Raw genomic sequence first — 57671 nt, 5'->3', positions numbered from 1 at the left:
GCACCTTTGCGTCTGACTTCAACCGCTTCGGTAAATACTACCGTGTGATCGTACAGGCGGAAGCGCCTTCCCGTGCGCAACCCGAATCGCTGAACGAGATCTATGTGAAGAATAAAACCGGTGAGATGGTGCCTGTAAATGCCATCGTGAAACTTGAAAGGGTGTATGGTCCTGAGACAGTGACCCGTAACAACCTCTTTAACGCCGTAACCATCAACGGGCAGCCTAAACCAGGCTATAGCTCTGGTGATGCCATCAAGGCAGTGGAAGAAGTAGCGCAGCAATACCTGCCGAGAGGTTTCTCTTATGAGTGGGTAGGTATGACGAAAGAAGAGATCGCCGCAGGCGGACAGGCAGGTATCATCTTCCTGTTATGTCTTGTGTTTGTATACTTCCTGCTGTCGGCACAGTACGAAAGTTATATCCTGCCATTCTCAGTGATACTGTCTATTCCGCTGGGTATTTTCGGTGTGTTCCTGTTTATCAATATGTTCGGTATTGATAACAACATCTATGTACAGGTAGGATTGATCATGCTGATAGGGCTGCTGGCGAAGAACGCCATCCTGATCGTGGAGTATGCTGTACAGCGGCGTCGTAACGGTATGGGACTGCTGGCGGCTGCACTGGAGGCGTCCCGCCTTCGTCTGCGTCCTATCCTGATGACGTCTTTCGCCTTTGTGGCGGGCCTGACGCCACTGATGCGTGCAACAGGATCTTCTGCGCTGGGTAACCGTTCCATCAGTACCGGTGCCGCCGGAGGTATGCTGACGGGGGTAATACTGGGTGTCTTTGCCATCCCGGTGCTGTTCATCGTTTTCCAGTATTTACAGGAAAAGATCAGCGGCAAACCGTTGAAAACCGGGGCGCCTGAACTGGCAGGAGATGCGACTGTATAAGCGCATTTAATATTAAAGCTTAAAGAAAAACAGGATGACACTAAAATATATCAGGATACCAATCGTCTCTTTCTTTATAGTTGCAGGATTTGCAGCGTGCCGGGTGGGCCGTAATTATGAACGGCCCGCGGTAACGTTGCCGGCTCAGTACAGCGACACTGCCGTTGCTGCAGGTACAACAGCCGACAGCAGCATTGCAACAATAGAATGGAGACAATTTTTTACAGATACCACTCTACAGGGATTAATAGGAAGGGCGCTGAGCGGGAACTACGATCTGCAGCTGGCATTGAAACGTATCGAAACAGCACAGGCATACTTGAAACAGGCAAAATTAGGTTGGCTGCCTGCTGTGAATCTCCAGGCGGCAGCGTCTACTTCCATCCCTTCTAAGAACAGTTTAAACGGTACCAGTCTGAATAATTTCCTGCACACGGATCATATCGAAGACTATAGCCTCAGCGGAGGTTTGTCCTGGGAGATTGATGTATGGGGAAAGATCAAACGTCGCAAGGAAGCTGCACTTGCCAGTTACCTGCAAACGTATGAAGGCATGCATGCCGTACAGACAGGACTGGTGGCAGATATCGCCAACAGTTATTATAACCTGCTGATGCTGGATGCCCAGTTAAACATTGCCCGTAGCAATGTGGCCCTGAGCGATACCATTGTACAAATGATACGACTGCAGAAGACCGCCGGTGAAACAACCGAACTGGGGGTACAGCAGGCCGTGGCACAACGGCAAACGGCCGCCCTGCTGATACCTCAGCTGGAACAGGCCAAAGCCATCGAGCAGAATAGATTGCGTATCCTGGCGGGGGAGTTGCCTGGTACAATAGTATACAGTACGACCCTGACTGGCACACCGGTGCGCGAGCTGCTGCCCACAGGCGTACCTGCGGCCCTGCTCAGCAACCGTCCGGATGTAAGAGCGCAGGAAATGGCTTTAAAGGCCGCTAACGCAGAAGTAGGCGTGGCACAGGCTAGTATGTACCCTTCACTGAATATCACCGCCAGCGGCGGCGTAAATGCCTTTAAAGCCAGCGAATGGTTCACATTGCCTGCGTCCCTGTTTGGTACCGTAGCTGGTAGTATCACACAGCCCCTATTTCAACGGGGACAGCTAAAAGCGAACCTGGAAGTAGCAAAGGTGCAACGTGAACAGGAGGTGATCAGGTTCCGTCAGATAGCCCTGGATGCAATAGGAGAGGTGTCAAACTCTCTCGTAAAGCTGGATAAACTGAAAGACCAGCAACAAATAGCATCTGAGCAGGTCAATACATTGCAGTTGGCCGTAGTTCAGGCAAGAATGCTGTTCCGCAGTGGTATGGCCAACTACCTGGAAGTGGTCACTGCACAGAGCCGGTCGCTGGAAGCATCACTGACACAGGCCGACATCACACGTCAGCAACTCAGTGCTTCTGTTGAATTATACAGAAGCCTGGGAGGCGGCTGGAAATAGACGATTAATCAAGGACAGTTGTAATAGGTAGATATACTGTTTGTAACCCAATAGCGCCACAGCCCTGTGGCGCTATTTATTTTTATTGTCAGGTATAAAAAAAGCTGTTTCTGGAGAGAAACAGCCGTTTGGTAACCAATGCCAACTTGATAAAAATATCAGGTTTAAATTTTCGCTGATGATCCGATATCTTATTGATAACACTGCAAAGATGAAAAAACGTACGTTCTACAACAATGCAGGAATTAAGGATTCACTTGTATTAATCATGGGCCTTCGCTGTTCTCACAACCAGGTGCAAATACATGTTGATTGCCCGGAGCATTTGCCAGCACTGACACTCAGCTGGTGGTGAGCACGAGGCATTCTTTCCTGAACTCAGTAAAAGTAGTGCCGGTAGCATTCTTAAAGAACTTGCTGAAGTGCGCGATATCACTGAAGCCCAGATGCCAGGCCACCTCTTTCATACACTCATCAGAGTAAGCGATCCTCCTCTTTGCTTCGAGCACAATACGCTGACGGATGTGATGACTGGCAGGGTAGGCGGTCGTCTTTTTAATGATCTCATTCAGATAGTTGGGCGTTACCGCCAGTAACTTCGCATAGTCTGCTACTTTACGGTGTGTTTTAAAATGTGCTTCTACCAGCGACTTGAATTTCTCTGTCAGCTCAAGGTTCCGCGTCTGCATAAGCGTCTGCAATGGTGCATGGAACTGCCTGGCCACATAGATCAGAAATATCTTCAGGTAGCGTCGCAGCATTTCTGTTTTGAACAGGTATGCATTATTACTCTCCTTTAGCATTTTAAGCGCGATCTCCTGCATCTCCCCGGCAGTATCATTATCCAGCCGGATACCTGCCGATCTGGAAAAGGACTGGAAAAGACCGGAGTTGTACATCAGGTCAAAGTCCTGTTCTCCCATGTGCAGGAATGCTTCAGTAAAAGAGAAGATGTATCCTTCTGTTTGTTCATCTTCTTTCAGCTGATGTAACTGCCCCGGCGTAATACAGAAAATACTGTTATCCTGCAGCACAAATTTCTCCAGGTCCATAACAAGGGTGCCACCACCCTTCATGATCCAGATGATCTCAACATAGCGCTGTTTATGCGGAAACATGTTGTGAGCTGCTACCTCTGCCCGCACTTTACGAATCGAATGGATCATAAAAGGAAGGGCAGCATCTGCGCTTTCTGGTTTCAGCAAGGAGCGATATTCCGGAAACTTCATATAACAGTGGGTTTATGCTCAAGTTGTTTCCAATTATATGCCTGACTGGTGTGTGTTGATAATCAATTTGTTATTGGATTCAAGGGAAAGCGGCAAACGCGATATTTCGTTATATCACGACTTTTGCGCGAAATCTCGACTTAGATGTTCCGGAATGTGACTGGTCCGGATGAACGGCCATAGATAGGGCACCCAGGAGGAAGGGGGATCGTTTTTCGCCAAATAAAACGAATAAAAACAGTGGAATCACTAAATATAGTTAATTGTTAGATGATGAAAAAAAATCAATTGACTGTATGTCATATGGTTAAGTGAGTGGTATATGATTTGTTTTCCCTTAAGCACATTGTCATTAATTCGGAACCATTAACCACACATTATGTCACAAACTCATTACTGTAATATGCAAACCACTCCAAACCGTCGCTCAGAACACCCCCTCTTGCAGATGGAAAAAACGCATCTGCCTTTTGGGATCTATAAACTGGAAAGTGATGCCGCTAACAGCCATCTTATGAGTAATGTACCTCATCAGCATAACAGTTTCGAGCTGATATGGGTATCGGAAGGAAATGGTCATTATTGGATAGATAATGAGCAATATGAAGCAGGCCCCAACCAGGTATACTGTCTTACCCCGGGACAGGTCCACCAGTTTAAGCCTGAAAAGAACATAAAAGGTTACGTTATCACCTTCAGCCAGGAATTCCTGCTCATGCCGAAGGAGAATGCATCGCTTATCTTTCATTCCAACTCCTTTCATCAGCTGGCGGGTACAACAGTGATCTGCTTGAATGAAGATGTGAGAACAGAAATGGAAGACCTGGTGGTGAAAATGCTGAAGGAGTTCGACAACTTTTTCCTCCTGCGGTCGGAAATACTGAGGGGCTTACTGAATATTTTTATGATCTACCTTACCCGTCAGTACAAGCCTGCCGCCCAACCTCCCGCAAAGCAGGGTAACAGGAGCCTTGTCAACAGGTTCTTTTCAATTGTCGAAGAGAAATATATGGTCTACAAACTGGTGGCAGATTATGCTGATGAATTGGCGGTTACACCTAATCATCTCAATGAGATGGTGAAGAAAGTATCCGGATTTCCGGCAAGTCATCATATCCGTCAGCGTGTAGTATTGGAAGCCAAAAGACAGGCTACCTATTCCGGCTCAAGTATGAAGGAGATTGCCTATAGTCTCGGCTTTGATGATATCGCACACTTCAGTAAGTTCTTTAAGAACTTTTCCGGCAGAAGTTTTACAGACTATAAGAAGGACGCTATGCAGCAGTACCTGTGTATATAAACAACGTAAAGAAGCATTATGAAATGGTAATACTACTTATTGAAGAGGGTGTCTCCGTTACTATTGAAGACACCCTCTGTTAAAACAGGACGGATAGAGTGCTACAGCTGGCTGAGTAACTGTTTCAGCGCGTTTATGCCGCCCTGGTTGTCCGGGTTTAACGCAATGGACTTCTCATACATAAGGATGGCTTCCTGTTTCTTGCCTGCCTTCGACAGCGCTTCTGCATAACTGTCGTAAGTATTATAACTATCAGGAAAAAGCAGCATATTGATCTTAAAGGTTTCTATAGCAAACTGAAGATGATCAGGGAATGAAGAGAAATAAAGAAACTCATATCCCAGCTGATTCATTTCGCGCTCGCTGAAATAATATTTACTGGTATCGCTTTTCAAGGAGGTAAGACAACTGATAGCATTATCCACACCATATTGCACCATTGTATGGGCAAACAATCTGACAAGAGATGTTTTTATTTGCAGCAGCATAGGCGGCTGATCATTCAGGATATAGAATGCAGATGTAACAATTTTACCGAAGGCGGGTCCTGCAACATTATCAAACCCGATGATGGTCTGTTTCCTGTCGATGTTCCTGAAATAGAAAGTAGCCAGGCCAAACATAAAACCGCCATGTCCTACTGACTTCCCGAATCCAGGTTGTTCGAAAATCTCCCAACCCAGGCCATAACTGCCTTTGCCTTCTCCCAGCATAGTATCCATATGCTCCCAGTAAGTGTCGCCATTATTCAGCCGAACTGGCGTCAGCGCTTCTTCTATAGAAGTGCGACTTAATAATTTGCCCCCGAAGAAAGCAAGGTCAAACCGTTGCAGATCGCTGGTGGTGGTGATGATATTGGATGCACCTGTTGGCGCACTATTATTATAGCTGGTATAACGGTATCGTTTCACCTGGAAAACAGGTGAATATGCTGTGTCGTAATACGCTGCTATCACATGAGGTGTGGCTATTCTCGGTTGTGATTGCTGGAAGGAGGTCTTTGAACAATAGGTCAGCAACATCCTCGCTGGCTGAAAAATATATTGCTGTAGATAGTCACTGAATGACAGACCACTGAGCTTTTCTACGAGCATCGCCAGCAGGCAGTAATTCGTATTGCAATAGCTGTATTTATCTCCGGGGTTGAAATAGAGCGGTTTGTTTTCTTTTATCAATGTCGGAATGATGATATCGTTTGTAACGATCGTATCCGGAAACTGTTTTACAAGCGGCTCATACAATTCAAGATCAGGCAGGCCGGAAGTATGTGTCAGCAAATGCCTGATCGTAATATCAGGATAAGGGAACTGAGGAAAATAATGCTGAAAGGTATCTTCCAGTTGTACCTTTCCTTTTTCTCTTAATTGCAGAATAGCCGTTGATGTAAAGATTTTAGATATAGAGGTAAGATTATAACGTACGTTGATATCATTTTCACTGGCAGATGGAAAGTCTGCGTAACCGAAGGATCTTTGATAGATGGTCCGTCCGTTCTCAGCCAGCAGTATATTCCCGTTCATGCTTTCCGTCTGCCGGATATTGTTGAAGTAGATGTTTAATTTCCCGAGCCTGTTCTGTGCTGTTGAAAATAATCCGCTCAGCATGACGGCTGAGAGGAAAAATATGCGTCTCATAGTGGTAGTTGATTTGACCGCAATACTAAGGAAGAACAGGATGCGGAGGGGGCAAATGTGACGAAACACAAGAGATAAGTGATAAAGCAGGAAAGCCCTCTGCAGGGGCAGAAGGCTTTCGTTTTTCATCTCTTACTGGGGAAGGCTGTCTTTTCGCCAGGTACTGTCTTTTTTCATTTTGCTCTTCATCTTCATCTTATGTCTTGAGGTATCAGAACGGGGTGTGGTGTCCTGTCTGAAATGATCGTTATAAGTTGTGTATGCTTCATTCGAAGTAGCTTTGGCTGCAAAGGATGGGCCAGGCATACTCTGGAAATAAACAAACACACCGGATACGAGCAGAAAACCGAGTGTTACAAGATGCTTTTTCATGACTAAGGTTTTTTAAAAAAGAGAAGTTAATAACCTTACTTATCCGCTAAAATCCTGCTTATTTTTAGCAATTTCCTCAAGATTGTTATATACTAAACTATTATATCTCCGAATTAATTAATTATTGAAACAAAATAGTATGTTACTGTAGACTTATGGCAAAAAAGGGGGTAAATAAATATACAGGCCCGGCTTTAACTTCTATCCCGGGAAAAACAGGATAAATAGCTGATTATGAACTTAAATTCATATATTTGAAACCGACAACGCGCTTTGTCATCAATTGAAAAATCAAATTAGAACATCACACGTTTACAGAGATTATAGCCTTGATCTAAGTACCAGTAATTTATTATCAATACCCCATATTTAAACTCTACCCCGGCATGAGATACGACTCTTTACCCCAGATCGAAGCTCGTTTCAAGAGTGAAGCGGCTCCATTCCTAACGCCATTTTCCCTGCAGGTTCCGAACGAACAACTGATCCTTACGGGACAATTGTACAAACCAGACAGCAGCAATTATTTCTATCCTGATACCCATACAAAGGAGCGGATAGTATTGCATTTTACGGCCGGCAACCTGAGGTCCGACATGCAAAGTCTTACCACCCAGGGAAGGCATGTTTCTGTACCTTTTGTCATTGCCCGGGACGGTACGATCTACCAGTTATTCCCTTCGGGCAATTGGTCTGGTCATCTCGGTGCCGGCCTGGGGAATCAGGGTACAAACAATGCGCAGGATAAGGTAACCATCGGCATCGAGCTCTCAAACTATGCGTATCTCGTACCGAGGGATGGGAACCTGGAAACCATATACTCCCGTGCACCGCAGAATGGTAAACCTGGCCCCATTGATGAGTATTGTTCATTAAGTAATACAGATGCCTACCTGAAGATTGATACACCTTTCAGGGAACAATCCTATTACGCTTCCTACACGCCTGAACAAATAGAAAGCACCATCATCCTGCTCCGTTATCTGACCGCTAAGTATAACATCCCGCGCCAGTTCCTGTCCGAGGATAAAAGATATCTTACTACGGATGATGTACTGACATTCAAAGGCATCGTATCTCATATTAACTACCGTCCTTCCGGTAAATGGGACATCGGTCCTGCCTTTGACTGGGAAACAGTGATCCGCGGGGTAACGGCTACAGCGTTTACACCTGTAGGTACTGCCCGCTCACTAAACTTTGCAGCCAGGGAGTTATCTATCGGACTGACCACTGAAGGTGGTATCGCCGCACAGTTTGTTGGTGAAAGCAGTACAGAAGAGGGGGCGCCTGAAGCAACTGACAATGAGGGTTATAACCCTTTCGATTTTGAAGAAGGCACTGCAAAAGAGATCACGCCATCCAGCGGAAAAGTATATGCCCTGCTGGCTGGTATCAATGAATATGACCAGGTACGCAAACTGAGCGGCTGTCTGCATGATCTGCAACAGGTGGAAGACTACCTGAAGAACCGCACCGTATTTGATTGTAACATCAAAAAGATCACAGACTCCGAAGTAACAAGGGCCAATGTGGTGAAAGCATTTGAGGAACACCTGGGACAGGCAAAGAAAGAAGATACCGTCCTGTTCTATTTCTCAGGCCATGGTACCCAGGAAGACGCTGCGCCGACGTGGGACGAAACAGACGGTAAGCTGGAATGTATCGTGTGTTATGATGGGGGTACCAGTAAGGCTGCCGAGTTCCTGCTGACAGATAAGGAGCTGCGTTATATGATCGCTAAACTGTACAACAAAACGGAAGCGCATATCGTAGTGATCTTTGACTGCTGCCATTCCGGCGATAATACACGCGGTCAGCTGATCAATGCTGCCTTCAGCAAAGACAAGGTGATCAAACGCATGATCTACGATAATACACGCTATTCAGGCGCTTTCCCGCAACGTGAATGGAATGAATTTGTGTTCTGCAATGAGATCAAAGAAAGCGATGTCAAGGATAAAAAGACAGATGAATTCCTGCCGGAAGGTATCCATATACAAATGGCTGCCTGCGAAAGTAACCAGTCTGCCGTTGAAGTAAATGGCGAAGGGGTATTCACCAAAAAACTACTGGGTGCACTGGATGCCTGTACCGGTAATGTTTCCTATAATGACCTGAGCAGCAGGATCAGGCAGTACCTGCGTTTCAGCTTTGAACAGACGCCGCGTATCTATGTGTCAGGCGATACCGATAGACTGTTATACACAGGCTTCCTGAACCGCAGCATCACAGACAATATTACCATTGCCGAAGCTACTTATGGTAAGAATGGCTGGCAGCTGAATATCGGTGCTATCCATGGCGTGGATAAAAATACGAAGCTCACTATCGTAAATGCTGCTAACGCCAGTCAGAAATGGACTGCCAGTATAGACAGTGTGTTCATTGACTACAGCGGTATCACCATTGATGGTACGCCTGATCAGGCGAAGGCACATAAGGCATTTGCAGAAGGACTGATGAGCGGTAAGATATTACTGGAGCTAAACAACAGCAATGGTAATCCTGCAGAAATGGCTGAACTGTTGGATGCCATTGAACATAAAACAGGGGGCCAGTTTGAATTCCAGTCAGGCACCACAGAGAATGGCCGTAGTGCAGACTACACCCTGCATATCAGGTCAGGCGAAGCGGTGATTACCCGGGCCAATGATCCGTATCGCCCCGTAGTACGACCGCTGGATCTGACAAAAGAGAAAGGGGATGTTGAGCTGGTGGAAACATTAAAACACATCTCTCAGTGGCACTTCATCAAGCAACTGCAAAACAGCACTATTCCGGAAGGCTTCCCTGAAAAGCCGATACAGATCGATGTGGCCAGGATCTTCCCTGATGGCAGCAAAAAGAAGATCAATACTGATATGGGTACTGCCACCTTCGATTTTGAGCCCGGTCAGGGACTGTGGGAGGGTGCTATGGAGATAAAACTCACCAATACCACTCAGCAATCTGTATACGTAGCGGCTGTTTATCTGGGAATCCAGTTCAGCAGTTACCTGGAATACCTGCCACAATATCCCTGGTTGCTGGAACCCGGCAAAGAGCTCATTTTGGCCAGAAAGGGGAAAGACAGGATCATCATCCGCCAGGATGATTTTGTAAGGGAATATAACTGGCCATTAAGTATGGAAACGCTGAAGCTGATCGTCAGCACAGACGAGTTTAATGTAAAGGCGCTTTCCCTTGGTAGTCTGCCGGCTCCTTATGTACTGGCCGACCGTGAAAAGGGACTGGTAAGGGGTAATAGAGAGGTACCCAGAGGCGCGGTAATGGAAGAAGAAGATGTCCCTGCCGAATTCAAAGGATGGATCACCCAGACCTTATACCTCGTTTTCAATAATCCGGACTTCAACAACATAGACCGTAAGATGTTGCAGGATCTGATGGAATATGACGAAACAGCTTATTATGCTGCGGGCTTGTATTATGACCTGGTAACCGATGAAAACGGCCAGCCTACCCGCCTGAAACTGAAACCTGAGATCAAGGTGCCGGAAGGCGAAAAAGGTCTATGGGGAGACGTTGTATTATGGGCCGCCAATGCAATTGAGAGCCGTCAGCGCAGGAGATTGTACAAACGCTTAAGGGAGACAGACCGGTTAAGAATTGTAGCAGAAGGCGACTCCTGGTTCCAGTATCCCATCCGCGTGCTGGATACCATAGACCATCTCTACAAACTCTATGCGATCCGCAGTTTTGCTGAAGCGGGAGACACGCTGGAGAACTATATGAAGCAAAAAGAATACCTGAATCCGATCAGAGATGAGGAAGCACAGATCTTCCTGGTGAGCGGTGGCGGTAATGATATACTGGGAGAGCAGTTCCAGTACTCATTGCGTGACACACCAGCAGAAGATGATACGACGCCGGCCCGGTATCTGAACAAGACCTTCTTCGATAAACTGGACAAACTGGAAACGTGGTATACCGACATGTTCACAGAACTGCATAACAGGTATCCGAACCTGCGTATGCTGGTACACAGTTACGACTATATCATCCCGGTCGATACAGACTTATTCCCGCGCAGAACCAGCTGGCTGGGTAAATACATGATCCGGAAGAATATTCATCAGCAGACGGTAAGGGAATCCCTGATCCGCTTTATGGTAGATGAATTTAACAAGCGACTGGAAAAAGTAGCGGCGGCATTCCCGGGAGTGGTTTACTACATCAATGTAAGGGAGATCGTAGACCGTGGCAGCTGGTACGATGAGATCCATCCTACAGATGCCGGGTTCAAGCTGGTGGCCGACAAATTTGTCAATGTCATTGAGACACTGAAAGCTGATCTGAAACCATTCGCAGAAGCGCCGGCAATGTCAGCCCAGCCCTGAGAGTAACTATCCGTTCAGATATAAGAAAAGGTTGTTCGCTGTAATGGTGAACAACCTTTATTATTGCCGGCAACCGCAGTGAAAAGCATAAATAATTCGAATATACCGTTATACTTGCAGGAGAATTATTGTATCATGATTGAAGCAAATGACGTGCGTACGGGTAACCTGGTATGGTATTATGATCTGTATATGAATGAAACAGTGTTTGAGGTGGAAGGTATATTAGATGGCTTCATCTATAGTTCAACACTACCTAAAAGTAAACTGTCACTGGCCAATGTACACCCTTTGTCGCTGGATGCCGGATATCTGCACAGCTTTGGATTCGTGAGGGGAGACAGGGCGCATGGAGAAGACGAAAATGTTTTTTCCTATAAGTACAATCGTAAGGACAGCGTGTATGTGCGGGACGAAGGCTATTCCTTTCAATTCCTGGCTGCGGCACCAGGACAACTGATACCCTATGGACAGCCAGTGGTGCATGTACACCAGTTACAGAACCTGTTTTATTGCCTGACGGGACAGGAACTGTAAGAGAAAGGGATCCCTTCTTACAAGACATCCCTTTCTTTTAATTCTTTCTACCGGAGAGAGTACCATTGTTTACGTGAAAGCAGTAGCAGCTATTTGCTGGTGGCTCATGGATGAGGGCCCATACAAACGATTTGTACACCGTTGAAAGTACCTTTCAGGGTGACTATCTTCTCAGCGCCTGACTCGATATCATTTCTGCCTGTGAACTCAAAATGACCAGAGATAAAGGCTTTTACGTCATCAAACCTGATCTCTGTCAGCGTGAAAGTACCTTTCTCCGCATTGCAGGAAACATCCTTGCCAGCAGCATCCGCCTCAGTTTCTGCTGCTTCATCCTTCGGATAGTTCAGGAACTGTGCAAAGTTGCCGGATTCTTCGTTGCCGGCTGATTGATCCAACGAAATAGTAACGGGCTTGAATTCGCCGATTTTCTTCAGATCAAATTTGATGGATAATGTCCTGTTTCCATCGCGTAATGTACATTCGAGGCTCATGATAGCCATTTTACTGGTACCAATAGTGGCATTGCCCCTGATGTCCTGCGAAGAGACCACGGAACCACTCTTTTCAATGTTAAATGTACCCGGATTGAGCCCTTTTTTCTGCGCCAGTACAGTCGTGGAGCCCGTACAGAAAGTGATAACAGCACTTGTTATCAGTGATAGCATTTTAGTTTTCATGTAGGTTCGGTTAGGGATAGCTGATTAAGTATAACGTCGAAAGATAAAGAAAAAATTCAAATTAGTATCCTATCCGCTGTTACCAGGCGGCTATTTTATAGCAACGGTCTTGGCGGGGACCTGAACGGTAGGTCAAATGGTGATGACTATTAAATAGAGGTGTTGATACTGAGTGATTTAAGCGTCTGCATGGCCTTGTCCGCATCTCCTGCGGCCACAAAAATATGATCATGGTACCAGGCCGCTATTACATTACAACTGATCCCTGCTTTGGCAAGAGCAGTAGAGAAGGCTGCCGTGAGCCCCACCGCTTCCAGTGATGAATGTATGGTGAGCGTGATCCAGGCAGCAGTGTAGGTATAAGGCAGCTGCAAACGATCTGCAGTTTCCCTGGCCAGTATCAGGGTGATTCCTTCCTCTTCCCGGAAGGTGCCAATGACCTCCTGCAGATCTATCTGTCCAGGATTGTCCACTGTGCAGAAAACATATTCCCCCTCATGCAGTTGAGGCGTCATGTGTTTCAGTAAGGTAGAAATATCTGTGATGCCGCTCATATTTGTAAATATACAACCCAAAGACATTCCAGCCCCCCGGGTCGCTCAAAAGATGTAACACATATGTTAGATGGGGGCTTTACTGCATGATAAACAGCCCCCATCTTTTTAGTGGATAAAGGAAACCTTTACGATCTTATCATTTTCAACGGTATAAACCGCCACCGCCTCCATGGGCTTTTCTCCTACACCGGTTACTCTTTCATGATCTATTACGGTATTGCCCATCACGATCCTGTTCACCAACTGGCAGTGTAATTCCTTTGCCTTCTCAAACATCGCAGCATATCGCTGCCGCATCTGTTCTTTCCCCTGCATCAGTAATTTACCGCTGGCCTGATCATAAATGGAAGTACTATCGCTGTAAGGCGCCAGGAAGGCGTCAATATTCCGGGCGTTATAACCATTCAGTTGTTGCTGCACCAGTATTGCCGGTGTGGGTGTCAGCAGTTCCTTTGCCTGTAATTGTACGCCACGGTGTATGATGGTCTGTATATCTGCCAGCGCGTTCAGGTCCTGCGTAGGATCTTTTTCCAGCAGCAGCAGATCCGCGATCTTTCCCTTTTCTATACTGCCGTAATCTTTGTCCTTACCGAAGCCTTTTGCTGCATTGATAGTGGCGGAACGGATGATCTCCCGGTTACTCAATCCCGATTGTTGCATGGCCTGTAGTTCGGTGAAAAAGGAGGAAGCATGCAGGGTGCCGATATTACCCGCATCAGTGCCTGCCACCACATTAATACCTGCCTGTTCTGCGAGCCGCAGGTTGGTATGCATCACCGTATCTTCTTTTGAAGGAATGATGTGGCGTGTACGTAGTGTTTTATACTCAAAACCAGCAACGCTTTTGTCAATATGCTGCAGGTCAGTCAATGTGCCCAGCATGAATGGATCTCCATATTTCAGATCATGCATAGGGAAATCAAACTGCTGCGTAAACGCCCTTTTATAACCATGCATCACGGTGAGGGTGGGGATATACACCGTATGTTTATTCTTCAGTAATTGAAGCATATCATCGTCCAGTTCTTTATCATCCACACTATGCACGAGGATGTCTGCTCCTGCTGTAACAGCCAGTTTAGCCGTTTCATACTCTGTCGCATGTACTGCTACTTTTAGTCCGTGCGCATGACTTTCTTCTATAGTCGCCTTGACAATCTGTAAAGTACTTTCAGCCGGCATACCGGGCAACACGATGTACCAGATCTTAATGAAATCAGGTTTATAGGGCAATTGTTTTTTTACCAGTTCACGGGCTTCTTCCGGTGTGGTCACTTTCACAATGGGAGGATCTTTTTTATCCAGGTTAGGCGGAAGATAAGTAGATATCAGCGGACCTGTTACCCAGGCATTAGTCGCCCGTGGATCGGCATTCACTTTATCGCGGATAGTAAAGTTGCTGAATGGCCCTCCCACATCTACTACAGTGGTAATGCCACATGCCAGGTAGCGGGCCATCAGATCACTTAGGTGTTCTTTTGCCCACAGCTGGTCCTTTTCATAAGGATATACCGCCTGCAGGTTCAGTCCATCGGGACGGGTATACAGACCACCGGTCTGGAAGAAGTGGATATGTGCATCTGTCATACCGGGCATCACGTACTTCCCTGTAGCATCTATGATAGTCGCACCGGCAGGTACTTTCAGTTTCTTCGAAGGCCCGGTAGCCAGTATACGGTCATGCTCAATGATGATGGTCTGATCTGCCAGTGTTTTACTGCTGCTGACATCTATCAGGTTAGCGTGTGTGATACATAGGGTAGAGGACGCATTGTTAACAGGTGATGTAGTGGTAGATTGTGTGTAACCCGGCAGTGCATATATGACGAGTGCAACTGCCCATAACAACGGAAATTTTTTCATCGGGTTAGATTTGGTTGGTGCTAAGGTAGCAGATTTTACTTTCTTTATATATATTAGCCTGATGAATCAGGAGTTGAAAGTCCCTATACAGCGTCCCTTTGTCCTATCTGGTGGTGGCGCCCGTGGTTATGCCCATATTGGTGTTTTAAAAGCGTTTGCAGAGCAGCAGATCTTTCCCGAAGCGATTGCCGCTACCAGTGCCGGCTCTATAGCCGCAGCCTTTATCTGTGATGGTTACACTACAGATGAGGTCAGAGAGATCTTTTTACAAACAAAGATGGGGCTGACGGTCGATTGGAAGCACCTGAAAACAGGATTCCTGTCACTGAAGCTCCTGGAAAAGGTGTTGACGCAAACTTTGCGACATACTACATTTGAATCATTACCCATTCCTTTATATGTTACTGCGACAAACTTTTCCACAGGGCAGCAGACTATTTTTGACAAAGGACCGCTGATACCCGCTATCCTGGCAGCTTCGAGCATCCCGATGTTATTCGCGCCGGTAATGATTGATGGTGTACCCTATGTAGATGGAGGTATTTCCGGAAACCTGCCGCTGGAACCGCTGATAGGGAGATATAAATCTATTATCGGTGTACACGTCAATCCGCTCACGCCTTACAATCCTGCAAACGGCATACGGGCCAACATAGAGAGGACCCTGCATATGGCTATTCATGAGCCGGTGTTGAAGAACAAGCTGCTGTGCAGTCGCTTTATTGAGCCAGCGGAATTAGGAAAGTTCGGTATGTTCGATTTTAAACGTTTCGATGCTATTTATACTGTAGGGCTGGAATATACCCGTCAGGTACTGCAGGACAGCCCCGAGCCGGTTGAAGCATAAGGTGCTGTTTGTCATTCAATAATGTGAGTGGTTAAGCATAACCGGGTGCAGACGTACGAAAACCGCATTTATTGCGTTTAATTCCCTGAGATCACTGTTCATCTGCCTCCTATGTAAACCCACTCACAAAATGAGACATTCGCTAAATTATTCCATGATTATTGGTACCCTTGGTATCTTTTTAATGTCTGCCTGTAGCAAATCTGACCTTGTAACTCCCGATCAGCCTAAGGGAGACCTTAATGAAACAGCCCGCGTTGCGGGAAACGTCACTGCAGCCGCAACTACGCCCGTAGGTACCGTCATCTACACCAGTAATGGTTACAAAGTGACCATCACTAACAAGGACGCTACCTTTGACGATGCTGTACGTCAGAAATTTGTAGATATCTTTTTCAGCGTTTATCCGCAGCTGGTGACCAAGTTCAATACCGGCGCCGTTAAAGCAGTTACTTTTGTAATAGACCCTGCTTACAGTGGTGTGGCGGCCACCTCCGGTACCACTATTACCTACAGTTCCGCATGGTTCCATAGCCATCCGCAGGATGTAGATGTTGTAACGCATGAAATCATGCACGTGGTACAGGCTTATACTGGTGGCGCTCCCGGTTGGCTGACTGAGGGTATTGCCGATTATGTCCGTTATAAGTATGGTGTGAATAACGGTCCTGCGGGATGGTCATTGCCTAACTGGTCGTCTTCCCAGTCGTATACTGATGCCTACCGTGTTACCGCACGTTTCCTGGCCTGGCTGGAACTGCATGTACGCACTTCGATCGTAACAGATCTGAATACGGCGTTACGTAATAAAACTTACACAGCCAATACCTGGGTAAGCCTGACCACTAAAACAGTGGACCAACTGTGGGCAGATTATTCTGCTAATCCTGCATTGTAGCAGCTCATTCACTACTCCGTAGCATTGCCATAATTGAATAATAACCAGGAGGGGATGAATGGGATCTGCATCTGCAATGCTATACAATATCCCGGCTATACCGATGGCCGGGATATTTTTTATCAGTCAAAAAAAGGATCGGGTGCCCTTCTGTCAATATGAAAGGCCTGGTCCAGATAATAAAGTACGGTTTCCGGCGCTTTGGCCGTACGTACCAGCTCTCTCAGCGGGGTGACTATCTTCGGATATTCATCAATAAATTCCAACCCTTCCACGGGTACTAAATGAAACGATTGCATCAGCAACCGGAATCGTTCCAGCTCCGCGCCCCAGTACCGGATATATTTACTTTCACTGATGTTCAATTCTATGAGTATATCTTTTACCTGAAAGAGCAGACCGGCTTCCAGCTGACACTCCTGCGTAAGTTCCTCTCTGTATTTTTCCAGTTCCTTCAGTACGAATTGTTTTTGCAGCAGTGGAGTGGTCACTGATTCTTCCTCATACATACCATACACGCAGCTTACCTTATCCGGCAGGGTAGCTGCCAGTGCCTGGAATAAAGCCCATAAACGGCTGTTATTGATATTGATCATGGCCTGGAAGCGATAGGGTATGCGGGGATTCTCATTCAGTGTAAGCGTATACCCTTCTACGATCTTCGCCTTCCTTCTCTTGAAAAGGATCTCATCGATGTCCGGCCGGTAATCTATTTCCTCATCCGAGGGAATGCGTACGGTAATAGGCAGTTCTAGCATGCTGTAAAGATAAGGGATGCAGCACATGCGGAAGCAGGCAAATAGCAGAATTCCCGGGCGTTTTCCCATTGCAGCAGGATCTGCAGCTTTAGGCATGGTTCATGATAAATACTAGTATGAAACATCAGGAAAGACCGTATCAACGCATTGAGAATTATGGTATTATCGGCAACCTGGAGACAGTTGCCCTGGTTTCTCTGACGGGGTCTATTGACTTCATGTGTTTTCCCCGTTTCGATTCTCCCACTATCTTTGCCGCGCTGCTGGATTCCACTAAAGGTGGGTACTTCTCCGTCGAGCCGGAGATGCAGGGCTATACCTCCAAACAACTATATATACCCGGTACAGCGATTCTGCTGACCCGTTATTTCTCAGATTCGGGTATTGCTGAGTTGACAGACTATATGCCCATTGCTGATGTAGAAAAGGAAACGGACTGCACGATCGTCCGCAAGATCAAAACCATCCGGGGAAATATCACTTTTAAAGTGAATTGTGTGCCCCGATTTGACTATGCTTTGGCCAAACATGAGGCGGTACTGAAGAAGCGGAAGAATGAGATCATTTTTACTCCTATTAACGACGGGGATGTACAACTCCGGCTGATAGCAGATATCCCCTTACGCCTGAAACATAAGAATGGATATGCGGAATTTACCCTCCGGGAATCGGAAGTGGCCAGTATTGTCCTGCAGGCAGTTAAAAAGGGCAATACGGAGCCATTAGCCGGCATTGAATATTATACGGATATCTACCAGGATACGATCGTTAAATGGCGGCAATGGGTAGGCAAATCGACTTATAAGGGACATTATGGGGAGTTGATACAACGGTCGGCCATTACACTGAAATTACTGACTTCGATCAAGTTCGGTTCCGTTGTGGCGGCGCCCACTTTCGGCATCCCTGAGACCCTGGCCGGCAACCGTAACTGGGACTACCGGTTTAACTGGATAAGGGATGCTGCTTTCACCATGTATGCCTTCCTGAAACTGGGCTTTTATGATGAAGCAACGGCTTTTATGAACTGGATATTTAACCTGTGTACCGAAAACCAACTGCAATTGTTGTACAATATTGATGGCGGCAAGGCAGGGAACGAGCAGGAGCTGAAGCACCTGGACGGATATAAGGGCGCGAAGCCTGTACGTATTGGCAACGCCGCTGCCGGTCAACGGCAGACAGACATTTACGGAGAACTGATTGACACGATCTACATCTACAATAAGTCTTACGAGCCTATTACCTTTGAATTCTGGGCCCTGATCAGGAAACAGGTGGAATGTGTGATCGCTGACTGGAAAGCCCCCGATCATGGCATATGGGAAATCAGGAACGAAAAACGGGAATTCCTGCATTCGCGCTTAATGTGCTGGGTAGCGATGGACAGGGCTATTAAAATAGCACAGCATCGCTCATTCCCTTATCCGGAAACAGAGTGGCAGACTGTTCGCGATGAAATCTATAATGACATCTTCCATCACTTCTGGAACGAAGAACTCGGGGCATGGGTACAATACAAAGGCGCCAAAGCAGTAGATGCCAGCGCGCTGCTGATGCCATTGACCCACTTCGTTACCCCGTTGGAACCAAGATGGCTTTCTACCATGAAGGTGATAGACCGGGACCTGCGCCTGGATGTACTCATTTACCGTTACCGGAATCACCTGGAAAGGATCGACGGACTGGATGGAGAAGAAGGTACTTTCAATATGTGCTCATTCTGGTATATAGAAGCCCTTGCCAAATGTGGAGAACTGGAGCTGGCAATAGAAAGTTTTGAAAAGATGATCGGGTATGCCAATCACCTGGGGCTTTTCAGTGAAGAGCTGGGAAAGAAGGGGGAGCACCTGGGGAACTTTCCCCAGGCATTCACACACCTCGCTTTAATTAGTGCTGCCGTTGAGCTCAATAAACAATTGAGTCGTATATAAAGCTATTTTCCCGAAGGAAAGATGGGAAACAGCAAATTCGTATTGCTGATAAATGCGATCCGTTTACTGTCGGGCGACCATGAAGGCGTATTGATCGTACCTTGTCCGCCGTACAGATAAGCAATCACTTTGGGCGCGCCACCAGCTGCAGGCATCAGCCGTAAATAAACATGTTTATAGAAAGGATGATCTGAAGGATCTACTTCTTCTTTCAGGAAGGAAATGAATACGATCCATTTGCCATCCGGAGAAACATGTGGGAACCAGTTATTGAAACCATCGTCAGTGATCTGTGTCTGCTGAGAACCGTCGGCCTTCATCCGCCATAGCTGCATCAGTCCACTGCGCATGGAGTTGAAGTAAATGTATTTGCCATCCGGTGTATATTCAGGACCATCGTCCAGTCCGGGCGCCATAGTTAATCTGACCTCCTCTCCACCGGCAGCTGGTACCCGGTAAATATCGAACTCACGATCACGCTGTCCGGTAAACACCAGGAACTTTCCATCGGGCGACCATCCATGCATATAAGAGGGCCCTACCTTGTTGATACGTATAGGAGTGCCTCCTGTGCGCGGTACCACATAGCCTATTGAAGCGCCTTTTTCCCCATCACCACTGCTGATGGCCAGCATTTTTCCATCAAAGGATAATACATGATCGTTGTTGTTCTTTTTCGCCTCTCCGGTATTGATCAGGGAAGGGGTTTTCTTCTCCAGGTCAAACTGGTAGAGTAATCCGTCGGCATTGTAGATCAGTGATCTGCCATCCTTATTCCAGTTAGGCGCTTGTATGGAACCGGGCGTCTGGTAAACAATGGTACTGTGCCGGGTAGCGATATCCAGTATTTCAAGCATACTGCCAATATACTGGCGGTAGGGCACTAAGTTGTCCGGAGCAGGTACTGTGATACGTACATTGCTGAATACAGCTTTCTCCACAACATCAGGATTGTGTGAGCAGACGAACATTCCTGCGTATACTTCATCTCCTAATGCAAGATTATCCAGTTTTTCACTGACGAATGTTTGTCCGTTGCGCGCTACGGATAAGGTGAACGTATTACCCTTCCGTTCCAGCTGCACCACATCTGCCGCAGTCAGTGTTGATTTTATTTCTTCTGTATTCGCACCGGTAGTACGTCTGAATTGCAGGGAGGTTAAGCCATCTCCGTGTACAACGCCATTCACGTGGGTACTACTGGTGTCCAGTGAGCTGCGTATCATCAGGCCCCATTTGCGGTGCGCTTCTTTTCCCTTACCAATGAAATGAGCATTTGTACGGAGAATGAAATCACCTTTCATCTTTTTCCATACGAAGTGAAATTCATCACTGCCGAACCAGATATTCGTACCGGCACCGCTGATGGTGTATTGTTGTGTCTTAGGGTCGTATTGTGTAGTGCCGGAATGTTTCACCTTTCCGACATCTGTTTGTTCGTCGAAGATACCCAGGGTCTGTGCAGAGAGCCTGGCGAACTGGCTGAATGCCAGCAGGCTAATGGTGAATAACAGCAATTTCTTACCCATATGTAATAGTATAACGTGATCAACAGGAGGCAGGCTTGCCGTGGAATTTTATCTAATTTACAGATGTTTCCCCGGGAATGAAAGCCTTCTGCCAGCAGCAAACGCTATTAATTTACATAGTAAGTATCAGCGCACTCAATCTCCTCTTTCTATTGGTGTTATCCGCAGTTCAAGCTTTTCATTATCCCGTATTACATTGATATACTGGAACTGACCTATTTTATCGGAAGTCATCATTTTAAAGAACTGGTCGGCTGTTTCCACCGGCTGATCATTGAACTGATAAATGATGTCTCCGTTCAGGATGCCGGCTTTTGCTGCAGGACTGTTCCGTTCCACTTTGGAGATAAACAATGCCTGTTTGTTTTTCAGCTGATGAATAGCACGTAATCTGGGTACGAGATCGATCTGTTGCATGGCAACACCGACATAGGCCCTTTTGACTTTACCGTAACGGATCAGCTGGTTGGCAATAGCCTTGGCGGTATTGATGCTGATGGCAAAACAAAGGCCTTGTGCGCCTCTGATAACGGCGGTATTCACACCAATGACTTCGCCCTTACTATTAATGAGTGGTCCTCCGGAATTACCGGGGTTCAGCGCAGCGTCTGTCTGTATCATGGCATCCATCATCATACCGTCCTGTCCCTGTAATGATCTGCCCAAAGCACTGATCACACCTGCGGTAACGGTATGCTGGAATCCCAGGGGATTACCGATGGCGATCACCATCTGTCCGATCTTCAGTTCATCGGAGTCGCCCAGTTTCACGGGAGAAAATTCCCGGGCATCAATCTTCAGAAGCGCCAGGTCCGTAGCAGGATCCTGGCCGGCCAGGCTGGCGGGGTATACGCGACCGTCCTGCAGCATCACTTTCAGGCTTGTGGCGCCATTTACGACGTGACTGTTAGTGAACAGATACCCATCGGAAGAGAAGAGGAATCCGGAGCCTGTTCCGGACACCGATTCCTGGTTATTGCTGGCATTCAGTCGTTCTATCTTGACCACTGCCGGACTGGCTTTTTCGACAGCGTCAATGATCATTTGAGAATATGCATCCATCATTTAAAATTGTATCGATTTTTTTAGATGCATCAAATACCTTACCTCATATGAATCGGGACAGAACGGCAGGAACAGCTGGGTTTAATCTGTCAGAAAGGTGGCTGGCTGTCAGTCTGGCCATTAAAACGTACTTCTGAATCTTTTTCTGTATTGGGAAGGTGTTACCTCCATGGTTCTAAGAAATACTTTCCGCATATTTTCTGCATTACCGAATCCTGTTTGCACCGCTATTTCGTCCTGCGTCAGTTTCTTTTCTGTCAGGCTCCTGCAGGCCTGTTCCAGGCGTAGTTTTTCAACATACCTGGCCGGCGTGATCTTCAATTCCTGTACAAATATCCGCGCGAAATTGCGGGGGCTCATGGTTGCCTGCTGCGCCAATCGTTCCACAGTGATCTCTTCATGCAGGTGCTTGTGCAGCCAGCTAAGCGCCGCCTTTACAGGTTCATAGTCTGTTTCCTGTGCTTCCAGCATGGTACTGTATTGCGACTGGTTACCGGGCCGTTTGAGGAAGAGTACCATCTGCCGGGCAATATCCAGGGCAAAAGATCTGCCCATATCTTCTTCCACCAGCGCCAGGGCCATGTCCATACCAGTGGTGACACCGGCAGAGGTATAAATGTTGCCATCCTTTACAAAGACGGGCGTGTTTTCAACCTTGATCTCAGGGAACATATCCGCCAGGCGTTGACAAAGCCGCCAGTGTGTGGTGGCGCGTTTTCCGTCAAGCACTCCCGCTTGTGCCAGCATAAAAGTGCCGGAGCATACAGAGCATATTCTGCGTACCTGTTTTGCCTGTGCGGCTATCCATGGCAATAACAGTGCATCCAGTGGCTGATTCTCATCCGCAGGGATACCGGAAAGAATAAGTGTATCGATGGGATAATCTACTTCATGAAAAGTAGACTCGCAGAGAATCGGCAAAAAAGAAGAAGTAATGACCTGGCGGGTCTGCTCGCCAGATACAGTATGTACGATGTAACGGATATCCTGCTCCTCACGTTGAGCCAATATAGCGGCCCTGTTAAAAACTTCCAGTGGTCCGGCCATATCCATCAGTGCGGAATTGGACGGTACCAGGATAACGATGTGTTTCTCTTCCTTAGACATAGTTAAGATGCAATGAGTAATTCCTGCATTGGCAGGAATTACCTGTTTTTTGTCCTCCTGTACAAAATGCGCTGAGACTAATTTTGTTTCATGAAACAAAAAACGATTTTATTATCACTATTTATTTTTCTATTCGTTAAGCATATGCAAGCACAAATGCCGGATGCAAAATTTATCCAGATCGAAAGTACAAAGCTTTGTTATTATGAACAAGGACAGGGAGATGTGATACTTCTGTTACATGGCTGGCCGCAAACATCCTACGTATGGCGTAAGGTAATGCCAGCGCTGGCAAAAAAGAACAGGGTTATTGCGGTGGATCTTCCTGGTTTAGGTAATAGTGGCGCTGCAGAAAGTTATGATACCAGAACTGTTGCAGCCATCATCAGTAAATTTATCACCACACTGAAGATCGGGAAGGTGCACCTGGTATCGCATGATGTAGGCAGCTGGGTGGCCGTGTCATTTGCACTGGATCATGAAGCGCAGCTGAATACGCTGACCGTGATCGATGCTGCTATCCCCGGGTTCATTGCTGATGGTGTATTCAAGCCGGAGAACGCAAAAAAGATATGGCAATTCTATTTCCATGCCGTGGCCGATATCCCGGAGTGGTTGGTGGAGGGTAGGGAAGAAGCCTATCTTTCCTGGTACTTTTCGAACAAGTCATTTGTGAAAGCTGCTATCAATGAAGATGACAGGAATGTATATGTAAAAGCCTATACCGGGAAAGAGAGGCTGGGCCGCGGATTTGCCTACTACAGGGCTTTCAGCCTGAGCGCGGAAAACAACAGGAAAGCGCAGCGTCGTTTATCTGTTCCCGTTTGGGCCATCGGCGGACAATATGCTTTGGGTGAACAGATCGGCAACGCATTGAAAGCCATTGCTGATCCTACGGTAGTGGTGATAAAAGACTGCGGGCATTATGTTCCTGAAGAGCAGCCGGAGGAAACCGTAAAATATATAAGCGCGGCTATTGGCGGGTAAACCACCGGTGAAATGAAGCAATGAGGGATGGAGTGTTGACCGGCAACATGCCCGTAGTACATAACGCTCAATTACAATGGCGTCAGTGCTATATTGTAGCTGAAGTGCAGGAATCTTGTTATATTAGTTACATACAATACCAATAGTCAACCACCCTCTAAATTCCTCATTCTTCATTTTAAAACATCACAACGATGAAAACTATTGCTCCGACCCTAAACAGCACTGCCCCTCAACCCGCGGGCGCCACAACAGCTGTATTACTCTGTTTTGTCAGCTACACCCCTGACCCGGTGAACGACATTGGCACTTATATGCCCGGATGGAAAATAGTCTGGAACGGTATTCAGACCGAGGATGGCAACTATGCATTTATAGCGGTTGACCCTACCGGCGATACTTATGCACTGGCTATCCGCGGGTCGCTTCCTCCCCAGGATATTTTTGACAACTGGGATGCTTTTGCCAACTGGGTACTGGAAGACCTAGACGTGATAACCCGCGTAAAATGGCAGTATGCCAGCACTGCTGATGCAAAGGTGAGTAACGGCGCCTATACCGCTTTCACAAACCTGGAGGATATGACGGATTCGTTTGGTTCTACCTTATCTGTTACAGATTACCTGACCAGCAATGCTATTGCGAATGGTAAACAGGTACTCATTGCTGGACATAGTCTGGGTGGTAATATTGCGAATGTATATGCCTCTTATTTTGCATCCACGCTTACATCAGAAAGCGACCCTACAGATAAAGTTTCCCTGTATACCTTTGCGGCGCCTGCTGCCGGCAATGCTGATTTTGTCAATGACCTTGATGCGAAGATACCAGCTGCATGGCACTATCATAATGCGAACGACATCGTACCGAACTTCCCTGTAGCGGGTACTGTTTTCCTGACGGGATTATTATATCTGCCAAGTCCTGCTGCTTCGGCTGTTTCCGTTACCTATGATGATTGTACGGTTACCCTGAGAGAAGCCTTCTTCCTGCTTTCCGGTGTGTTCCTCTTCTATGGCTATCTGCAGCCGAAGAATAACTATACTATATTCGGCACTAACCTCTACAGCGAATATATGGATAACACTGCGGAAGATTGGTTTGGCCAGGCCGGTGCGCAGCATGCGTTGGCGAATTATGCAGGCTTCCTGGGTGTGATGCTGCCCGTATTGCCTAGTCAGCCGATGGTGCAAAATGTTTAAGACAATAACACGCCCGGAATAAGGCCCCCTTTATCACATTTTAATACAGTAAGCAGGTCTGTTATCCATATGGCCAGGATATGAGTTGCATATGACTAGCATATTCTTACGTCTTTCCTCCGTTTTTAAACGGAAGAAGATGCTAGTCATATGCAACTCATATCCTGGTTATATGCTGGTTGTGTGCAACTCACCTGGAAAAAGATAACCGGGTGAGACAGCTCATCCGTTTGGATATATCCGGACGTTCTTCCGGCGCAAAGCATTCCCCCAAGGCCGGCATTCTTATCCTGACGATAATTATTTCCAAATACTTTTTGCATCATTGTTTCATTTATATATTTTTGTTACCCGGATCAAGCAACACGTACCCGCAGACAACGGAATTTTTGACAGAAAAGAGGAAACTATGGAGAAAAGAGAGAGAATTACCGGGACAAAGCCCGCTTACCAGGTAAAATGGGATGCCATCGGCATTGGAGCATCACTGGCCTGCGCTGTTCATTGTGTACTGCTGCCTGTGATTTTCACGACTTTCAGCTTGTTTGGGGTGGAAATATTAGAAAATGTGTTCCTGGAGGTCCTTACGGTACTTGTCTCCATGACCGCCGGCGGATGGGCCATTTGGAGGGGATATATACGCCTGCACAGGCAAAAGGCGGTCCTGGTATATTTTGCAACAGGGTTGTTGCTGATGGTCGCAGGTAATTTTGTCAGTGCGGTGTCTCTGGAAATGGGCTTGAAGATCATAGGCGCGATACTGGTAATTACCGCACACATCAAAAACTGGAGAGGTTGCCGGGATTGTGAAACCCATACCTCATCCATAGCATAAAATATGACCGTACTGCTACTAACGCAGCAGTACGGTGGTTCCTTTACGGAATATTCTCTTACCGGTATCTTTCAACGTATAACGGAGCATCCAGACATAGGTGCCGATATCGGCAGGTTTACCTTTCACATTGCCATCCCATTTCTTCGTCCAGTCGGTGGTCTGGAATACCAATTGCCCCAGGCGGTTATATACGGAAAATTCCAGGTTTAATGCTTTATATGCGCTTAAAGGATAGAGGTAGTCGTTCATACCGTCATGGTTGGGGGAGAAGGCTGTAGGTACATCAATATAACAGCTCGTCACCGCTTTGATGAAATGTTCAACGGTATCCATACAATGCAGGTTGTCCTCTACGATCAGCCTGATCCGGTAATCCTGTTCCTTCTGGGTTGGATAATATCGTTGTGGCGATGCATCAGCGCCTACACTGATAATGCCGTTCCCGTAATCCCATAGATAGGAGATAAGATTGCCATAGCTCGCATTTTTGGGGGAGATGATATCCATCGGGCAATAAGGTCCCGGATCCACATCGAACAATGCTGCCATGGTCCTTTCCAGGTTGATATCTCTGGCAACAGAATCGGTGCAGGTACCATTAGATACAAACAGGGTAACATGTTTGACCCCGAAATCGCCATATATTTTAGTGACGTTCTGCGTATAGCGGTTATCGGTACTGTCGAAGGTCCAGTGCCAGTAATTCACAGCATTGTCGCCATCGTGCGTCAGGTCCAGCGTACTTATTTTACAGTTCCTGTTCAGGCCAAAGTCAAAATCTGCAGAAACGGTGTCGACTGTATGAAAGGTCACTGTTTGCCTGACAGCTGCCGGCTGACCGCATTCTCCCAGTATCGGGGTGCCGTCGGTGCCGGTAGTCAGCGTGATGGTATAGTTCGCGTCTCTGACCAGTGGCTGTGTAAATTGAATGATCAGGGTATCGGTCAGGTTGTTGGCATTGCAGTTCCCGGTGGCACTACGGATGGCTGCCAGCGGTGTTCCGGAGATCGTGAAATCGCTGCCGTCAGCGGCAATAGATCCGCAACGTACGGGTACTGACAATCCGATTTTAATCTGGTCTGGCGCACAACCTACGGGCGCTGCACTTCGTAGTTCCACGGGAGGTGGTACTGCAATATGGAAATCAGCGCTTTCACCTTCTGCGAGGGCATTACCACATACATCCAGCACGGTATTATTATCTGAACCATTTCTGAAAGCGATAGTATAATCACCGGGTCCTAATGGAGCGCTTAACTGTACCAGCAGTGAATCACTGTCAAAGCCATTGGAGCAGTTCGCGCCGGTTGCGCCTGTAATAGTCCCCGTTCCTTTTGTGAACAGGAACTCTGTTCCCTGGGAGGTGAGGGTTTTACAGAGCGTTTTCTTGGTGAGCTTTATGCCGATGGTATTGTTTAAGCAGTTGTAAGTGGCATATTTAATAGACGGTATCCCGGGACTGGTAATGTCGGCAGTACCTCCGGTAAATTCCAGGTCATACCCTGATTGTCCTTCTGATGTAAAGTGACTCAGTAACAGCAGGTATTCATGACCTTCTATGAGGCTTGGCATACTACTCCACAGGGGGACACCTTTACCACCACATTCCTGGAGGGAATTGCCGGCCGTGGATGCGCCGGTTACACCACCTTCACCAGACCAGTTCCTGCACACAAACAGTCTGGGATCAGTAAATACATCATCAGGCGAATGACCGGTTATATCAAAGAGCTGCCAGTCGTAGTCGTCCGTTAATACTTTAGGGGTGATCTTAAATCCTAATGTTCCTGCTTTATAACAGGTGAATTTATACCAGTAAGGGTTAACGTCTGCAAGTCCGGCGTCCTGACCACCGGGACAGGGGGGACCAACGACGAGGCGTCCGCCGCATTTGGGCACTGAATCCTGACTGAATACTTTGGTGCCACAAACGGGGAATGCAGTGGAAGGGTTCTGACCGATCGCTGTGCACGTCATTTGTTGCGCCTGGATGGTACCAATGTGTATAAACATCAGGCAAAAGAGCGGGTACAGGAAAATGAATTTTGATCGCATGTTTATTCCGTAACGGGTATCAGTAATACCTAAAAATAGTTTTTTTTTACGAGCAAACCCAACAACACAAAGGATTTTACCAGAATGATAGATAGTATGGAAAAGTTTTTTTTTGAAAATTAAATCAGTTTTATACTTTTGCAGCGGAGAAATGGCAGAGCGGTCGATTGCGGCAGTCTTGAAAACTGTTGACTGTAACAGGTCCGGGGGTTCGAATCCCTCTTTCTCCGCCAAGAAAATCTAAGCGATAGCGAAAAGTTTTTGAGTCTTCAGATGATATCTGAAGGCTTTTTTGTTTGCGGCAACCTCTGATTAAATGATTTTGACTGTAACAGGTCCGGGGGTTCGAATCCCTCTTTCTCTATTAATTAAACGGAAGAGTTTAGTAAAAAAATTGAATGCCTTCAGACATCGGATATAATAGTCAGATTAAACCAACGATCATCAGAAATTAGTTTTGGATAAAGGGGCAGTATCAGGAATTAATTTCTGCAGAGTATAATGAATTGATATGTAGTTCTATTCAGAAATAAATTTCACAGATTTCTCTAACGCTTTTTTGCATCTAGCGTGTTTAAGACCAGATTGGGCATTCATACTGCGAAGGATTTTGAATCAATCAACTCAGCATCATATCTTTTCGGTATTTGCAGTTATTTTTTGAAGCATAGCAATTTGTTCTACCTGCATATCGTATAGGGTTTTAATTTGTTCCTCAATAATAAGTCCATCTTCTGGTCCAGGCTTCGAATTACAATTTCGGATTTCAAATTGATCAGATAATCATTTTCATTTCTCATCCGGTCCTTTTCTTCCTGACGGTTTTGGCTCATCATTATGATCGGCGCCTGTAATGCAGCAATACATGAGAGTATTAAATTCATTAATATGAAAGGGTATGGGTCAAAAGCGCTGCTTTTTAATACAACAACGTTAATAATTATCCAAAACATTAGAATGACACCAAATATGACAATAAATCTCCAGCTACCACCGAAGTGAGCTACTTTGTCAGAAAGCCTTTGCTCTTTCGAAAGGATGTCTTGTGATGGATGCAGCAAATTATTAAGAATAAGATCTTTTTCCTGAATAGTTTCCTGAACAATTTTATGAAGTTTTTCCAGATACTGCATTTCACCTGTGAATATCTGTTCCTCAGGTTCTATATTCATAATAAATTGTATTGGTATGGAGTAGTGTTTTGTAATATCACCGATCTATATCTGTGATGTATGGAACATCATCTTATGAATCGCATCAGCATATCCATCATTTACATGATTGGTATACATACCATAAGCATCCAGGCTATATCCCATTGTTCCATCATTCGCCTGAATAAGATATATTATTGCCTCATCTGAAGGATCAGAATCGCCTTCGAAACGGTACATTTTAAGGATTTTAATCTCCGGTTGACTATAGGACTTGCCTTTGAGAATTATCATTCCCTGATCATTAATGGTAAACTCATTATCCTGTCTCTTTACTTTCAATCCATTCAGGACGGCTGTAATAGTATTCATTTCAGTTCTGATCATAGCATAACTATTTAATTTCCGTTAATGTATATCGAAAACAAATCGATTTATAGATAAGGCAGAGAAAGAAAAATAGCATTTGCTATCCACGCAGATGTTTATAAAAAAATTATAAAGGATTATTGAGTAATGAGTGCAGCAGTTTACATAAGTATTATCCCTCCATTTTAGGATAATAATTTAGATATCCAATGTAATAATCCTGAAATGGGCCTGCGTCAGCCCATTATAAGGCTTACTTAAGACGATCAGCAGGTCATTGACCGGGATGATAGTTCCTGCCAGTAATGTGAGCCCTACAGCCTTCTTTTGGTGCATTAAAACGAAACCGCAAAGGAGTATTCCGGAAAATACATCCCTGATACCTTTTATGTGGTGAAAAGAATAATCGCCCCCTGCATTGTAGTGCATACCAAATCCCGCCGTTGCCAGTTCCGGAGCCAGAAAGAAACGTATGCCGAGGAAGATCATTCCTATCCCCAGCAGGCAGGCCATCATATATGAGATCTTTGTTGCCATGATAATTTGTTTAGTTTGTTGACTCAAAATTATCATTACCTGTATGGCTATCGATGCACCTGGGTTAACAAATTAATATAAAACCAAACAGCCTTCAGATTGAAGATCTGAAGGCTGTTTGGTTTTGAAAAGATATGGACAATTATTTCCTGATCAGCTTCCAGAGCGACTCGACAGGTACCGTATTTTTAAGCACCATCTGCACACCTGCATTCATGTCACTATGCAGGAACATGCGCGTATTGGCTACCGTACCCACCACATTGCCATACATATCCATTACGGGTCCTCCACTGGAACCAGTAGCATAGTCTGCTGATACGGACATCATTTCCCGAAAGAACTTATTATCCCCTTCCCCCACTTCTTCCATATACTTGTTATTTACATTTCCCTGTGAGAAATAAAAGTGGATCCCTTTCGGATGACCCAGTATACTGATCTTATCACCAATCTGAGCTGAATCTGCCAGGGATAGCGCTGGTAATATATCCCCATGCGTATCTAACTGAAGTACAGCCAGGTCGTTTTTCTTAGATGATGCAAGGACAGCCCTGACTCCATATGTACGACCATTTGCCATACGGACTACAAAACCCTTAGGTTGATTACCGTCTTTCATAAATGCATACATACCCATAACATGGTAGTTGGTGACCATGATCCCTTTCGGATCGATCACATAACCTGTAGATTCGCTCAAATGTACATTGTCACACCTGGGACACAGATAAGCTATCCCGGTGATCACTGTCGCACTTTTTGCCTTTTCATACAGATCATGTCCCGTCAATTCCTTTGATACTGGCTTTGCCAGGTCGAGTGCTACGCCATGCTGCTCTGCAAGCAGTGCTTTTTGTACCTCTTCGGCACTGATGCTCCTGCCTTTGGCAGATAAGGAATCGAAGGATTGCAGGAATGCCGCAGCTATCTTTGCATCATCTGTGAACCCCTGTCCAACCGTCCTGCCAGCCATCAGCAAATGGATGGCTAACAGAACGGTTAATGTGATGGTATATGTTTTTGAATATATCCTCATTTGATAGCTTCTAAATGTTGCTGATAGTGCTTTACCTGCCTTTCATAATTCTTCTGACCCAGCTGGAAATACTCCTTTATCGCTTCTTTTTGGGCAGCAGTAGCCTTCGATGCTTTGGTTAAAAGTATACCATCCATGATGCCTTTAAACACGTCGTTGTCCGGCACAGTCAGGATATAGCGTTTATAGTAATCGATCATACCATCCAGGTCCTTATTGACCACATACAGTGCAATCCTGCATAGATGCAGCTCATACTTCATGGGATCCATTTTCAGCAATGAAATAGTGTAGGCAATGTCTTCCACCTGCTGAGGCGTGTAGAAAACATTGTATTTAGCCCCGGTTTCATTGGCGATCAGGTACATGTGCTTGCGCACCTTATCAAAGATGATCTGGTTGGCCACTTCTTCACCCAATGACAGGTCGATACGTCTTTTATCCAAAAGTAACTTCCTGAAAAGTGGGCTGCCAAATTCCGCTGTTCCCAGTGCCAGCTGCAGGTAATCTACACTGAACCGCTCAAAGTCCTGTGCCCTGTCAAATACCTCACTCAGCACAGCAGACGCATCTCTGCCATTGTCAGCCAATGCCTTTGCATATGGCAATGCAGTCATCATATTCTTCTCCTTCTCATAAGCAGCTTTCATACTTGCCATTGAATTGTCGGGTTTCATAGCCCCCTTTACTTTTTCAATGAAGTCCTCTATACCTGCTTTTCCTACGACACGGTTGATCTCTTCACCTTTTGCATCCAGGATCAGGAAAGTGGGAAATATTTTGACGTCGTATTTCTTCCCGATATCAATGCCCTCTCCTTTTTCTATATCAAATTTGACAGATACGAACTTTGGGTTGAAAAACTCGCCTGCTTCTTTTTTAGGAAATTCCTGTTTGGCCATTTCAATACATGGACCGCACCAGCTGGTGTAACAATCCACAAAGATCAACTTTGGATCTGCCGCATTAGCAGCTTTAGACATGGCCTGCTTAAGCGTCAGCTCCTGGAATACTATACCCTGCGCAATCGCATGTGGTTTGCCAACAATACCTATCGTTAACAATATGGAAATAATGAATACCCGCATGTCTGTTTTAGAATTAGATTTTTGACTCGATTAACTCTTTCAGCTTAGGATCTGAAGGCCTGATAGCATCATAACTTACCATTTTACCATCCTTGTCAATCAGGATGAAGCGTGGTATCTGAGTAACCTCATAATCCTGGATCATACTTCCCTGGTTGTTGGAGAATAAATGCAGTCCTGACAGTTTCTTCGCTTCTACCATATTCTTCCATTTATCTTTCTCTGTATCTATTGAAATGCTGATGAAAACAACATTCTTACCCTCCATTGATTTTTCGAGTTCCTCCAGTGCTGGTTGCTCTGCCAGGCAAGGCTTACACCAGGTAGCCCAAAGATCAACCAATACAACCTTACCACGGAAATCTTTCAGGTGATGTACTTTACCAGTCATATCAGGATATGCAAAATCAATTGACTCTCCTCCGACTTCCTTCAGCATCGCCTTTTTTTCAAATATCTTCATGGCTTTCTTCTGTGGCTCGGTGACCATGTACTGTTTGTTTTTGTTAACAAATTTGGCCATGTTCTGGTATTCCTGATGCTGTAATAAGGTCAGCAAATAATCAGCTCTCATCGTTGGGTTAGCGATATCCGCTGCGATTACATCTTCCAGGAATCCACTCTCCATATTGTAAGTATAGTGCTTTACAAATGCTGCACCCTGGATGTAAATGTAGCCGAATGGGAGCGTCCAGATCTGCTGATTGGAGAAGTTCTCCGTCTTAAATAAATTGGTAATAAAAGCCGGGAATTCTTCTCTCTTTGCATATCCTAAACCTTGTAAAAGAGGACCCAGTGCATCATACCTGAAACTGTATGGCAACAGGACTTTTACATAGCTGTCAAATTTGGCGTTGCCCGTTTTGATACTGCTCACAAATGTTTCAGTTGGTTTTACCAGGGAATCAAGTGTCTTAGCATAGTGATCAGATGCACGTTTCGTTCCTTCCTTTGTATAGATATACTTTCTAAGTGGGGACACTATTTTGTACCAATCATTAAAAACCTTATTTTCCGCATTCACCTTCCCTGAATAAGTGATGTCACCATAACTTGCATCGAGCGTCAGTGTATCACCTTTGCGCAGGTAGACCGGGTATAATTCGTCAGAGAAACCGATATACCGGATCACATTCAGATCACTATCTGGCACCTGGACAGAAAAGGAATGATCATGCCTGGCCAGCGGAATCATGGTCAGCGGCACCATACCACCATTTTCCTGCTTTAAAAGATATATCTCACTGGTATTTACTACATTGCTCGGCTCCTTCAAAAATATCCCCTTAATGATTGTCTGCTGTGCCCATCCTGCTGCAGAAAAAGCCAGCAGCAGCGCTGATAAAACTGTTTTCTTCATCTTTAATGTTTAATTATAATTTATAATTCGTTATTGAGTGCTTATTGAACAGGTACCCCCATATCAGCCAGTATCTGCCTGATATAACCATATTTGATCATGATATTAGGCTCGGTACCATACAGCTGTTTAAACTGATCCTGTGTGTTGCCAAGGGTCGCCTCCAGGTACATACTTACATCCATCCAGGTTGACAGCGGTGTATAATAGGAATATCTGGGATCTGTACCCAGGAACCCGACGGCCTGTGGCGTCGCTGTAGTACCCGGGGGCAGCCCTGTGACCAGGCTGGAAAGCTGGAATGTGTACACCCCATAGACATCCTTTGATGTCACAAACTTCCTGGAAGCTGTGTAAAACTTCTGCAGTGTAGCGCTGTATTTATCATCGAGTACTGCATTGGTAAGAAAGGCCCGCAGGATAGCCCCCTTGTAAGCAGCCCTGGTAGTTGCATCCATAGTCGGTATCTGCGGTACTGCACCTATTAAGATCGTATTGAAGCCCTTAAAGGCATAGGTACCAAACGCATTGCTGGTGAGCGTATCCACGAGCAGGATACTGGGTATGTGCGCACTTTTTGGCAGCATCGGTATGATCTCTTCTCTCAGGAAAGCCAGCGCTGCCGGCACATCAGCTTTGGAGCAGAAGGAATAGGACTGCACGACTGGTGGTGCCCCTGCTACTACTCCGCCCAGGGAGTAATTCAATGACAGCACCTCATAATAAGTATAATCATGCCCGAACACATCCTTACGCTGCTGCGAACCGATGGTGTCATTGATGTATACCGGTATCCCTGTTTCTTTAAAGAACAGGTAGTTGGCATGTATCGTCGCATCGTTGGGATCATCCTCCACTACGAGCCAGTTCTTATCATAATCAGGGAAAACCGTTTCTTCTTCTTTTCTGCATGATGTCGCCATGGCAAATATGGCAAAGGCGAACAGGTATTTGTTGATGTTCATTTGCACTGGATTATTATGGTTGGATCTGACGAACAGAACGAATTGGATTTTTTAAAGCGCCACGATTAAATTCAATCGCGTAATCAGGGATCGGTACCTGCCAGCTTGCTCCATCTTCTGCTATGGATTTAAGTACATAGTTACCTACCTGTGTATGCGAATTGGATTGCGCATCGTAACTATACACCGGATGTTTGATCGTAAATGCAGATGGTAACGGATATTTTGAATTCACTGCATAACGCCTGAGATCAAACCAGCGCTGTCCTTCAAAACACAGTTCACGACGGCGTTCTGCCCGGATGAAATCAACAAGTCCCTCATTAGAGCCTGGCAGCTGGTCTGCACTCGCATTCCTGAAACGTTTCGAACGGAGATTTTCCAGCTCTATACGTGCCTCTCCATCTGCACCCATCATGGCCAGTGCCTCTGCACGGTTCAATATTACTTCCGCATAGCGGAAATAGAAGATGTCAGACACCTGGGCCGGGTCATTATAGGTACTCCACGTACGGTATTTTGCTGGTAACCAGGACCCGCTTTTAGTAGCCCTTGTAAAGAAGGCAACCCTTCTCAGGTCTGCTGTATCATAAGTATCCATCAGGTCATTGGATGCTTTGAAGGAAGATGCCCGGTCATCATCACCATTCCATTGTGAGAGGGAGTCGTTGATGAAAACTGCCGGCATAACATAAGACGCCATGGTGAAAATGGATTCACTTGCTCCACGATAGCTGAAGCTGGTACCTTCTACATACTGGTTGAGGTCTGTAAGGGTATAACCCATTGTTTCAAAGTCCTTCAGCACTGACACTACCTTATCATATTGCTCTGTATACAGGTATACCCGGCTTTGTAAAGCTTTTACTACTGCAATGCCGACCCTGATATTGTTGTCAGGGTTATAACCTTCCAGGTAGGTGGCTGCCTGATTCAGATCTGCCATGATCTGGTTGTAGACTACCTCATTGTTATCACGGGTGAAATACTTATCGTCTATCTTTTCAGAGACTTTCACCGGCACCCCTTCATCTGTGGCAGCACTACTTTTCCGGTAGGGAGCTCCATAGATGTTCTGCAACATAAAGTAGTAGTAGCCCCTGAGGAAATAGGCCTCTCCGCGTATATGTTGCAATTGCAAATTGGTGCCTGAGCTGTCCGCCAGTTTGGCCGCCTGGAACAGGATCGCATTCAGTGCGCCAATGCGTTTATATAGTTTCCGCCAGGCAGTTTCCTCCCAGGTGGCGTTCAGGATATCCACACCAGGTGCCTGGGCCCAGTTATGAAAACCGGAAAATTTGTAAAGCGGGGTAGGCTGGCTTGTTTCTACATAGTCAGCTACAAACGTCTCACTGTCATCATCCATCAGGTGCAGCCATGGTGCGAATACAGATGATTCAGACGATATATCCGACATGGTCGCCTGGTTATAGATATAGAGTTGCGTGTTTGGGAAAAAGGCTTCGCCGATCATCAGACTTTCCAGGTCTGCGGTGGTAGAAGCATATTTTTGGTCTGTAGTATATTCCTCCAGGAATTTGCTGCATGATGACAGCGACAGTAAGCACGTAAGCAGCGCAATTACATTTTTCATGGTGCTTATATTTTAAAATGATACGTTAATACTACCGGTGTAAGTAGGTCTTACTGATAAGTTGATATTTGGAGACTGGCCTGATTGAGCAGGATCCTGTCCTTTCAGCAACTTGTTGGTGATCGTGAACAGGTTCGTACCCGTAATACTGACATAGGCAGATGTAAAACCTAATCTCCGGATCATTTTGTCATCAAAGTTGTATTTGAAAGAGGCTGACTGCAATTTCAAATAGTTGGCACTTACCAGTCTTACATCCGAGTTGTCATACATGTCGTATACGCTGCCAGCAAATGAGTAGTTACTTGCAGGATAAATATTCCACCAGGGGTTATTCAGGTCGTTATTCGCCTGTAGTCCGGGAATGTTGGTATAATTTTCATCACCCGGGCGGCGCCATCTGCGCACGAATTCTTTGCGCAGGTTCTGTTGTGGATAAGCAATTGCAGATGCATACCCGGAGGCGATCTTCAGCATCCTGATCTTGTTGCCCAGGGAATAGGTCACATTGCAGGACAGACCGAAATTGCGCCAGGCAAAGTAGTTGGAGATGCCACCCTGTATAAAAGGCTCCCTGCGACCAGATTCGCTCATGACTGACAGGTATACATCTTCCTTTTTCATCTGGGAATACTGCTTATTGTACTCTTCAGCCTTTTCTGGTTCAGCACCGTAAAAGATAGGAGAACCATCCACAGGGCTCAGCCCTTTAAATTTATAGGAGTAAAAGGTATTGAGTGGTTTACCGGACAGCTGTACGGTACCATCGAGAAAGTTGTTATAGGTGATGTTGTCCACCAGTACATTATTCCTGTTATTGATAGCCCTGTTCAACACCTTATTCAGCACCTGGCCCAGCTGTGGGTCTATACGCCATACAAAACCACGTTTTGAACTGCTGCCCATAGCAGCATTATCAATAGCGCGTATAGACAAGGACACTTCTATACCTTTGTTTTCAAGCGTACCGCTGTTGATCACATATTTTTCTACACCGTTGACCTCAGAGACTGTTTTGTCAAGGAATGCATCTTTTGTTCTCTTATAGAAATATGCAAATGACCCGTTCAGTTTGCCCTTTAAGATTGAAAACTCCACACCCGCGTTAAAGGAAGACGTTTTCTCCCATTTCAGATCCGGGTTAGGATAATTTACAATATTGGAAGAAGTTTCATTATAGTATGGATTTGTACTCAAATTCTGCCTGATCACCATGTTGGCAGACTGACCGGGCAACATATTTCCCTGCCATCCCCATGATCCCTTGAGGGCCATGTCATTGATCCAGGCTACTTCTCTCAGTATATCATTTTTCATATTCCAGCGGCCAGACAATGCCCAGATAGGCAGGAAACGGTTGTTGGTCCTGGAACCAAATAAGTTTGATTGTTCACCCCTGATATGTACATTCAGCAAATACCTGTTATCATAGGAGTAACCTGCTGTTCCAAACCAGGCAAAGTCATTTGTAAGCTGGCGGTTAAAGTAACCCAAAGCAGGTTTGGTTGACATCCACTGCTGATAATATCCACTGTAGGTGGTAGGGATGATATCAAAGTACCCGCCCATTTCCCGGAAATAACCTCTCCTGGTGATATTGAATCCATTATATCCATTAGATTTTACTTCCACACCGCCGGTAGCTGTCAGGGCATGTTTGCCTGTTTTATCCAGTGTGGTCATGTAATTCACCTGCAGGCGGCCGGTATAATTCCTGTTGCGCGTATCTTGCTTTTGCAGTTCTCCGCCTACAGGTGCCAGGTCCCACCTGCTTGTCTGGTCAGCACGCAGCTTGAATATATAATAGGAATCCTTGGTATAGTACAACTCCCTGCTGTCGCTGCTCACCCCCACAGCAAAGGTACCTTCTACGTCCAATCCCCTCATCACCTTCCATCTTAACAAGGCCCTTACATTGGCAGATATAAGGTCAGAATGATCATTACTATTGTCCCGCTCATTCAGGATATTGAAATTATAATTGAGCAGGTTATTTGTCTGTGGATAATAGAATAAGCTGCCATCTGTATTGTAAGCCGGAATTGTACGGCTGGTGTTGTAGGCATAGTTCATGATTCCCAGGTCGGAGGGACTATAATTCCTTACCTGGTAGTTGCCATTGAATGCGATCTGCGCCATGAACTTCTTATAATCAGCAGTAACGTTCAGCATGGAGGAGTAGCGCTTGTTACCTTCTCCTTTGATCACACCCGTCTCGTTCAGATAACCGATGGAAGAGTAATACTTGATATCGTTTGATCCACCGGACAGGTTCAAGGTATGGTTCTGCATAAAAGCATCGTGTGTGAGCAACCCCATCCAGTCGGTGTTCACATTGGCATAGTAATCACTCAAACGCTTGAATTCTGTATAATCGGTTTTGCCTTCGTAGTAGTCCTGCAGGGCTCTTTCGTATCCTGACCATTGGGTTACGTTGTTATACTGCATGCCACGTTCCACCATTTCTTTGGACACATCCATACGCTCCCGGGAGGTCATCATATACATGCCCCTGTCAGAATATCTTGGCCGCCGGGTGTAACCGGATGACATGGAATACGATATCATGGGTTTACCTGGTTTCCCTTTTTTAGTCGTGATCACGATCACACCGTTGCCTGCTTTTGCCCCATACAAAGCCGTTGCGGAAGCATCTTTCAATACGTCGATCTGATCAATATCGTCAGGGTTCAGACCTGCTATCGCATTACCCAGCAGGTTCACAAAGTCGAGGTCGTTAATCTGCTGCGGATCTACATTTACAGGATCTGTCAGCACGATTCCATCAAGCACCCAGAGTGGTTCCCGGTTACCAAGAATGGTGGAGGTTCCTCTGATCCTCAGTTTGGGAGCAGCGCCCACCTGGCCGGAATTCTGCATGAACATCATGCCGGGTACCCTGCCTTCCAGCAACCTGTCAATGGTATTTACACCCGGTGTCCTGATATCATCCATTTTGATGGTGGTGACAGCACTGGTGAGATGACGCCTGTCTATTTTCAGGTAACCGGTGTTGACCACCACATTCACCTCATTAAGATCCGCAGCTGCCAGCGCCAGTGTGACTACCCTGGCCCGCTGGGCACCTATCTCCATATCCGCATACCCCAGCAGATGTATCTGCAACTTATCATTTGCATACTTACCCGGAATAGTGAATTCCCCATTCTTGTTTGTCCTGGTACCAAAATTGGTATTCTTGACCTTAATGGCAACAGCATCCAACGGCAATCCTGATTCGTTGGTGACGTGGCCTAGAACGTCGGATTGTAAAGCACCATCGTAACCCGCAGTGGGAGTGCTTTTTTCGGTGATAATAATCAGGCCATCCCTGATCTCAAAATTCAGCGGCTGTTCAGACAAGAGCTTTTGCAGAGCGCCAGAGAGGGACTCTTTTACCAGCTTCAGCGTGACCGGCTTTGTCTTTTTCAGAATGCGGTCATTGTAGCTGAAGTCATACTTTGTCTGTTTACTGATCTCTTCTGCCACCTGCACAAAAGGGGCATTCTTTACATTCAAGGTGACTGTCTGCGCCTTTAAAGACGCAAACAGTTGTAGGATCAGAAATGGGATAAGGATAGTAACAAACTTGTACGGGAAAGATAATGTGCTACCATTATTGTTCTCTGTAGAATGCTCACAGTATAGCACATGCCTTCCTCTGTCCCTGAGAAAAAGGAAATAGTCCATAAATGAAACAGTTGGTTTTTGGTTGATTATAAGTACAAGGATCCACCGCTGATGTCGTCTTTACGCCCAGCTCCAAATGGAAAGCCAATAAAATGATTTTGGTATTCTACTAATGCATTACTCTAATATGCCGCTCGTTCACTTCAAACTTTATATCCCCTATTTTTTCCAGTGCGTGCAGTACCGTTGACAATTTTTTATCTCTTCTTATAGATGCATGAATTTTAATATCTGCAGGCACTCCTTTGTAGTCCACATCCAGGTCATACCACCGTTCTATCTGGTGTAGTACTTCTACTAATGGTGTAGCTCTGAACCGGAATTCTCCATCTTTCCATGCAGTGTATAATGATACATCTACGGCTGCCACATCAAAATTTTCATTGTTCAGTACAGCCTGCTCACCGGGATGCAATTGTAATGATGCTGCTCCTCCCTTATTGTCTAATTTCACACTGCCGGTTACCAATGTGGTGACTATTCTATTTTCGTCCTGGTAACAGTTTATATTAAATTCAGTACCCAGTACTTTAATATCCTGGTTTGGTGTATGTACGACAAATGGCTGGGAAGCGTTGGCTGCTACTTCAAAATATGCTTCTCCATGTAGTGTCACACTACGGTCTTTTTCAGTAAATGTTGTTGGGTAGGACAGCGAAGAAGCGGCATTCAGCCAGACCTTCGTACCATCACTTAAGGTTACACGGTATTGTCCACCTCTTGGTGTGCTTAATGTTACATGCCGGACTACATCTTTTGCAGACAGGGTATCACCATCTTTATAGCGAATACTCCCTTTATCTACCACGATCTCTTCCTTCTCTCCATTCAATTGATATACTGCTCCATTTGATATAGTGAGGGTGGCGCGATTGGTACCTGGTGGTATATCAAGATTGGCAAATTGCGAGGTAGCAGGGTGTTGCCCCGCCATTTGACGGTATATATAAAACCCGGATGAAAGTATTAATAGTAATCCGGCTGCCGCAGCAGCACCCTTCCACCAGTACATCCGTTTATATTTTTGCGTAGATGTCGTCATACCCATTCGCCGCTCAATTCCCTGCCACGCAAAATCTTTAACAACAGTGGCTCTTGCTGCCAGCGGTGAAGGCACAGCTGACTCTTCTGACAGATAGGTTGTGAGTAAGGCATCCTGTTTTTCCTGGTTTTGCTGATCCTGGAAAAAATAATACAGATCAGACAATTCCTGTTCGGTAATTGTCTCTTCAATGTATTTTTTGAATAGTTCTTCTATATTATTGTTTTCCATCTTAGCAAACAGTCCTGTTAATGCCTAATTACATATAGATACACACGAGAAATAAAAAATAGCACCCCCGGAAAGATTATTTTTCAAAAAAAATTGGGAGTAGTACGGTAAGGATATAGATGTTTCTATATTTTAATATCTTTCTTAGTTGTTTATTAGCTTCTTGTATGTGATGATTGATGGCTGATGCACTGATATTTAACTGGCTGCTTATTTCCTGGTAGCTTAACCCATCCATTTTATGCATAATATATACCTCCCGTTGCCTGGGCGTTAGCTTATTTAATGCTGCCTGCAATAATTCTTTAGCGTCGGCTTGATTAAAAGATTCCTCTATAGGATTATGGCTTTCATCCGGGTTGATCTGCCTGCGCATCAGCTGGTCATATATGTTTCTTCTGTATACGTTCTTGGAAAGATTGGCTGCCATTTTATATAATAAAGCACCAAAACTCAGTTCAGGATTGATTGTCTGCCGGATTTCCCATATCTTAATAAACAAATCCTGCAGGATATCCTCTGCCAGTTCTTCTGAGCGTAGTAATTGTATAAGTCTCGCAGCCAGCCTCGGGGCATACATCTCATAGAGCCCTTTGAAAGCAAACTCATCCCCATCCCGCAGCCTGCGCAATAGCTCCTTCTCATCGCTGATGTGTATGATGTTCACTTTTTCTAAGTAATATTTCTTTGAAATTATAAAAAGTAAAAAATAAAAAGCTAAATTTTTATGAAGACTAGAAAGGAAGAGCTGGTTTTTCAAAAAAATTATAAAATTCTATAGACACGGTAATTTATTCTTATTATACTTTCCCATATTTACCTGGCATTCAAATGACCGATGTTATTAATAATCTAATATGCTATTGTTACCTGGAAGCTTATTGGGCCCGGTATTTCATATCCTCAATGCCCCCCTTACGCGCTTCCTGCTGCTGTTCATTATGATCTCCACAACCATACCAGCACTCAGCCTATGCCATGCCGATTCACTTAAAATGTACCGGCCACACCAAAGGATGACTATGTACAGGTAAAATTACATAATCATGGTACTTCTTAAATCTAATATACATTTATAAATTCAACTATATAAAAAGTGAGGGTAAGTTTATTTAATTTTTACCCCCTTTTTGAATCCCATAGACAATAGGATTAATCGATACGGAATAATTTATAACGTTAACTTATAAGATAATTTGCACTGATAAATCTATTTATGAAAGATAAATCTTCCATAAAGCGGTTCGAAATTTGTCCCTCGCAGCCCGCCAAGAAAATCTAAGCGATAGCGAAAAGTTTTTGAGTCTTCAGATGATATCTGAAGGCTTTTTTGTTTGCGGCAGCCTCTGATTAAATGATTTTGACTGTCAAAGGTCCGGGGGGTGAATCCTACATTTGTGATAGGTCGGATTGGAAATACGTGCAATGTCCATAATGCGTTGCCTACCGATCAGTATTGGCTCAAAGGTTGCGTTTTCACGTCCAAGATAAAAAATGCTCATGATTACTCCTTTATACCATACTGTTAGCCTGCTATCCCTGGTGATGGCAGTAAGGTACCTTAAAATTATCTCTATCGTCATAACCCGGCCCTCATTGTTTTGATCTTTACGGATTTCGGCCATGCTGTAATAGTAGGAACCACCAATTTTTTGGGGATGTAAAACACTAAATGTTATAAGGGGGAAGTAGAAGGTACCAATTCTATATGCACTTGTTCAAGACAGGCTAATACGTTTTACAGTGTTAGTGTGAGAAATTTTACGTATCACCCCAACTATGTCAACTGCCCAACTCCGTGAACTTGAGAAGGATGGTATGATTTATAGAGAGATATTTATAACTGTGCCCCCTACTGTCGAATACAGCATTACAAACCTTGGAAAGAGTGTGAAATGTATGATAAACAAGGTCAGGATGTGTGCCTGGGAACTGTGATTGTTATTATCGAGAGGATACCCACTGGCGATGAAGTAAGAAGGCACAATTTTGGAGTAAATCAGGCAATTTATCCGGATCAGGGATAGGATTAAGTGATTTGAAATTTAAAAATAGTTTCAATCGGGGAGTTGTATTATGTCTTGAGATGAATTACCTTCCACATTTTTTTTCCAGGCTGATATATAGGCCAACAGAGGGCAAAGACTTTTTCCAAAATCTGTGAGTGCATATTCTACCTTCTGTGGATGCTCCTTGTACTGTTTCCTGTTAATTAAGCCATCAGCTTCAAGTTCTCTCAGTTGTTCAGTTAATACTTTTCTTGATATAGAGGGTATCCGAACATTGATTTCCCCAAAACGCCTGGCATGCTTGGAAAGCACATGCAAAATAATCACTTTCCACCGTCCTCCGATCAGGGCTAACGTTTCTATAGCAGGACAGTCAGCATGATATAAGTTATTCCCCATAAGTTACTTTAAGGTTACCACTTTTTGTTCTGTTATCAAATAGCAAGTGATACTTTTCAAAATCAATATTACTTTCTTTGCGTAACAAAAGTAAATGATTATTGATCTTAAAGCAAAAATGATGATTTTAGTAACTGGAGCAACAGGTAATTTAGGTAAAGCCACCATTAATTCACTCTTAAACAATGGTACAGATGCAAAAGACATTGCTGCATTGATAAGAAATGAAACTAAGGGGACAGAATTGAAATCGAATGGAATTCAGGTGAAGCTTGGCAACTATCAGGATTTTGAGTCTTTGAGAAGTGCATTCCAGGGTGTGGAGAAGCTGTTGCTGGTATCTTCTTCATCGGATATAGTACACAGGTTTAACCAGCACAAAAATGTGATTGATGCAGCCAAGGAAGCTGGTGTCAGACATATCGTCTACACAGGCTTTGATATGAAAGATTTACAGCAAAGCACAATGGTTGATGATGTTCAATACCATACATACACAACTGATTATTTAAAACAAATGGCTGTTCCTTATACATTGATGAATAACACACTCTACGCTGATATGATTCCGATAATTTGTGGAAAAGATATTTTGAAGAACGGTATCTCCATCCCGGCAGGAGTTGGCAAAGTACCTTTTTTACCAATAACAGAAATGGCTGAAGCTTTAGCCGTTGTACTGACTACTCCGGGCCACGAAAATAAGGAATATACCATTGCTGCAGACACCGCTTTCTCCTTCGCAGAGATTGCTGACATAATATCAGGGATCACAGGGACAACGATAGCTCATAACCAAACTGAGGTAATGTCATATGTTGCGCAGCTTGTACAATTAGGGGCTTCTGAAGATGACGCAAAGTATCTGGCAAGGTTTGCTGGAGCGATAGCCAGAGGAGAATTCGAAACAAATAAAAGTGATGTGAAACAACTACTGGGCAGGGCTACAACCAGTTTACCAGATTTTTTAAGAAACATATATAGTAAGTAATTCTTATTCTTTAAAAAGGAACTTACTCAGTAAAAAATAATCACGGCGGAGAAAAATGTTGTGGATACCATCTACTCCACGGCCCGAAGTGTGTTTTGTACAAATAAGCGCCTTATCCAGCTTGACTCTAAAATAGTTGCTCCCTGACCTGGATAAAACATAGCGTTCTTCATGGTATTTGTGCAGGGGCTTTAGAATAGGTGCAGACGATTCATTGGGTATCTAGTTCCAAGATGCAAAATTATAGGCAAGCCGGCTTTTATATAAATTTGGAGTAATTTGTATAAAACATATCAATTTTGATCAAATCTTCAATTAATACGTTCAATAACTGTCCCTATGGTCCCGCAAGCTTTAAAAGCCTTCAATTCGAAAGAATTGGAGGCTTTTTTGTTATTAGTTATGCGTTGTTTGATCCCTTTTAATTTAAAACCCCAGTTATATGCTCTTACAAGCTTCTACATTTTTTGAATTCTATGCTGAATATCCTGTTACCAGTATTTTCATGCTACGTTCCAAGAGCGAACATGCCCAGATCATCAGGCAGGAGGCATTTTTGACAACTCCGTTGCTGCCTCTGAGTGAATACATAGATACGCATGGCAATATTTGTCAACGGACTATTTTACCAGCAGGAATTACTACTATTGAAAGTAGTGTGATCGCAGAGTGCGATATGCATATTGATGTGAATACGGATGCTGCATATGTAGCAATAGAAGATTTGCCGGATCATGTATTGCAATATCTGCTCCCCAGTAGGTATTGTGAAGCAGACAAGGTTGGAGCGCAGGCGATGGAGATTGTAAAGGATATACAATCAGCGTATGCACAGGTAGAAGCAATCCGGCAATGGTGTTATAGTAACCTGTATCGCCAGTATGGTACGACGAATAGTTCTACATCAGCTATGGACGTATTGGGTAGCAGAACGGGGGTATGCAGGGATTTTACCCATGTAGCGATATCGCTGTGTAGAAGTATAAACATACCAGCCAGGATGGTGGTGGGATATCTGTATGAATTAAAGCCGATGGATTTGCACGCGTGGTTTGAGGCATATGTTGGAAATCGATGGTATACTTTTGATGCGTTGATGGAGCAGCCGGTGGGAGGGCGGATTATTATGGCCTATGGGAGAGATGCAGCAGATGTGGCATTTGCTAGTCATTTTGGGGAGGTAGTGATGGTGAAGATGGAGGTGAAAGTGGAAGAGGTCAAATTAAGTTGAAACAATAAAGTGGCGAAAGTTGTAACCGGCTCGCCGCCAGAAAATCAGCCCACATGTTTTAAAGCCTTCAAGTCGAAAGATTTGAAGGCTTTTTTGATTTTGAGGGATTGAGAATTGAGATTGGATTGGCAGAAAATCCTATAGCCAAACCTTATCCGATCTTTTGTGCTACAGTCATATGTCTATAAATCTGGCATGCTGATTTTGAAGTTTCGCTAATCTTAGGAGCATTCTTAATCACCTTCTCCAAAAAGCTGCGATTGGCATCCCCCCATTGGTTCATGGCTTCAATAATAGGCATCAACGACCAGCCTATCTCTGTAAGCGAATACTCCACTTTAGGCGGCAGTTGCGGATAGGTTTTCTTCTCTATCATGCCATGTCCTTCCAATTCTTTGAGTTGTACATTCAATACTCTGCGGGTAGCACCGGGAAATAAACGTAGTATCTCGCTTGGACGCTTTACATCCATCGAAATAGCGCGGAGGATGGCTGGCTTCCATTTGCCATTCAGCACTTCCTTAGTCAGGTGCAATCCGCAATCTATTGTGAGGGGTGTTTTTCTTTCGTACATATGCTGCTCACTTTATTCAAAAATAGGCATTGTATTTTAATTCCTATATGGGATAAAATTATCCCTATGACATTAGTTTTTCCCATATTGTAACACTGGAGCATATGCTCGAAGTTTGCTAAAAAAAGCAATGGAAAATACTGTACAACTTCTGTTAGAGGAATATCAGATAGGTGATTTGAGATTGAAAAACCGCATGGTAATGGCCTCCCTTACACGTGGACGTGCCACCAATACAGGCCTGGTTCCGACACCATTGATGGCAAGGTATTATGCACAACGCGCTTCAGCGGGCTTAATTTTGAGTGAAGGCACCTGGGTGAATTCGAAGTCTATTGGTTTTATCAATGTGCCAGGCATTTATACGCAGGAACAGGTAGAAGGATGGAAACTGGTAACCGAGGCAGTACACAACAAAGGAGGATTAATCTTCTCTCAAATAGGACATATTGGTGCAGCATCTCATCCGGATTTTTTTGATGGTGAATTGCCCGCAGGCCCTTCCGCCATTAATCCGCAAAACCATTCTTATACCCCCCAGGGATTTAAAGATACACTAACGCCCCGCGAGTTCACCGTTGCTGAAATTAAACAAACTATACAGGATTACAGGCAGGCAGCTAAGAATGCCAAAGAGGCAGGATTTGATGGCATTGAAGTACATGCACAGGCTGGCATGTTAATTCCCCAGTTTCTAAGCCTGGCCACTAATCATCGCACCGATGAGTATGGAGGCAGTATTGAAAATCGTGCACGTATTATATTTGAAATCCTGGATGTTATCTTAGAAGTATGGGAAAGCACAAGGGTAGCCATCAAGTTTGCACCGGTCGCATATAACCATGTGGGCATCGTGACGCCGGACAAAGAAACCATCCCTATGTTCCAGTACATCCTTAAAAAACTGAATGATTACAATCTCGCTTTCCTGCACATTGTTGGACCTGCAGAAACTTTAACAGGTACACCGGTAGAAGCATTGCAGGATAATTATTTCAGCCATTTCCGCTATCACTACAGCGGCAGATTGATGGCTAATCTGGGCTTTACGCAGGAAAGCGGGAATGCCATCCTGAAAGAAGGTATAGCCGACCTGGTATCTTTTGGCGCACCATTCATTGCTAACCCCGATTTGCCAGTCCGCTTTAAATATAATTTGCCATTGTCAGCAATCAACCAGGATACATTGTATAGTGGAGATGAAAATGGATATACCGATTATCCTGAAGCGGTGTTTTAATACACCGTTTTAAAGCCTTCAAATCGAAAGATTTGGAGGCTTTTTGTTATCAAAAAGTTAAATACTGATCCCCTCAATAACTTCTTTTAGCAACACATACTCACTTCTTTGAGGTAATTTACCTGGTTGCCAGATCCCGTAGTACGGACTGATATATAAATTATGTATCTTTCGATTCGGGGGAATATAGAGCCCCGCATAAAGTTTTCCCGGCAGATCGAATTCAGCTTTAATTTAGTTATAAAGCTACTTTGCTTTAACCAGCCGTCAACAACGGATAACGTATGACCTGAATGACACAAATTATAATTATCACCTAACCTATACTAAAAATGAAACTAGCAGTTACTTTAATGATATGCCTATGCTGTATGAAAACCATAGCGCAGCAATTTCATGTATCTATATCAGATACCGAGCCGGGTCTTTTCAAAATTGCGTTACCTGGCGGAGGCTATGTTGACATTAGGAAAGAAGACAAAAATGTTTCAGGGATGAACTGGAATAAGTACAGGATGACAGTTACACTGATACAGTATGACAAGGATATGAAAGTGATAAAAGAAAACAAGCTTTCAGGAGGTGATAATGTATATAGCAGTTTCTATTCTTCTTTAGAAAAGATTGGTGATAAAATTTGGTTCATTTATGTCGAACCTGCGAGCAAAAATAATATCGGCAATATTATGGCAGTCGAGGTAAATCCACTGACTTTAGAAATCAGCCAGCCAAAAACGCTTGCTGCCAGTAGCAGTATGGAACTTTCTCTTCCATTAATGAATGGTATGGAGTTTAAAAAGATCATCTTCAAATATTCGCCTGACCGTAAGCGGGTGCTGCTTTTAGTTGGAGCCGGCAAAGAGCAGTTTTATCTTTCCTGTCTGGATGAGCAATTAAATGTCATTTGGGGTAAGAATGAAACGATTGCGGGGATTACGGATAAAGAGATCCTATCAGAAATAATAGATAATGGAGGGACTATTTACGTGAGCTATAAGAACGACGAAAAAGGGGATGCCAAAGAGATGGCCAACATTATGGTTTTTAAACAAACAGGCACTCCTTTACACAAAACTTTACGTATCCCGAATGCCAGACCGGCTGAAGTGGTGTTATTGTCATCGCAACAAGGAGACTCGATACATATCGCAGGCACTTATTGTGATAAGACAGATAATCTGGCTGGCGTATTTAAGGGCACCATGGCTACCGGTAATTTTAAGTTAACTGCCGTACAAAAAAGTCCTTTCCCTGAGACATTTGTTGAGCATCTCGCCAATGACGACTGGGGCAATACCAAAGAAAGAAAATATGGTATATCTCCTGAATGTTCTTCCCAACTGGTTGAAACGGGAGAAGGTATTAGTATGGTAACTGAGTTCAGCAAGGTGGATGTAACATCATCACCATCAAATAAACCGTTTTACATCTCCGGAGACATTTTGAATATTTATTTTGACAATAAGCAAACTTCGTTTACCAGGATACCCAAATACCGGGTTAGTACCGGCTCTAGAATGGGGGCCAGCTATTATGCTTTTTCTGCTCAGGGAAAGACAATCATTTTTTACAATGATAATGAGGAGAATCTCACCCGTGATATCACCCTTAAACCGCTTGGTTCAAGTGTTTATAAAAACGTAGTACTTGTTGCCGCAGTAATTGAGCCAGATGGCACGCTAAAAAGGCAGAAAGTTATTGATATGAAGGATGAGGACTTTTTGGCCCTTACTGAATGGATGAAAGTCATTTCCCCATCTGTCGTGAAGGTACCACTACAAAAAGTTAAATTCCTCGGAGCACCAGGTAATCAAAGTAAAATGGCAACAATTACTATTGATTAACAACCCTTTTTCTGCAATCTATTTCGATACTTTTGCATTGAACAAATGAATATAAGAATGAACGCCAAATCATACGTTTTTATTCTGGCATTGTTGGCCATGCTAATGCCTGGCACAATAACTTACGCTCAGCGCAGCAATGATCAGACGGCAGCCGTTATTCCCTGTGATTCAACACTGCCTGCCAACTTGCTGAACAGCGAAAGGATCGAGAAGAAGTTTGGCGCTTACGGTATTGAGGTGCTTTATAATAGTACCAGTTTAAGGGTATCTAACCTATACGATGGCAAGAAGATAACACGGACACTGGCTGTCGTTAATTATCCGGAGACTATTGACAGTTCCTTTTCAAAAGAACATCAGCAAGTCGTAAACGGAGGGTCTATAGGAAGTACCTTCAAAGCCGGAGGATGGAAAATTGTTAAAAAGACTATCTACCTGGGAGAGTTATCTCCTTCTGCTGATTATAAAGCACTATATAAGTTAATGGGGAATATTACTCCTCAAAAATTGTCAATATGGATGTATGTTTTTTACATTCAGAAAAACGGCAGCGAATATCCATACGTGACTATATCGGAAATTTACCATCCGGATTATCTGTCATTGGCAGACCTCAGGTGTATCAACAAAGATGCTGATGCATATTTGGAGCAAACAAAAGCTGTCGCCCGTAAATTGAAAACAGTTAAGCGATTAATGACATTAAAATTTATTGAACAAGCAGATAACAAATAATGATGCTGACGAGGCGCCCACCCATGGCGATAATTGCATGGTGATCGGCTGTGAGATGCTCTTTAAGCTGCTCATTGTTTATCGCCCGGGTCCGGGGGGCGCGTCGCTAGCAGATTTTCATTGCCCCAATCAGCAATTTCCTTAAACACGGAAGTAAGACTTCTGCTTTTATCGGTAAGTGAATACTCAACGCGGGGAGGAATTTCCTCGTACTGTTCACGTATGACCAACCCGTCTCTTTCCATTTCCTTTAATTGTTCAGTAAGCACTTTTCTTGAAATGGTCGGAATACGAACGGCGATTTCCCCAAACCGCCTGGTACCTGAAAGTAGATTATACAAAATTACAGGTTTCCATTTCCCGCCAATTACCTCCATTGTTGCCGTTATCGGGCAATCATTAAAGTCGTTGCAAATGTGTTCCTTAGTTACCATATCGTTACCACTATTTAGCCTGTTACCAGAAGGTAACTGGTTACGTTCTGAAACTATATTAGTTCCTTTGGGTAACAAAAGTATTTTTTAAAAGTCTAAATTCAAAAAAGATGATTTTAGTAACCGGAGCAACGGGATATTTCGGAAAATTGACCATTGATTTTTTGCTGAGTAAAGGAATTAAGGCTAGTCAGATAGCGGCATTGGTGCGCAATGCGGAAAAGGCAACGGATTTAAGCAAGAAGGGTTTAAAAATCTGCATAGGGGATTATAACGACTACCCATCTTTGATAAAAGCCTTCAGCGGTATAGATAAGTTACTATTTGTTTCCGGAACTGACCTGGCCAATCGCACTTCCCAACATGAACAGGTTCTAAAAGCGGCAATGGCCGCTGGTATCAGGCACGTCATTTACACCAGCGGTGAGGCGAAGACAGAAGGCCCCGATTCTCCGCTTTGGACCTTCACGGAAGCGCACGTTAAAACCGAAAAGTGGCTGAAAGAAAGCGGATTGACCTATACCATTCTGAAAAACAGTTTGTACCTGGAGTATATACCTTACTTTATCGGCAATGTGCTGGAAACCGGAATGATTTATCTACCCGCAGGCAATGGGAAAATAAGCGCAGCTTTACGCTCGGAAATGGCAGAGGCAACCGCAGTCATTCTTGCTACGGAAGGACATGAAAACAAGTCCTACCATTTTGTGAACTCGGAAGCCTACGGATATGAAGATGTTGCAAGATATATTACAGAGATCACAGGAAAAACCATTAACTATATTTCTCCGACAGAAGAAGAATTTAGGGCAACATTACAGCAACAAGGCATAGCCATTCCAGAAGAGTACATTGCAATCATTTTGGCGCAGGCACGGGGCGATGGAGAGATTGTAAGTGATGATATGGAAAAACTTATTGGCAGAAAACTGACCCCTATGAAAGCATTTCTACAGGGAGTATATCAGCGTGGCTAAACTTGTCGGTCTTATATGCCTTTAACTTCAAATTTGCGACCTTTAAAAGCCAGCTAACTAAAACTTGAGGTGCAGATATGTTTTATAAAAGCTGTCTGGAACATAACGTTTTAAGAAGGCTGTTTAATTAATGCTCAAATATCAAACGAAATAAAATGATACGCGTACCAGTCAGTGATAAGACTTTGCGAACACTGATATGGACACCGGATGCCGGCAGGGCAACCGCTATGATAGGCAATACCTTCGATTGTTATCAGCAGACCTGGCATTTGCCTTGTGACGACAACAGGTTAACTTATAAGCAAATAATCGAGTATGCTGCTGTTGTTCACGGCAGCCGCTTACCTTATTCAGTCATGAGCAAATTTATTCTAAAAGTAGGAGCGCTATTCAGCAACCAGTTGAAGGAAGTCCAGGAATTGTTGCCGCGATATGGATATGACAATATCTTTGATTCGGCTAAATTCAAAGACAGGTTCCCTGAATTTCAGGTTACCACTTACCAGGAAGGGGTTACAGCGCTTATACGCGGTTTTTAGCTACAGCTAATGAGCGTTTGATTTGCAGCTAAAACAAAGAAGCCTTCAGATGATGTCTGAAGGCTTCTTATTGTGTGAATAGGACGCGCAAATAAAATCAATCTACTCCGAAAGTTATCCCCGTCATTTTTTCACTCAATTCCCACAGGCGTTTTGCATTGTTTTCATCCAGCGAGTAAGATTTTACACCTGCTGATATTTCCTGCTCTGAGGCCAACCCGGCAATATCTGCATCTTCGCAATACACACCGCCTATATCATTTAATAAGGAGCTGGTAGCACACCAGATAGTTGTTGCCGCACCTTGCGGAATTGTTTTCAGAGAAGCCGCGAACTCAGGTAAAAGGTTACCTTTTTCATCAGCCAGGCCAAGCTGATGGAATATTTCCACTGATGCTTCCCTTGCCAGTTCCGTTCCCATAATATTACCTGGGTGCACTGCGTATACCCTTACATTATGCGCTTCGGCACGGTTATCCAATTCAATGGAGAACAGATTCAGGGCTGTTTTTGATTGCCCATAACCTGATAACGTTTCATATTCACGGTTTTCAAAATTAGGGTCTTCAAAGTTAAATGGTGCAAATTGGTGTCCCTGGGAAGACACATTGACGACTCTTGCTCCGTTTGCTTTTTTAAGTGCATTCCATAATCTGGTAGTGAGTTGAAATGGTGCCAGATAGTTCGTGACTAATTGAGATTCTATCCCACGGCTATCCCTGCGTAAGGGTACAAACATGATTCCTGCATTATTGATAAGCAGGTGTAATGGCCTGCCCGAAGCGAGAAATTTTTCTGCAAAGCTATCTATGGAAGTGTGGCTCATTAAGTCCATTTCTTCTAATGATATGTTTGGGACGCCGGCCAGATTCTTCGCTGCTTTTTCAAGACTTCTTGCAGGCACAATTACTGTGGCTCCTGCTGCTGCAAGTGTTTTGGTAGTTTCCAAACCAATGCCTGTATAACCGCCTGTTACGATAGCAATTTTTCCTGTAAGGTCAATACCTTTGATTACATCTGTTGATGTAGAAGCTGCATTAAACCCTGAACCTATTGGTTTCTGTAGCGTCTTATTATAATAATGCTGTTCCATTATCTTAAAATTTATTGTTTGAGTTGGCTTACGTATTTACAACCCATAAATACCGCCCGAAACGGAAATTTTCTCTCCTGTAATCCACGCGGCATCATCAGAAGCAAGAAATACCGCTACTTTCGCAATATCTTCCGGCTGACCGGTACGACCCAGCGGCGTATTGGCAACTAATTTTACTTCAGCCTCGCTACCGATAAAGCCTGCGCTATGTGACCCTTCTGTTTCCACAATACCCGGTAGAATAGAATTGATACGGACATTTTTTGCGCCCAGTTCTTTTGACAAAGAAATAGTGATGGCATCTAATGCCGCTTTGGTTGCAGAATACACTGCGCCTGTTGGAAGTGGTGTTTTAGCTGCTTCTGAACTGATGTTAATGATGTTCCCGCCTTTATCACCGAACAGTTTTAAAGATGCCTGGATGGCGAGTAAAGATCCCCAGACATTGATGGTAAATTGTTGCTGAAATGAATCTGCCGATACTTCTTCAATCGGGCTATATTGATAAATGCCAGCATTGTTTACCAATATATCCAGTGAACCGAAAGCATTTTTTGTTTCTTCAAAAAGCCGGGTAACATCAGCTGCTTTAGACACATCACCCTGCACCGAAATGGCTTTGCCCCCCGAGTCGGTGATGGCCTTTACAACTTTGTCTGCACCTTCTTTGTTGGAGGCATAATTCACGACAACCTTAGCACCTTCTGCCGCAAAATATTTAGCAATAGATGCTCCTATCCCTTTTGACGCACCTGTTACAATTGCTACCTTGTTTTCTAGTTTATTCATTCCTGTCGTTTTTTGTTGATTGAGGTACAAACTTATGACGTCGTGATATATTTCAGTAACTTTGTTACGAAAAGTAACAGTAACCTGGAGGTAACAAAGTAACTTATGGAGTGCAAAATCATTGAAAGACCAGATCACAAAAAAGAAATGATGGGCGTCCACGATGCAATGGACGTGTTGAGCGGGAAATGGAAAATACCGATTATCTCATCCATCTGCTATTACAACGAGAGAAGATTCTCCGACATTTTAAATGATGTACCCGGTATCTCAAACAAAATGTTGAGCAAGGAATTAAAAGAATTGGAAATAAATGAATTAATTAAACGAACTGTTTTAGACACGCAGCCTATAACTGTTCAGTATGTGCTTACGGAACACGGTAAGACGCTACAGACCATCATTAAAAACCTGACAGACTGGGGCATAGAACACCGGAGAAAAATTATTGGAAAATAGTTAAATGGAAAGCGGCAACTGATCATTTACATTTTCTGGGGCTGAGCTGTCTTCGCTTCAGGCATATACTTCACATACATAATAACCGCCATCAGTATAATAAATGTGGCTGTTGCGTACAACATGCCCGGGTTGTAAAAATAAATAGCAGCTGCGCCCAATGGAATGAGCATATTATTGGCCGATTGCAGGCTTTGGTTCACACCTTGCAATTTGCCCTGCTTGCTCTCGTCAATTGATTGTGATAGCCTTCCATTGTACGTTGTCTCAAATAACCCCTCGCCAGCAATGATAAATATTATTGCAAGTGCAATAATAACTGCCGAGTGTATATAGGTGCTTGCAAAAATTAACCCTAAACCAGTTCCGAAAATAATTAAGCCAGTTATTCCGATACTTCTTTCGCTAAAGCGTTTCATTAACCAGGGTAATAGCAATGCACGTGTAATGATATCGCAGATCCCAACAATGGTTAACATACCGCCAATAATGGCTGGGCCCCATTTATAGATATCTTTCAGGAAAACAGTGAGATTAGACTGGAAAATACCCAGACCTATATAAAAAAGCACGCCCAGTACAAGCAGCAGTTTAATTGCTTTCAGGCTGAATATGTCTTTAAAATGTGAGAAAGTATTGAAACTGGCAGGCGTTAAATATTTAGCCCTCTTTTCAGGCGTCAGCGTTTCAGGCAAGAGAAAATATACAGCCAGACCGGAAATGAAAATTAAACCGGCGGTAATAAAGAAAGGCAATGAAAGCGCAATGCTTCCCAGCAATCCGCCCAATGCAGGACCGCCTATTTTTCCGATTCCCATTACTGAGCTGATATAACCAAACCATTTGGTCCGTTCCTTCGGTTCCGTACTGTCTGATATAATTGCAAATAAGGTACTGATATTGCCAGCGGTAAGGCCGTCAATAATCCGACCAAGGAAAAGTATCCATAATGCTCCTCCTATGCCAAATATGACATAGCCGATTACAGAACCCGATAAACTAATGATAAGAATAACTTTTCGCCCGTAACGATCGCTTAATACCCCTAAAACAGGTGCGGCAAAGAACGTACACGCTGCAAATACAGACATCAACCCACTCATGCCTACAACAACCTGCTGAGGGGCCAGATATTTACCTACTAAAAAGGGGAGGAGGGGGAGTACTATAGACATCCCAATAGAGTTCAGCGCCAGGATCCCTACAATGATCCATAATATATTTTTTTTCAAAATGAGTTATTATTTAAACTTTAATAAATCAGGGGATAGATCTATGCCTATCCCCATTTAACTTAATGATAGAATTTCCGGAAAGAAAAGTCAGGATGACGCATTTCTATTTCGTTGTTTCTTGATTCCGACTGCGCGGCTGTAGCATAGACAAACATCTGTTGTTCATAATCATTGATAGCAGCATGTATAGTCTCAAACTTTCCATTCGTCAGATTGTCGGATAAAATCAACGCATCCACCAGACCGATATTCGCGCCCTGACCAGCAAAGGGAGGCATGAGATGGGCGGCATCTCCGATCAGTGTTATAGGCAAAGGGCGCTTGTCCCGCCATGGGATATCCAGGGGCAATTTTCTTGTAGGCAGTCCAACGAAGAAAGAAGTGGAGCGGAACAATTGTTTGTAGCATTCATCCCATTGAGAAAATCTTTCGGAAAGGAATGTAACAATGTTGTCGGTATGCTGAAAGTTTAATCCATTGCCATCACCCCATTCTTCAGGCGTGCTAAAAATGACGCTGTAGCTTAATAAGCCGTTGTTCCTGGGGTTTGCAACTAATAAATTGCCGTTATATGCGGTCATGAGTATATTACCATTACACAGCTGGAGGACGTCCGCGCATTTTGTTTCCGCTTGAGATACATCACCCTGTATGATAAAAGTTCCCGTGTATTCGATAGCTGTATCGGTAATATATTTTCTGACGCCAGACATCCCGCCATTGGCTCCTATAACGAAATCCGCCGTTGCATCTGGTTTGTCTTCAAAATGCAGGCGCCACTGTCCGTTATATTCCTCAAGCCCGGTAAATTTTCTGTTCCAGATAACGGTATCACTCGTTAAGCTGTTAAGCAACATTTTCCTTAAGTCGTTTCTGTTTATCTCCGGATTGTCGGTGGCGGGTTCTCTGAAGAATAATGCCTTGCCTCGTTCGTCAGCCATGGTTCTTCCCATAGGGATCGCCAGGGCAAAATAATCATCCAGCAGTCCCGCTTTTTTCATTGCTTCCTGTCCGGAATCTTTATGCAGGTCAAGCGTACCCCCCCAGATCCTTGCCTGCGGATCTTTATCTCTTTCGTAAATAGTTACGGTTATTCCTTTTTGCTGTAATAATCTGCCCATTGTCAGACCCACTGGTCCTGCACCTATGATGGCTACTTTTTTATTCTTTAGTAACATGTTTTGTATCGATTATGGATAAATGACGATACAAAGCTATTGGCTATTTTAGAGGTAAAATAGCTACATTTGGCGTAAAAATAGTCGTAAAAGACTTTTATGAAATGGGATAAACTGCAAACTGAACCAAGCATCCTGAAAAAGCTTGCTCATTTATTAGGGACAGAATTAAAGAACGGAAGATTAGAAATCCCTGAAGAATTTGGTAAAGGATATTGTGCCGGATTCGTTTTTAATGAACATATCCGAATGCTTATCCTCAATTATGAATTAAAAGAGGAGATAGTCATTGAAAATCCCAGCGTCAATACTTTAGGGAGAATGATCCTTTTTAAGTTTCAGAATGTTATTCCCAAAACAGAAGCACAATCAACAGAACAGCGAATAAAGGCAATGCCTTCAGTTTTAATAGGGACCAGTACTATCAATACTGATGTCGTTATTCCAATCCACACAAATCCCTGGTCCATTAATATAGAAGTAGATGCGAATTATTTGAGCGGGCTATTTGACCTGTCCGGGAAATCGCAGGTTTTGCGAGGCCTGTTAGAGAATACGCAGCCTTTACTATTCGAACAGATGATCTATCCTTCTTTACAGCGGATCGTCGATGAAATTATGACTGAATCAGTGGATGAAACTTTTGAACTGTTTTTTCTGAGGATAAAAGCGGAGGAGCTGGTTTGCAGGCTATTAATGGAATTGGAAAAGCGGGACGAGAAATATCTTTATGCTCTAAATAGCAAAGATATACAAGCCATTTACAAAGT

The 57671-nt window shown here is 44.4% G+C and carries 51 protein-coding genes and 1 tRNA gene (2 of these 52 cut by a window edge); 23 read left to right on the top strand and 29 right to left on the bottom strand.

Annotated elements, in window-relative coordinates:
• The 3 genes from CLV42_RS28690 to CLV42_RS34040 form a co-directional block, all read left to right on the top strand.
• Positions 1-899 carry the 3' end of an efflux RND transporter permease subunit gene (locus tag CLV42_RS28690; RefSeq protein WP_106605377.1) on the top strand. The gene continues 2272 nt to the left of window position 1, outside the view, so 899 of the gene's 3171 nt are visible here — the last part of the coding sequence; the start codon falls outside the window, past its left edge; the stop codon is at positions 897-899.
• 34 nt (positions 900-933) lie between these two features.
• Positions 934-2364, top strand: a complete 1431-nt coding sequence (locus CLV42_RS28685) for an efflux transporter outer membrane subunit (RefSeq protein ID WP_106605376.1) — start codon at positions 934-936, stop codon at positions 2362-2364.
• A gap of 211 nt (positions 2365-2575) precedes the next feature.
• Positions 2576-2719, top strand: coding sequence for a hypothetical protein (locus tag CLV42_RS34040; protein WP_170117687.1), 144 nt, complete (start codon positions 2576-2578; stop codon positions 2717-2719).
• On the opposite strand, the gene CLV42_RS28680 is transcribed toward CLV42_RS34040, so the two are convergent.
• The gene (locus CLV42_RS28680) at positions 2706-3593 is read right to left on the bottom strand and encodes a helix-turn-helix transcriptional regulator (protein WP_106605375.1); all 888 of its coding nucleotides are present in this window, start codon (positions 3591-3593) and stop codon (positions 2706-2708) included. The two genes, CLV42_RS34040 and CLV42_RS28680, sit on opposite strands and share 14 nt — an antisense overlap.
• Positions 3594-3972: 379 nt before the next feature.
• Here CLV42_RS28680 and CLV42_RS28675 point away from each other — a divergent pair, with 379 nt between their 5' ends.
• Positions 3973-4893, top strand: coding sequence for an AraC family transcriptional regulator (locus CLV42_RS28675; RefSeq protein WP_106605374.1), 921 nt, complete (start codon positions 3973-3975; stop codon positions 4891-4893).
• A gap of 101 nt (positions 4894-4994) precedes the next feature.
• Here the strand turns inward: CLV42_RS28675 and CLV42_RS28670 are convergent, their stop codons facing one another.
• Positions 4995-6527, bottom strand: a complete 1533-nt coding sequence (locus CLV42_RS28670) for a serine hydrolase domain-containing protein (protein ID WP_170117686.1) — start codon at positions 6525-6527, stop codon at positions 4995-4997.
• Between the two features lie 132 nt (positions 6528-6659).
• A complete protein-coding gene (locus CLV42_RS28665) occupies positions 6660-6899 on the bottom strand; it encodes a hypothetical protein (protein WP_106605372.1) in 240 nt (79 codons plus the stop codon).
• A 386-nt stretch (positions 6900-7285) separates the two neighbouring features.
• Between CLV42_RS28665 and CLV42_RS28660 the strand changes: the two genes are divergently transcribed.
• Both CLV42_RS28660 and CLV42_RS28655 read left to right on the top strand, forming a co-directional pair.
• On the top strand, positions 7286-11239 hold the full coding sequence (locus CLV42_RS28660) for a caspase family protein (protein ID WP_106605371.1): 3954 nt from the start codon (positions 7286-7288) through the stop codon (positions 11237-11239).
• 135 nt (positions 11240-11374) lie between these two features.
• The gene (locus tag CLV42_RS28655) at positions 11375-11776 is read left to right on the top strand and encodes a hypothetical protein (protein WP_146154515.1); all 402 of its coding nucleotides are present in this window, start codon (positions 11375-11377) and stop codon (positions 11774-11776) included.
• Between the two features lie 104 nt (positions 11777-11880).
• On the opposite strand, the gene CLV42_RS28650 is transcribed toward CLV42_RS28655, so the two are convergent.
• The 3 genes from CLV42_RS28650 to CLV42_RS28640 all read right to left on the bottom strand — a co-directional run bounded on the left by CLV42_RS28650 (position 11881) and on the right by CLV42_RS28640 (position 14876).
• Positions 11881-12456, bottom strand: a complete 576-nt coding sequence (locus CLV42_RS28650; protein WP_146154514.1) for a hypothetical protein — start codon at positions 12454-12456, stop codon at positions 11881-11883.
• A 149-nt stretch (positions 12457-12605) separates the two neighbouring features.
• On the bottom strand, positions 12606-13010 hold the full coding sequence (locus CLV42_RS28645) for an ACT domain-containing protein (RefSeq protein WP_106605368.1): 405 nt from the start codon (positions 13008-13010) through the stop codon (positions 12606-12608).
• Between the two features lie 108 nt (positions 13011-13118).
• Positions 13119-14876 (bottom strand): amidohydrolase family protein, encoded by a 1758-nt coding sequence (locus CLV42_RS28640; protein ID WP_106605367.1) that lies wholly within the window; start codon positions 14874-14876, stop codon positions 13119-13121.
• 61 nt (positions 14877-14937) lie between these two features.
• Here CLV42_RS28640 and CLV42_RS28635 point away from each other — a divergent pair, with 61 nt between their 5' ends.
• Both CLV42_RS28635 and CLV42_RS28630 read left to right on the top strand, forming a co-directional pair.
• On the top strand, positions 14938-15723 hold the full coding sequence (locus tag CLV42_RS28635; protein WP_170117685.1) for a patatin-like phospholipase family protein: 786 nt from the start codon (positions 14938-14940) through the stop codon (positions 15721-15723).
• Positions 15724-15853: 130 nt separating this feature from the next.
• The gene (locus CLV42_RS28630) at positions 15854-16621 is read left to right on the top strand and encodes a basic secretory family protein (RefSeq protein ID WP_245901759.1); all 768 of its coding nucleotides are present in this window, start codon (positions 15854-15856) and stop codon (positions 16619-16621) included.
• A 122-nt stretch (positions 16622-16743) separates the two neighbouring features.
• Here the strand turns inward: CLV42_RS28630 and CLV42_RS28625 are convergent, their stop codons facing one another.
• Complete coding sequence (locus CLV42_RS28625) at positions 16744-17475, bottom strand: hypothetical protein (protein ID WP_106605364.1); 732 nt, start codon at positions 17473-17475, stop codon at positions 16744-16746.
• Positions 17476-17495: 20 nt separating this feature from the next.
• On the opposite strand from CLV42_RS28625, the gene CLV42_RS28620 reads away from it, so the two are divergent.
• On the top strand, positions 17496-19313 hold the full coding sequence (locus CLV42_RS28620; protein ID WP_106605363.1) for a glycoside hydrolase family 15 protein: 1818 nt from the start codon (positions 17496-17498) through the stop codon (positions 19311-19313).
• 2 nt (positions 19314-19315) lie between these two features.
• On the opposite strand, the gene CLV42_RS28615 is transcribed toward CLV42_RS28620, so the two are convergent.
• From CLV42_RS28615 to CLV42_RS28605, 3 genes are all read right to left on the bottom strand, one after another.
• A complete protein-coding gene (locus tag CLV42_RS28615) occupies positions 19316-20842 on the bottom strand; it encodes a TolB family protein (RefSeq protein ID WP_106605362.1) in 1527 nt (508 codons plus the stop codon).
• 135 nt (positions 20843-20977) lie between these two features.
• Positions 20978-21907, bottom strand: coding sequence for a S1C family serine protease (locus CLV42_RS28610; RefSeq protein ID WP_245901758.1), 930 nt, complete (start codon positions 21905-21907; stop codon positions 20978-20980).
• Positions 21908-22027: 120 nt separating this feature from the next.
• The gene (locus tag CLV42_RS28605) at positions 22028-23014 is read right to left on the bottom strand and encodes a GlxA family transcriptional regulator (RefSeq protein ID WP_106605402.1); all 987 of its coding nucleotides are present in this window, start codon (positions 23012-23014) and stop codon (positions 22028-22030) included.
• Positions 23015-23158: 144 nt separating this feature from the next.
• On the opposite strand from CLV42_RS28605, the gene CLV42_RS28600 reads away from it, so the two are divergent.
• From CLV42_RS28600 to CLV42_RS28585, 3 genes are all read left to right on the top strand, one after another.
• Positions 23159-24001, top strand: a complete 843-nt coding sequence (locus tag CLV42_RS28600; protein WP_106605401.1) for an alpha/beta fold hydrolase — start codon at positions 23159-23161, stop codon at positions 23999-24001.
• 194 nt (positions 24002-24195) lie between these two features.
• Positions 24196-25203, top strand: coding sequence for a lipase family protein (locus tag CLV42_RS28595; RefSeq protein ID WP_106605361.1), 1008 nt, complete (start codon positions 24196-24198; stop codon positions 25201-25203).
• A gap of 409 nt (positions 25204-25612) precedes the next feature.
• Positions 25613-26038: a MerC domain-containing protein gene (locus CLV42_RS28585; protein WP_146154513.1), complete on the top strand. Its 426-nt coding sequence runs from the start codon at positions 25613-25615 to the stop codon at positions 26036-26038.
• Between the two features lie 18 nt (positions 26039-26056).
• Here CLV42_RS28585 and CLV42_RS28580 read toward each other — a convergent pair whose 3' ends face one another.
• Positions 26057-28096, bottom strand: a complete 2040-nt coding sequence (locus CLV42_RS28580; RefSeq protein ID WP_106605358.1) for a gliding motility-associated C-terminal domain-containing protein — start codon at positions 28094-28096, stop codon at positions 26057-26059.
• Positions 28097-28241: 145 nt separating this feature from the next.
• On the opposite strand from CLV42_RS28580, the gene CLV42_RS28575 reads away from it, so the two are divergent.
• A tRNA-Ser gene (locus CLV42_RS28575) sits at positions 28242-28329 on the top strand.
• Positions 28330-28776: 447 nt separating this feature from the next.
• Here the strand turns inward: CLV42_RS28575 and CLV42_RS28570 are convergent.
• From CLV42_RS28570 to CLV42_RS28520, 11 genes are all read right to left on the bottom strand, one after another.
• Positions 28777-29268: a DUF1003 domain-containing protein gene (locus CLV42_RS28570; protein WP_106605357.1), complete on the bottom strand. Its 492-nt coding sequence runs from the start codon at positions 29266-29268 to the stop codon at positions 28777-28779.
• A gap of 45 nt (positions 29269-29313) precedes the next feature.
• Positions 29314-29637: a hypothetical protein gene (locus tag CLV42_RS28565; protein WP_106605356.1), complete on the bottom strand. Its 324-nt coding sequence runs from the start codon at positions 29635-29637 to the stop codon at positions 29314-29316.
• A gap of 180 nt (positions 29638-29817) precedes the next feature.
• On the bottom strand, positions 29818-30156 hold the full coding sequence (locus CLV42_RS28560; protein WP_106605355.1) for a DUF4267 domain-containing protein: 339 nt from the start codon (positions 30154-30156) through the stop codon (positions 29818-29820).
• Between the two features lie 142 nt (positions 30157-30298).
• Positions 30299-31195 carry a S1 family peptidase gene (locus CLV42_RS28555; protein ID WP_106605354.1) on the bottom strand — a complete coding sequence of 299 codons (897 nt, stop codon included), beginning with the start codon at positions 31193-31195 and terminating at the stop codon, positions 30299-30301.
• Positions 31192-32283, bottom strand: a complete 1092-nt coding sequence (locus CLV42_RS28550; RefSeq protein ID WP_106605353.1) for a thioredoxin family protein — start codon at positions 32281-32283, stop codon at positions 31192-31194. The genes CLV42_RS28555 and CLV42_RS28550 overlap by 4 nt, the downstream gene beginning before the upstream one ends.
• Before the next feature lie 13 nt (positions 32284-32296).
• Positions 32297-33643, bottom strand: coding sequence for a TlpA family protein disulfide reductase (locus tag CLV42_RS28545; RefSeq protein ID WP_106605352.1), 1347 nt, complete (start codon positions 33641-33643; stop codon positions 32297-32299).
• Between the two features lie 41 nt (positions 33644-33684).
• On the bottom strand, positions 33685-34608 hold the full coding sequence (locus tag CLV42_RS28540; RefSeq protein WP_106605351.1) for a hypothetical protein: 924 nt from the start codon (positions 34606-34608) through the stop codon (positions 33685-33687).
• A 13-nt stretch (positions 34609-34621) separates the two neighbouring features.
• The gene (locus CLV42_RS28535) at positions 34622-36202 is read right to left on the bottom strand and encodes a RagB/SusD family nutrient uptake outer membrane protein (protein ID WP_106605350.1); all 1581 of its coding nucleotides are present in this window, start codon (positions 36200-36202) and stop codon (positions 34622-34624) included.
• Positions 36203-36214: 12 nt separating this feature from the next.
• A complete protein-coding gene (locus CLV42_RS28530) occupies positions 36215-39892 on the bottom strand; it encodes a SusC/RagA family TonB-linked outer membrane protein (RefSeq protein ID WP_106605349.1) in 3678 nt (1225 codons plus the stop codon).
• Between the two features lie 109 nt (positions 39893-40001).
• Positions 40002-41165, bottom strand: coding sequence for a FecR family protein (locus CLV42_RS28525; protein WP_106605348.1), 1164 nt, complete (start codon positions 41163-41165; stop codon positions 40002-40004).
• 76 nt (positions 41166-41241) lie between these two features.
• Positions 41242-41832 carry an RNA polymerase sigma factor gene (locus CLV42_RS28520; RefSeq protein WP_170117684.1) on the bottom strand — a complete coding sequence of 197 codons (591 nt, stop codon included), beginning with the start codon at positions 41830-41832 and terminating at the stop codon, positions 41242-41244.
• Between the two features lie 1091 nt (positions 41833-42923).
• Between CLV42_RS28520 and CLV42_RS34645 the strand changes: the two genes are divergently transcribed.
• Positions 42924-43103, top strand: coding sequence for a winged helix-turn-helix transcriptional regulator (locus CLV42_RS34645; protein ID WP_394337227.1), 180 nt, complete (start codon positions 42924-42926; stop codon positions 43101-43103).
• 119 nt (positions 43104-43222) lie between these two features.
• Here CLV42_RS34645 and CLV42_RS28505 read toward each other — a convergent pair whose 3' ends face one another.
• Positions 43223-43573: a winged helix-turn-helix transcriptional regulator gene (locus tag CLV42_RS28505; RefSeq protein WP_106605344.1), complete on the bottom strand. Its 351-nt coding sequence runs from the start codon at positions 43571-43573 to the stop codon at positions 43223-43225.
• A gap of 94 nt (positions 43574-43667) precedes the next feature.
• Here CLV42_RS28505 and CLV42_RS28500 point away from each other — a divergent pair, with 94 nt between their 5' ends.
• A complete protein-coding gene (locus CLV42_RS28500; protein WP_245901757.1) occupies positions 43668-44564 on the top strand; it encodes an SDR family oxidoreductase in 897 nt (298 codons plus the stop codon).
• Between the two features lie 442 nt (positions 44565-45006).
• Positions 45007-45795: a transglutaminase-like domain-containing protein gene (locus tag CLV42_RS28495; RefSeq protein WP_106605343.1), complete on the top strand. Its 789-nt coding sequence runs from the start codon at positions 45007-45009 to the stop codon at positions 45793-45795.
• A gap of 151 nt (positions 45796-45946) precedes the next feature.
• On the opposite strand, the gene CLV42_RS28490 is transcribed toward CLV42_RS28495, so the two are convergent.
• Positions 45947-46369, bottom strand: coding sequence for a winged helix-turn-helix transcriptional regulator (locus CLV42_RS28490; protein ID WP_106605342.1), 423 nt, complete (start codon positions 46367-46369; stop codon positions 45947-45949).
• 130 nt (positions 46370-46499) lie between these two features.
• On the opposite strand from CLV42_RS28490, the gene CLV42_RS28485 reads away from it, so the two are divergent.
• The 3 genes from CLV42_RS28485 (at position 46500) to CLV42_RS28475 (ending at position 50191) form a co-directional block, all read left to right on the top strand.
• Positions 46500-47609 carry an alkene reductase gene (locus CLV42_RS28485; RefSeq protein WP_106605341.1) on the top strand — a complete coding sequence of 370 codons (1110 nt, stop codon included), beginning with the start codon at positions 46500-46502 and terminating at the stop codon, positions 47607-47609.
• Positions 47610-47980: 371 nt separating this feature from the next.
• Positions 47981-49453 carry a hypothetical protein gene (locus tag CLV42_RS28480; RefSeq protein ID WP_106605340.1) on the top strand — a complete coding sequence of 491 codons (1473 nt, stop codon included), beginning with the start codon at positions 47981-47983 and terminating at the stop codon, positions 49451-49453.
• Between the two features lie 57 nt (positions 49454-49510).
• Entirely contained in the window at positions 49511-50191 is a 681-nt protein-coding gene (locus CLV42_RS28475) for a hypothetical protein (RefSeq protein WP_106605339.1), read from the top strand.
• A 71-nt stretch (positions 50192-50262) separates the two neighbouring features.
• On the opposite strand, the gene CLV42_RS28470 is transcribed toward CLV42_RS28475, so the two are convergent.
• Positions 50263-50625: a winged helix-turn-helix transcriptional regulator gene (locus CLV42_RS28470; RefSeq protein ID WP_106605399.1), complete on the bottom strand. Its 363-nt coding sequence runs from the start codon at positions 50623-50625 to the stop codon at positions 50263-50265.
• A 110-nt stretch (positions 50626-50735) separates the two neighbouring features.
• Here CLV42_RS28470 and CLV42_RS28465 point away from each other — a divergent pair, with 110 nt between their 5' ends.
• The gene (locus CLV42_RS28465) at positions 50736-51602 is read left to right on the top strand and encodes an SDR family oxidoreductase (protein WP_106605338.1); all 867 of its coding nucleotides are present in this window, start codon (positions 50736-50738) and stop codon (positions 51600-51602) included.
• Between the two features lie 155 nt (positions 51603-51757).
• A complete protein-coding gene (locus tag CLV42_RS28460) occupies positions 51758-52144 on the top strand; it encodes a Rossmann-fold NAD(P)-binding domain-containing protein (protein ID WP_106605337.1) in 387 nt (128 codons plus the stop codon).
• A 97-nt stretch (positions 52145-52241) separates the two neighbouring features.
• On the opposite strand, the gene CLV42_RS28455 is transcribed toward CLV42_RS28460, so the two are convergent.
• Positions 52242-53237 carry an SDR family NAD(P)-dependent oxidoreductase gene (locus CLV42_RS28455; RefSeq protein ID WP_106605336.1) on the bottom strand — a complete coding sequence of 332 codons (996 nt, stop codon included), beginning with the start codon at positions 53235-53237 and terminating at the stop codon, positions 52242-52244.
• A 36-nt stretch (positions 53238-53273) separates the two neighbouring features.
• Positions 53274-54029 carry an SDR family NAD(P)-dependent oxidoreductase gene (locus CLV42_RS28450; protein ID WP_106605335.1) on the bottom strand — a complete coding sequence of 252 codons (756 nt, stop codon included), beginning with the start codon at positions 54027-54029 and terminating at the stop codon, positions 53274-53276.
• A 105-nt stretch (positions 54030-54134) separates the two neighbouring features.
• Between CLV42_RS28450 and CLV42_RS28445 the strand changes: the two genes are divergently transcribed.
• On the top strand, positions 54135-54488 hold the full coding sequence (locus tag CLV42_RS28445; RefSeq protein ID WP_106605334.1) for a winged helix-turn-helix transcriptional regulator: 354 nt from the start codon (positions 54135-54137) through the stop codon (positions 54486-54488).
• 26 nt (positions 54489-54514) lie between these two features.
• On the opposite strand, the gene CLV42_RS28440 is transcribed toward CLV42_RS28445, so the two are convergent.
• Positions 54515-55720 (bottom strand): MFS transporter, encoded by a 1206-nt coding sequence (locus CLV42_RS28440; RefSeq protein WP_106605333.1) that lies wholly within the window; start codon positions 55718-55720, stop codon positions 54515-54517.
• A 62-nt stretch (positions 55721-55782) separates the two neighbouring features.
• On the bottom strand, positions 55783-56901 hold the full coding sequence (locus CLV42_RS28435; protein WP_106605332.1) for an FAD-dependent oxidoreductase: 1119 nt from the start codon (positions 56899-56901) through the stop codon (positions 55783-55785).
• A gap of 99 nt (positions 56902-57000) precedes the next feature.
• Here CLV42_RS28435 and CLV42_RS28430 point away from each other — a divergent pair, with 99 nt between their 5' ends.
• Positions 57001-57671: the 5' portion of a helix-turn-helix domain-containing protein gene (locus CLV42_RS28430; protein ID WP_106605331.1), read on the top strand. Its footprint extends 292 nt past the window's final position; the window shows 671 of its 963 coding nt (coding positions 1-671); its start codon is at positions 57001-57003; its stop codon lies beyond the right edge, outside the window.

The organism is Chitinophaga ginsengisoli, from assembly GCF_003014595.1.
GTDB lineage: Bacteria > Bacteroidota > Bacteroidia > Chitinophagales > Chitinophagaceae > Chitinophaga > Chitinophaga ginsengisoli.
This window is presented reverse-complemented; position numbering and strand designations above follow the sequence as displayed.

Bases quoted from the DNA above. Each gene is read 5' to 3' on its own strand.
- CLV42_RS28685 (WP_106605376.1), top strand. From the start codon at position 934: ATGACACTAAAATATATCAGGATACCAATCGTCTCTTTCTTTATAGTT.
- CLV42_RS34040 (WP_170117687.1), top strand. From the start codon at position 2,576: ATGAAAAAACGTACGTTCTACAACAATGCAGGAATTAAGGATTCACTT.
- CLV42_RS28680 (WP_106605375.1), bottom strand. From the start codon at position 3,593: ATGAAGTTTCCGGAATATCGCTCCTTGCTGAAACCAGAAAGCGCAGAT.
- CLV42_RS28675 (WP_106605374.1), top strand. From the start codon at position 3,973: ATGTCACAAACTCATTACTGTAATATGCAAACCACTCCAAACCGTCGC.
- CLV42_RS28670 (WP_170117686.1), bottom strand. From the start codon at position 6,527: ATGAGACGCATATTTTTCCTCTCAGCCGTCATGCTGAGCGGATTATTT.
- CLV42_RS28665 (WP_106605372.1), bottom strand. From the start codon at position 6,899: ATGAAAAAGCATCTTGTAACACTCGGTTTTCTGCTCGTATCCGGTGTG.
- CLV42_RS28660 (WP_106605371.1), top strand. From the start codon at position 7,286: ATGAGATACGACTCTTTACCCCAGATCGAAGCTCGTTTCAAGAGTGAA.
- CLV42_RS28655 (WP_146154515.1), top strand. From the start codon at position 11,375: ATGATTGAAGCAAATGACGTGCGTACGGGTAACCTGGTATGGTATTAT.
- CLV42_RS28650 (WP_146154514.1), bottom strand. From the start codon at position 12,456: ATGAAAACTAAAATGCTATCACTGATAACAAGTGCTGTTATCACTTTC.
- CLV42_RS28645 (WP_106605368.1), bottom strand. From the start codon at position 13,010: ATGAGCGGCATCACAGATATTTCTACCTTACTGAAACACATGACGCCT.
- CLV42_RS28640 (WP_106605367.1), bottom strand. From the start codon at position 14,876: ATGAAAAAATTTCCGTTGTTATGGGCAGTTGCACTCGTCATATATGCA.
- CLV42_RS28635 (WP_170117685.1), top strand. From the start codon at position 14,938: ATGAATCAGGAGTTGAAAGTCCCTATACAGCGTCCCTTTGTCCTATCT.
- CLV42_RS28630 (WP_245901759.1), top strand. From the start codon at position 15,854: ATGAGACATTCGCTAAATTATTCCATGATTATTGGTACCCTTGGTATC.
- CLV42_RS28625 (WP_106605364.1), bottom strand. From the start codon at position 17,475: ATGCCTAAAGCTGCAGATCCTGCTGCAATGGGAAAACGCCCGGGAATT.
- CLV42_RS28620 (WP_106605363.1), top strand. From the start codon at position 17,496: ATGAAACATCAGGAAAGACCGTATCAACGCATTGAGAATTATGGTATT.
- CLV42_RS28615 (WP_106605362.1), bottom strand. From the start codon at position 20,842: ATGGGTAAGAAATTGCTGTTATTCACCATTAGCCTGCTGGCATTCAGC.
- CLV42_RS28610 (WP_245901758.1), bottom strand. From the start codon at position 21,907: ATGATGGATGCATATTCTCAAATGATCATTGACGCTGTCGAAAAAGCC.
- CLV42_RS28605 (WP_106605402.1), bottom strand. From the start codon at position 23,014: ATGTCTAAGGAAGAGAAACACATCGTTATCCTGGTACCGTCCAATTCC.
- CLV42_RS28600 (WP_106605401.1), top strand. From the start codon at position 23,159: ATGCAAGCACAAATGCCGGATGCAAAATTTATCCAGATCGAAAGTACA.
- CLV42_RS28595 (WP_106605361.1), top strand. From the start codon at position 24,196: ATGAAAACTATTGCTCCGACCCTAAACAGCACTGCCCCTCAACCCGCG.
- CLV42_RS28585 (WP_146154513.1), top strand. From the start codon at position 25,613: ATGGAGAAAAGAGAGAGAATTACCGGGACAAAGCCCGCTTACCAGGTA.
- CLV42_RS28580 (WP_106605358.1), bottom strand. From the start codon at position 28,096: ATGCGATCAAAATTCATTTTCCTGTACCCGCTCTTTTGCCTGATGTTT.
- CLV42_RS28570 (WP_106605357.1), bottom strand. From the start codon at position 29,268: ATGAATATAGAACCTGAGGAACAGATATTCACAGGTGAAATGCAGTAT.
- CLV42_RS28565 (WP_106605356.1), bottom strand. From the start codon at position 29,637: ATGATCAGAACTGAAATGAATACTATTACAGCCGTCCTGAATGGATTG.
- CLV42_RS28560 (WP_106605355.1), bottom strand. From the start codon at position 30,156: ATGGCAACAAAGATCTCATATATGATGGCCTGCCTGCTGGGGATAGGA.
- CLV42_RS28555 (WP_106605354.1), bottom strand. From the start codon at position 31,195: ATGAGGATATATTCAAAAACATATACCATCACATTAACCGTTCTGTTA.
- CLV42_RS28550 (WP_106605353.1), bottom strand. From the start codon at position 32,283: ATGCGGGTATTCATTATTTCCATATTGTTAACGATAGGTATTGTTGGC.
- CLV42_RS28545 (WP_106605352.1), bottom strand. From the start codon at position 33,643: ATGAAGAAAACAGTTTTATCAGCGCTGCTGCTGGCTTTTTCTGCAGCA.
- CLV42_RS28540 (WP_106605351.1), bottom strand. From the start codon at position 34,608: ATGAACATCAACAAATACCTGTTCGCCTTTGCCATATTTGCCATGGCG.
- CLV42_RS28535 (WP_106605350.1), bottom strand. From the start codon at position 36,202: ATGAAAAATGTAATTGCGCTGCTTACGTGCTTACTGTCGCTGTCATCA.
- CLV42_RS28530 (WP_106605349.1), bottom strand. From the start codon at position 39,892: ATGGACTATTTCCTTTTTCTCAGGGACAGAGGAAGGCATGTGCTATAC.
- CLV42_RS28525 (WP_106605348.1), bottom strand. From the start codon at position 41,165: ATGGAAAACAATAATATAGAAGAACTATTCAAAAAATACATTGAAGAG.
- CLV42_RS28505 (WP_106605344.1), bottom strand. From the start codon at position 43,573: ATGGGGAATAACTTATATCATGCTGACTGTCCTGCTATAGAAACGTTA.
- CLV42_RS28500 (WP_245901757.1), top strand. From the start codon at position 43,668: ATGATTATTGATCTTAAAGCAAAAATGATGATTTTAGTAACTGGAGCA.
- CLV42_RS28495 (WP_106605343.1), top strand. From the start codon at position 45,007: ATGCTCTTACAAGCTTCTACATTTTTTGAATTCTATGCTGAATATCCT.
- CLV42_RS28490 (WP_106605342.1), bottom strand. From the start codon at position 46,369: ATGTACGAAAGAAAAACACCCCTCACAATAGATTGCGGATTGCACCTG.
- CLV42_RS28485 (WP_106605341.1), top strand. From the start codon at position 46,500: ATGGAAAATACTGTACAACTTCTGTTAGAGGAATATCAGATAGGTGAT.
- CLV42_RS28480 (WP_106605340.1), top strand. From the start codon at position 47,981: ATGAAAACCATAGCGCAGCAATTTCATGTATCTATATCAGATACCGAG.
- CLV42_RS28475 (WP_106605339.1), top strand. From the start codon at position 49,511: ATGAACGCCAAATCATACGTTTTTATTCTGGCATTGTTGGCCATGCTA.
- CLV42_RS28470 (WP_106605399.1), bottom strand. From the start codon at position 50,625: ATGGTAACTAAGGAACACATTTGCAACGACTTTAATGATTGCCCGATA.
- CLV42_RS28465 (WP_106605338.1), top strand. From the start codon at position 50,736: ATGATTTTAGTAACCGGAGCAACGGGATATTTCGGAAAATTGACCATT.
- CLV42_RS28460 (WP_106605337.1), top strand. From the start codon at position 51,758: ATGATACGCGTACCAGTCAGTGATAAGACTTTGCGAACACTGATATGG.
- CLV42_RS28455 (WP_106605336.1), bottom strand. From the start codon at position 53,237: ATGGAACAGCATTATTATAATAAGACGCTACAGAAACCAATAGGTTCA.
- CLV42_RS28450 (WP_106605335.1), bottom strand. From the start codon at position 54,029: ATGAATAAACTAGAAAACAAGGTAGCAATTGTAACAGGTGCGTCAAAA.
- CLV42_RS28445 (WP_106605334.1), top strand. From the start codon at position 54,135: ATGGAGTGCAAAATCATTGAAAGACCAGATCACAAAAAAGAAATGATG.
- CLV42_RS28435 (WP_106605332.1), bottom strand. From the start codon at position 56,901: ATGTTACTAAAGAATAAAAAAGTAGCCATCATAGGTGCAGGACCAGTG.